This is a genomic window from Yimella sp. RIT 621 (assembly GCF_004146205.1).
In the GTDB taxonomy this organism is placed as follows: Bacteria; Actinomycetota; Actinomycetes; order Actinomycetales; family Dermatophilaceae; genus Yimella; species Yimella lutea.
In genome coordinates, this window is record NZ_SEIP01000013.1 from 1 (window position 1) to 57,351 (window position 57,351).

Sequence of the window (57,351 nt, forward strand, 5' to 3'; positions counted from 1 at the left end):
GGGAAGCCACCCAGCGCCTGCCAGGTCGCCGGACCGACGACACCATCGACGTACAAGTTCTTCTGCGTCTGGAAAACACGCACCGCACGCAGTGTGGCCGGACCGAAGTCACCGTCCACCACGATGTTCAACCGCTGCTGGACGACCTTCACCAACGCACCGGACGAGCCGTAACTCAGGCTCACGACACCGTCGGTCCGCGGCGGGGTGGTGGGCGTCCCCGGCGTAGGCGGTTGCGGGGTGGTCGGCGGAGCCGGCGGCTCCGCAGTGACGGAGGTGGGGAAGCCACCCAGTGCCTGCCAGGTGACCGGACCGACGACACCATCGACATACAGGTTCTTCTGCGTCTGGAAAGCACGCACCGCACGCAGTGTGGCCGGACCGAAGTCGCCGTCCACCACGATGTTCAACCGCTGCTGGACGACCTTCACCAACGCACCGGACGAGCCGTAGCGCAGGCTCACCACATTCGTCGGCGCCGTAGGAGCCGTCTTGACCGGCGTCGCGGCGATCGGCGTCGCGGCCGGTCGCGCTGCCTGAACCGGCGCAGCGGCTTGCGCCGGGGCTGTCATCGTGCCGACAGCCGTCGCGGGGACGGCGAGGGCCGTTCCACCGAGAACGAGGGACTTGCGGGCGGCAACCTTGCCCAGGAGACCCGGGCGCTGCTTCTGGTGCCGAGGCGTGGTGATCGTCATCGGGCCCTCTCGATACGTAGTCCGTCGTACGTGTCTTCGGTCAGCCGCTCGCTCCTGATCGGTCAGGGTGACGACGTCCCGGTAGACCGGGGACGGGCTGCCGGAAGGACTATGCCCGCTCTGGGAGTTCTGGGGTAGTCGTGAGTGATGTAAAGCGGCGTGTCAGTTCTTGCACATGGGATTCATGTGACGTATGTGGCAACAGCGACAACCCGGAAGACGGTGGTTGAACGTGCACATTTTCGCGCCATCATTGACATCTGGCGCCGCACGCATACCAGGGGCGCCGAACGGACGAATCGAACGACACGCCGAAACACGGGTTTCTTGTAATTATCTCGCATCTTGAGATATCGGACGTCACGGCGACGTCGACCGTCGACGAAGTAGCATGTGCGCAGCAATTTCCGCCGGCCCTGCGTGCGTCCCGATCACGGCCAACTCGGTTGTCGCACAGCCGACTTGGCCACCACGCCTGAGCGCACAAACGCGCCGATGTCGAACGACGTCCCGGCACACGATTCGGTTGGTCAAGCGTGCATCACGACTTCCCGACACAGCGCGAGGGCTGGCCTTCGTCGCCCGAAAACGCAGCTTGCCCCGCACCGATCAGGTGCGGGGCAAGCTGAGATGTCGAGCAGGGGCTGACGATCAGTAGCGACCGTAGTTCTTGTAGCCCCAGATCTTCTTGGTGACGATGGAGGTACCGGGCATACGCGCGGACACCTCGTAGCCGTTGCCGGCGTAGATCGACACGTGGTACGCCGGGAAACCGGAGAAGACTAGGTCGCCGGGCACCGGGCTGTAGACGCGGCGTGCGCCGGCCTGCTGGGCACTGGCGGTACGCGGAATGCTCTTGCCGGCCTTGCGATGGACGTACTGCGTGAAGCCGGAGCAGTCGAAGCCGTTCGGCGTGGTGCCGCCCCAGACGTAGGGAACACCGTGGTACTGCTGCGCGATGCGAACGATGGACGACCCGCTGGTGCTCGTGCGCGGTGCGCTACGCGAGACGTACCCGCCGCCGGGCACTCCACCGAGGGCGCGCCAGGTGGAGTCACCGACATAACCGTTGGCATAGATACCGGCTCGGCGCTGAACCGACTTGACCGCCCAGAGGGTCTGCGGACCGTACGAACGGTCCTTCGCGATGGCGTAGCCCTTGCGCTGCAGGCGGTACTGGAGCAGTTCGACCCAGTAGCCACGTGCGCCGTAGCTGACGTTGTAGGCACCGGCGGCCTTGATCGGAGCGGCCTTGGCCGACGATGCGACCGCGGCGGGAGCCGGAGCTGCGCTGGCGGACTCGGACAGAGCGACCGGAACCACGGTTACGGTGGCGGCTGCAACAGCCAGACCGCGGCGGCTCACGATGGAGGAGACGACGCTCTGCTCCTGCTTGAGATGGCGAGGCTTGTAGGAACCCATTGCGGGGAAGACCCTTCGGCACTTGACGACGTGTTGACAAAGCTGCGCGGTCGACCGGAAGTGGTCGGCCGCGGTACTGCTGAGCGCTTCTGCTTCCCCCAAGTCAGCGTGGCGCCCGCACTACTGTGCACCAAACTCGGTTCGGTTCCGAACCGGAGGCAAAATTTTCGTCAAGGCTGCACACAGGGCTCCGCAGGGGCCCTCGACGAGGAGTCGCTCAACGGCCAACCACCCGGCCGTGACCATTCCGTGATTATCCGCGCTATTGCAGGCATGTCGGGACTTCGGCTTAACCGCCCGACAGGGACCCTCCACACCCCTCTCGCGCGTCCACATCGTGGGATCTTTGTGTCCCAATATTCGAGATGGCACCCAGCCCGGTGGGCCGGTAGCGTGTCCCACATGCGCGATTCCGCTGCACAGGCGCCACCCATTTCACTTCAGTACCGTCGACCTCGGGCCGGCAGCGGCCTGTGAACCGCGACTCATCCGCGATGGACGTCGCCCCGGTCGATCCACGCGACGTCCTCCGTCTTGCCGTACCGGCTTTCCTCACGCTCATTGCCGAACCGTTGTTCCTACTCACCGACAGTGCGATCGTGGGTCACCTCGGCACCGTGCCGTTGGCTGCTCTCGGAGTTGCGTCCGCCGTCCTGCTCACTGCCGCCGGCGTATTCGTCTTCCTGGCCTACGCGACGACCTCGGTGGTGGCTCGTCGTATCGGTTCCGGGCGACGGACGGCAGCCCTCGAGGCCGGGGTGGACGGTATGTGGTTGGCGATTCTGCTCGGCGTCCCCACCGCTGCCGGGGTTGCGGTCTTCGCCGAGCCGTTGTGCCGGGTCATGGGAGCGGACGGCGCCGTCCTCGATCCGGCAGTCACCTACCTGCGGATCGCCGCACTCGGCATCCCGTCCCTGCTTGTCGTGTCGGCCGCCACCGGAGTCCTGCGGGGCTTCCAGGACACCCGCACTCCCCTGGTCATCGCCACCGCGGGCTTCACCGCCAACGCGATCCTCAACTATCTTCTGGTGTATCCGCTCGACCTCGGTATCGCCGGGTCGGCGATCGGCACGGTGATCGCGCAGAGCGGCGCCGCGGCGGCCTTCGCGTTCCTGGTGTTGCGCCGGGCAGGTGCGGCGGGTGCCCGTCTCGCCTTCCACCCCGGGGACGTCCTGGCGGCGGCCCGTGTCGGCGCCCCGCTGCTGGTCCGCACCATCGCCCTGCGTGCGGCGTTCCTGCTCACCACCTGGGTGGCAGCCGCCCTCGGAGTGATCCCGCTGGCTGCTCACCAGGTCGCGATGAACGTGTTCAGCCTCCTCGCCTTCGCCCTCGACGCCCTGGCCATCGCCGCGCAGGCACTCATCGGTACCGGCCTGGGCGCCGGGGACGCTCCCTACGCGCGGCGCGCCACGTCCTTGATGACCCGCTGGGGCTGGCTCGGCGGACTCGGGTTGGGCGTGATCACCGCCGCGTCCGCTTGGATCCTTCCCCCGCTGTTCACCTCCGACCCGCAAGTGCGCTCGACTCTCACGGTCGCGCTCCTGGTGCTGGCGGTCACGCAGCCGATCTCCGGAGCAGTGTTCGTGCTCGACGGCGTCCTGATGGGCGCCGGAGACAACAGGGCTCTCGCATGGCTGTCGATCGCCACCCTGGCCGCGTACGTGCCCGTGCTGCTGCTCGCGCGCGAGCTGGGCACTTCGAAGTCACCGCAGGTCGGCATCGCCCTGCTCTGGGGAGCGCTGGCCTGGTTCATGGCGGCGCGCTGGTTCGCGTTACGGCAACGCGCGCGTTCGGACGCGTGGCTGGTGGTCGGTGCGCGCTGAAACCGGGACAGAAAGGACTGCGACCCCGCTCGTGACGAGCGGGGCCGCAGCCGTGACTGCCGGGTCGAGCCTTACTTGGCGGCGACCACGTTCAGCTTGAGGGTGGCAGCGACCTCGGGGTGCAGGCGCACCTCGACCTCGTGCTCACCGAGCGAACGGATCGGCTGCTTGACCTGGATGGTGCGACGGTCGACGTTGCCAGCACCGGCGTCCTTGACCGCGTCGGCGATTTCGGCGGTGGTGACTGCACCGAACAGGCGGCCGGACTGACCGGAGCGTGCCTGCAGGTTGACCTTCGCGTTCTCCAGCGAGCCCTTGAGCGCCTTGGCGTCGTCGAGCGACTTCACAGCGCGGACCTCGCGGGCCTTGGTGATCGACTCGACCTGCTTCTGGCCGCCCTTGGTCCACGGGGTGGCCAGGCTGCGGGGAAGCAGGTAGTTGCGGGCGTAGCCGTCCTTGACGTCGACGACGTCACCGGCGGAACCGAGGCCGTGGACCTCGTGGGTCAGGATGATCTTCATGTCTGTGTCCTTTCCTACGCCGGGGCTCAGCGAGCCGACGACGAGTACGGCAACAGGGCCATCTCGCGCGCGTTCTTGACGGCGTTGGCGATCAGGCGCTGTTCCTGCACGGACACACCGGTCACGCGGCGGGCGCGGATCTTGCCGCGGTCGCTGATGAACTTGCGCAGCGTTGCGACGTCCTTGTAGTCGATCTTCTCGACCTTCGCCGCCTTCAGCGGGTTGGCCTTCTTCTTGGGCTTACGCACAACGGGCTTGGCCATCGTGGTGCTCTCCTTCTACTTCAGGGAGCCCGAGCGAACTCGGGATGGTGATGTTGATGAGTGGTGCGGGGTTCTCGCCCGCACCGGTTGAGTCAGGACTCGATCAGCGGTGGATCAGAATGGCGGTTCGTCGTAGCCGGGGCCGGCGTTCCATCCGCCGCCCTGCTGGCCACCACCGGAGTTGCCCCCGGAATTTCCCCCGGAGTTGCCCCCGCCGTAGTTGTTCGAACCACCGGTGGCCCACGGGTCCTCCTGCGGCGCACCGCCGCCGAAGTTGCCGCCCTGGCCGGAGCCGCCCTGCTGTCCGCCACCGAAGTTGCCGCCGCCACCGCGCTGGGTCTTGTTGACCTTTGCGGTTGCGTAGCGCAGCGAGGGGCCGACTTCGTCGACGTCCATCTCGACCACGGTGCGCTTCTCGCCTTCCTTGGTCTCGAACGAACGCGACCTCAGGCGACCCGACACGATCACGCGCGAGCCGCGGTTGAGCGACTCGGCGACGTTCTCGGCGGCGTCACGCCACACCGAGCAGCGCATGAACAGCGTTTCGCCGTCCTTCCACTCGTTGGTCTGACGGTCGAACTGCCGCGGCGTGGACGCCACGGTGAAGTTCGCGACAGCGGCTCCGGACGGCGTGAACCGCAGTTCCGGATCCTGAGTGAGGTTGCCGATGATGGTGATGACGGTGTCGCCGGCGGCCATGGTGTTGTCCTAACTCGTGACGAAGAGGAATCAGGCGTCGGCGCGCAGCAGCTTGGTGCGCAGGATGGACTCGTTGAGACCCAGCTGGCGGTCAAGCTCCTTGGCGGTTGCCGACTCCGCGGTCATGTTGACCACGGCGTAGATACCCTCGGACTTCTTCTTGATGTCGTAAGCCAGGCGACGGCGGCCCCACAGGTCGATGTTGTCGACGGTGCCACCATCCTTGGTCACGACTGCGAGCATCTTGTCCAGCGAGGGCTGGACCGTGCGCTCGTCAAGCTCGGGGTCGAGGATGATCATGAGTTCGTACTGACGCATGCGTAAACCCACCTCCTTCGGTCTTGAGCGGCCACGTCGATCTGACGTGACAGGAGGTTTACTGCGTGTCCTGCGTCCCGGTAGCGGCGCCGACGGCGTCGTCCACGGTGAGCAGAACGTCGGTCAGTCTAGAGGCGGTCGCTGACAATCAGCGAATCGCGGCCGTCGCCTGTGGAGAAGCCGGTCCCTTCGTCCGCGGCTGTGGACGACTGCCGTGTCGTCCATTCCTCGTGCCGCGCGGCACCGTCCGGGTCATGGAAGTCCTGAAGTTCCTCGGCCGTCTCCCAACTGATCCAGGTGATCGCGCCCCAGGCGATCAACCGGATGAGAGCGAACACCAGGTACAGGGCTGCCGGGACGCCCTTGTCGACGTCGGAACGTGAGGCGATGTAGAGCATCGTCAACACGAAGTACGCGACCTCGACCCCGGCCCACAGCAAGTGTTCACGCCAACGGACGGCGGTGAGCGCGAGCAAGGGAAGGATCCACAGCGCCTGCTGCACCGGGAAGGTCTTGCCGGTGGCCATCACGATGACCAGCATCGTGAGCGCAAGGGGAGGCAGTGGCGTCAGGTGCCTGGGACGACGCACCAGGTACACGCCCACCAGCAGCGCCAGCACCCAGCCGGCGACCGCCAGCCAGGTCGCGGTGGACGCAGCGACCGGAACCTTCAGCAGGGTCAGCACGAACCACGGTGAGCCGTAGCCGGGTGCTGCCGCGTTCCAGGTGCGGTACACGGTGAAGGGATCGCCTCCGGCGAGATGAGCGACCCCGAAACAGGCGACGACCACGGCCGTACCTGCGGCGAGCAGACGGGTCAGGTCGGCCGTGCGCCGGTCGCGCAGGGCGACCAGCACAATGGCCGCCACGATGATCAACGGATACGTGCGCGCCATGACCGCCGCCCCGAGCAGCACGCCGGCGGCCAGCGAATTGTCCCGGAGCCAGAGGACCAGGCCGATGGTCGCGAGCGCGACACCGAACGCGTCGAAGGAGACGAGCGAGGCGGTGATCAGCACCGGGCTGAGCGCCAGGTGAGCGGCGAGCCAGGGGGTGTCACGCAGGGCGCCGGCCAGCGCGATGACTGCGGCCGCCACCGACAACGCGATCACGACTGCCCCGAACGCGAAGTAGTACTGCTGGACCGCGAGCGTCGAGCCGTCCGGCGTGATCTGTCGGATCACCCAGTGCAGGACAGCGGTCAGCACCGGCTGGTTGTCCCCTGCCGACCCCTTGGCCCACGGCCCACCTTCGGTGGTGAGCCCGACGGCCAGGTCGGAGTAACAGGTCCGCCACAAGGAGTCGGGCGCTCCCCAACCGTTGCTGATGCAATACGTCTTGCTCAACGCGCCGAGCGCGACCATCACAGACGCGAGCGCACTGAGCACCGTCACCGAGTAGGAGATGCCCCGTCGACCGACTGCGGCGTAGCGCCCGACGGGTCCGCCGATCACCTGACTGCTCCAACCGGCGACCCCCTCCCCGCGACTGGGGACGGTGAGGCGCAGGTCGTCGTTCGCGGGCCCGGTCACGCTGCGCAGGATACGACGGTCACGACGGACGAAGCGATCAGGGAGCCGGGACCGATGCCGGTGCGGCCGCCGGGGCTGCCGGTGCGGTGGGTTGGGCGGCCGGTGCGGTCGGCTGCGGCACCGTCGTGGTCGCCGGTGGACGCGTAGTGCTGGTCGGGACCGACGGCTGCGTCGTGCTCGGCGGCGCGGACGTCGTCGTCGGTGCCGTGGTGGTGGACGTGCTGCTCGACGTCGTGGTCGAGGGCGGCGACGAACTCGGCGTCGAGGTCGGGCTCGAGGTCGGCGACGACGTGGTCGTCGTGGTCGTCGTGGTCGTCGCGGGCGGCGCCGGCCTCGATGACGTCGCCGTCGGACGGCGGGTCGTCGCGGGCGGCGGCACGTACTTGGTGGCAGGCTGCTTGCCCTTCACGTTGCCGGGCTCCGGCAGCTTGGCAACCGGTTGCCCCTTCAGTGCCGCGTTCATGTATTCGGCCCAGATCGTCGCGGGCACGGCACCGCCGTAGAACTCGGCTCCGGCGGCTTCTCGCAAGGAATCGGTACCGTCGCCGGCGTACATACCGACCGACGTGGTGAGCTGGTTCGGGGTGAAGCCGGAGTACCAGGCGGCCTTGAACTCGTCGGTCGTGCCGGTCTTACCTCCCGAGGGACGCGTGAATCCGGCACCCTGCAGCGACGGGTAACCGGTGCCTCCTGCCTCGTTGACACCGGCCATCGCGTTGACGACGTCAGCGGCGACGTCCTTGTCGATGGTCTGTTCGGTCTTCGGCTCGGCCGCGTAGGAGTAGTCACCGGTGACGCTGGCGACCTTGCTGATGAAGTACGGGGTCGCGCGCTTCCCCTCGCTGCTGATCGTGCTGTAGGCGCGAGCCATGTCGATGACGCGCGTCGAGGCGGTACCGAGGATGTTCGTGGTGTCGTCGGCCAGACCGGGGCTGGTCTGCGGAATGCCGGCCTTGATCGCCGCGGCACGGGTCTTGGCCGGACCCATCTCCATGTTGAGGCGAAGGAATGCCGTGTTGACCGACTTCTTCATCATGAACGACAGATCCACCGAACCGTAGGACACACCGAGGTTGTTCTGCAGCGGCTTGTCGAGACCGGGCAGCTTGACCGGGCTGTTGCCGTCGAAGCGGCTGTTCAGGCTGTAGCCGTTCTCCAATGCACCGACCAGGCCGAAGGCCTTGTAGCTCGATCCTCCCTGCGGAGCGGCTTGGGTCGCGGAGTTGTAGTTGTTCTTGCGGTAGTCCTTGCCGCCGTACATCGCGACCACGGAGCCGTCCGGCTTCTGCGAGACCAGTCCGGCACGCAGCGGGATCGACGAGACCGCGGGGACGTTGTCCTCGACGGCCCGGACGGCAGCGTCCTGCGCGTTCTTGTCGATCGTCGTCGTGATCCGCAGACCACCGCGGTCGATGTCCTCGTCGCTGAGCTTCAGCGTGCTCTTCAACTCGTTGCGCACCGAGGCGGTGATGTAGCCGGTCGGCCCGCTGCCGTACGTCGGCGCCTTGCGCGGCTGCACCGCCGGGAAGCGGATCTGGTCCTTGGCCTGCTGAGTCATCCAGCCCATGTCCACCATGCCGTTGAGGACGTAGTCCATGCGTCCACGGACGGCGGTCTTCGCGCGCTCGCCGTTGGCCGGGTCGTAGATGCCCGGGGCGTTGATCACCGAGGCGAGGAATGCACCTTCGGCCGGGGTCAGCTTGGAGACGTCCTTGTCGAAGTAGACCTTCGAGGCCGACTGGATGCCGTAGGAGTTACGCCCGAAGAAGATGTTGTTCAGGTAGTTCTTGAGGATCTCGTCCTTGGTGTACTTGCGGTCGATCTTGATCGAGATCATGACCTCTTTCAGCTTGCGGCTGACGGTCCTGTCCTGAGTCAGGAAGTAGTTCTTGACGTACTGCTGAGTGATCGTCGAACCACCCTGCTGCTGACCGCCGCGCAGGTTCGTCCAGAACGCACGCACGATGCCGGTCGCACTGACCCCGTTGTTGGTGTAGAACTTGCGGTCCTCGGCGGCCAGGAACGCCCGCTGGACGTGCAGCGGCACCTTGGCGAGTTCGACGTCCTCGCGGTTGACCGAGCTGAACCGGTCAAGCTCGGTCTTCCCGTCGTTGTAGTAGACGATCGAGACCTGCTTGGCGGCGTCGGCGTTCGGTTGAGGGATTTCGGTGCGCATGTAGACGAACACGAGGGCGGCGAAGCCGAGCAGGCCGAGAATGACGAAACCGAGCATCGTGCGCAGCGCAACCTTGAGCCACAGCGGCTGGTTCCTGCGTCCGGAGCGCCTTGCCTCGCCACGTCGACCGCCGACGGCACGGCGACTGCTGCGCTGTGCGGGGCGGGATTCTTGCGAGTCATCGGTGTCTGCCACCGAACGAGCGTAACGCCAGATTCGGACAACCCCGGTCCGTGCGTTATCAGGTGACTCGGTCGCGAGTGTTCGCGGGTGACCGTCGACACGCCGATGTATCGACTCGATACATCGGATGAGCTATCGTCGTGCAGACAAAGTAGTTCCATGTCAGCTCCCACGAACATTGCACGTGTTTGTTTCTCGAAAGGTGGTCCCATGTCTCGCCGTGGCGCCACCCTCGAGTTGGCTGTCCTCGGGCTGCTGCACGAACAGCCGATGCACGGGTACGAACTGCGAAAGCGCCTGGGCGGAATCCTCGGAGCGTTCCGGGTGGTGTCGTTCGGATCCCTGTATCCGTGCCTGAAGTCACTGGTGTCCCGCGGATGGATCACCGAGCACACCGATTCGGCGGCCTCCAAGCGTGCCCGGATCAGCTACGAACTCACCGCCGAGGGCAAGGAGCAGTTCCAGACACTCATGGAACAAGCCGGCCCGGCGACGTGGGAGGACTACAGTTTCGATGTCCACTTCGCCTTCTTCAGTCGAGCCGACCGCGAGGTGCGACTGCGCATCCTCGAGGGCCGGCGCACCCGGCTCGAGGAGCGACTCGACACCGCACGCGAGCAGGCCAGGATCCGGCGCGAACGCAGCGACCGCTACACCGCCGAGCTGCACCGACATGGTCTGGAGTCGACCGAGCGCGAGGTGCGCTGGCTGACCGAACTGATCGAAACCGAGCGCAATTCATCACCCGACCCCTCCGGGTCACCGCACAAGCCCTGACAACAAGGAGATTCACTCATGGGTTCCATTCGCGTCGCCATCGTCGGCGTCGGTAACTGCGCCAGCTCGTTGGTGCAGGGTGTCGAGTACTACAAGGACGCGGACGCCACCGCGACCGTCCCCGGTTTGATGCACGTGAAGTTCGGCGAATACCACGTCAACGACGTGGAGTTCGTCGCTGCGTTCGACGTCGACGACAAGAAGGTCGGCAAGGACCTCGCCGAGGCGATCAACTCCTCGGAGAACAACACGATCAAGATCTGTGACGTCCCGACCTCCGGCGTCGAGGTGCAGCGCGGCCACACCCTCGACGGCCTGGGCAAGTACTACCGCCTGACCATCGACGAGTCCGCCGCCAAGCCGGTCGACGTGGTCAAGGCGCTCAAGGACGCCGAGGTCGATGTCCTCGTGTCTTACCTGCCGGTGGGTTCGGAAGAGGCCGACAAGTTCTACGCCCAGTGCGCGATCGACGCCGGCGTCGCCTTCGTCAACGCGCTCCCGGTCTTCATCGCCTCCGATCCGGAGTGGGCGGCGAAGTTCGAGGCTGCAGGCGTGCCGATCATCGGCGACGACATCAAGAGCCAGGTCGGCGCGACCATCACCCACCGCGTGATGGCCAAGCTGTTCGAGGACCGCGGCGTCGCGCTCGACCGCACCTACCAACTCAATGTCGGCGGCAACATGGACTTCAAGAACATGCTCGAGCGCGAGCGCCTTGAGTCCAAGAAGGTCTCCAAGACCCAGGCCGTCACCTCCAACCTGCACGGGTCCCTCGCCGGCGTCGGTGCCGACGACCGCAACGTGCACATCGGTCCCTCGGACTACGTCGCCTGGCTGGACGACCGCAAGTGGGCGTACGTGCGCCTGGAGGGTCGCGCCTTCGGTGACGTGCCGCTGAACCTGGAGTACAAGCTCGAGGTCTGGGACTCCCCCAACTCGGCCGGCATCATCATCGACGCCATCCGTGCGGCGAAGATCGCCAAGGACCGCGGCATCGGCGGCGCTCTGTTGTCGGCGTCGTCGTACCTGATGAAGAGCCCGCCCGAGCAGCGCGAGGACACCGAGGGCCGCACCAAGCTCGAGGCATTCATCAAGGGCACAGAAGAACGCTGACGAAGGAAGCGTGCTTCGTGGGTGCCCGCAGGTTGAGTAAGCCCTGCGGCTGAGGGACGAAGCCGCAACGGGCGCATCGAAACCCGGGCACAGAAGAACGCTGACGAAGGAAGCGTGCTTCGTGGGTGCCCGCAGGTTGAGTAAGTCCTGCGGCTGAGGGACGAAGCCGCGACGGGCGCATCGAAACCCGGGCACAGAAGAACGGTAGTTCGACGTGTCGAAAGGCCCCGGTCGCTCACGCGACCGGGGCCTTTCTTCTTTCAGCCGGAACCGACTCGGGTGTGAGACCCGTCACCTCTTCCGTGGGTGCGCAACCCGGCGCTCCACAGGAGGGGGTAAGTCATGAGGAACATGAAGATCACCGGTTCTTTGGCGGTTGCGGGGGCGATCGCGATCGGTGGGATCGGGCTGGCGAACGCCGGAGGTGCTTCGGCACACAGCGCGTCGGACGTCATCCGTCAGGGGTGCGGTTCGGGCTATTCCGTCGTGAAGGACGGACACCGAGGCATCTACAAGAACGGCAAGAAGTGGGGGGACGTCTACCTCACCTACAACGCATCCAACGGGATGAACTGTGTCGTCACCCGCAAGGTGGCCTGGCACGGCACGTACACCCCGACGCTCGCGCGTCTCGACGTGGCGAACGACGGTCGCGGCTACGTGCAGGACTGGAAGAAGTACAAGTACTTCGCAGCCACGAAGGCGTACGGCAAGGGCAAGTGCGTCGCCTACTGGGGCGACGTCCGTCCGGGCTGGGACGCCAGGCCGCACGCGTCCGCCGGCCGCTGGACCTGGGGTAACTGCGGCTGACACCCAGCACATGAGGAAGGCCCCGGCGTGATGCCGGGGCCTTCTTCATGCGTGCTCACAACTGCAGTTCGGACGTCTTCTGCTGGGCGAACTTCTGGCTGACGAAGGCGTGGCTGGCCAGGATCTGCTCGGCTCCGAGTTCCTCGGCCCGCTCCATCACCGCGTGGACGCCGTCGGACAACAGGTCGAGTTGCTCGTTGAGAAGGTCCTGACCGGTGCGTCCGTCGCGCAGCGGGCTGGTGTCGGCCCGTGCGGGCGACAACGCGAGGTAGGCCCCGATCGCCTCGACCGCGAAGTCGTGCTGGATCTGCTCGACCTCGAAGCGCAGCTTGTCGCCGGCCGGGCCGCGCTCGTCGATGTAGGCGAGCGCCTCGAAACATTGCAGGTTGAGCGCCTTGGCGCGTTTGGCACTGTCGGACGGCAACCGCGGGTGCTGCGAGAGCACGGTGAGGTTCTGCGGCTGCGGCATCGGCTGGGCGCCCATGTGGGAGAACGCCTGCGGCACCGGCTGCGTGACCGGCCAGGCCAGCGGTGGGGGCCAGCTGTTGGCGACGGCCTTGCCCTTCGGCTTGGTGGATTTCGAGCCGTTCATCAGCGAGATCGCCGTCGCGACCACGAGCGGGATGAAGACCCACCCCGCCCCGAAGACACCGAAGGCGGCGGCCGTTGCCAGCACCCGCAGACCGTGGTTGCTGTGCTTCTTCAGGATGTTGCCGCCGGCGAACGCGAAGCAGGCCGCGAGTGTGATTCCTGCCGCCGGGTGCACCACCCAGCCCGCACCGAGGACGGTCAGCATCAGCATCAGTACGGCGAGGATGATCGCGCGCCGGTTGCCGTCGTGGCCCTTCTGCCAGACCACGCCCGCGTACATCGCGAGCAGCAGACCGGCGATCGGGTGGACGATCCACATGACAGCTCCCTTCGACGCGGGCTCACCTGTCGTTTCAGAGTACGTCGCGTGGACGGGGTTGGACAGGTGCCGACAACTACTGTCGGGTCAACGCCCGGACGGCCTGTCGGGTTTCCCCGAACCTCAGCAGGTCCTCGGTGAAGGCGTTGAGGTCCTTGGTAGTGCTGACGAGCGCCCCGGCAGCACCGAACCCCGACGGGTCGAAACTGTTCAGCGGGTAGGTCTGTTGCCGGCGAACGCGGTACCGACCAGGAACGGACCCTTCGTGCCGGCGGTCGTCGGGTAGCTGGTCTGATTCACCCCGGCCGGCTTGAACACACGGCGCTCGAGCAGTTGGGGGAGCTTCTGTGGCTCCGGCTGATCTGGCGACATTGACGTTTTCGGATCGGCCGCGCCGACGGACCCGGCGGCATAGGCTCACCACAGTCATCTGGTCACCTGTTTGGTCACATTCGGAACGAGGAACACCGTGCGCACCGACACCTTCCTGCTCGACACCGCCGACGAGACGCCGGTCTTCGTCCACTGCTGGTCGCCGGAGGGCACTCCGCGCGCCGCCGTCCAGCTCGCGCACGGGATGGCCGAGCACGGCGCCCGTTACGAGCGGTTCGCCCAGGCACTGACCGACGCCGGGTATGTGGTCTACGCCGGTGACCACCGCGGCCACGGCAAGACGGTCCGCGACCCGAACGACGTCGGTTACTTCAAGGACGAGGACGGTTTCGACGCCGTCGTCGACGACATGTCCGTGCTCACCCAGCGGATCAAGGCCGACCACCCGGGCCTGCCGGTGTTCCTGTTCGGCCACTCGATGGGATCGTTCCTCTCGCGGATGTACGTCACGAAGTACGGATCCGAACTCGCCGGCCTGGTGCTCTCGGGCACCGGTGGATCGGCCGGCCCGCTCGGCAAGGTGGGCCGCGGAATCGCCGGCGCACAGGCGAAGCTGAAGGGTCGCCGGCACCCGTCCGGCCTGATGAACAAACTCACCTTCGGCCAGTACAACGCCGCCTTCAAACCGGCACGCACCGACTTCGACTGGCTCTCGCGCGACGAGGCCGAGGTCGACAGGTACATCGCCGATCCCAAGTGCGGCGAGCTGTTCACGGTCGGGTTCTACGCCGACCTGCTGCACGGACTGGAGCGGGTCAACGACGACAAGGTCGTTTCGGCGACCCCGGACGATCTGCCGATTCTGCTGGTGTCCGGCAGCAACGATCCGGTCGGCGGCAAGGAGGCCAAGGGCGTGCGCGAGGTGGCGGCACAGTTGCGCAAGACGGGCGTCCGCGAGGTCACGACGACGATCTATCCCGAGGCTCGTCACGAACTGCTCAATGAGACCAACCGTGACGAGGTGACCGCCGACCTGCTCGCCTGGTTCGACGCACATCTTCCCCAGCAGGGGACCAGCGCATGATGGACGCGACCACGCTGCGCAGCAACACGGTGTCGGACGTCGTCCGCCGAAGTGCCGCGCGATTCGGCGACCGGGAGGCCGTGCGCTTCGGCGACCGCACTTGGAGCTACCGCGAGTTGGACGACGCGGTCACCCGGGTCGCGCACCACCTGGCCGGTCTTGGACTCGAACCGAAAGCGCGCATCGCAACCCTCGGCAAGAACTCCGACGCCTACCTGATCGCGTTCCTGGCCTGCGCACGCGCCGGGTTCATCCATGTGCCGCTCAACTACAACCTGCTCGGCCGCGAGCTCGACCACCTGATCAACAACAGCGCAAGCACGCTCGTCCTGGTCGATCCCGCGTTCGCCGCCCGCCTCGACGACATCGAGCACCCGCCGTCCGCCGTCATTGCGCTCCGCGACGCCGGCGACTCCATTCTCGCTGTGGCACAGGGTGATTCAACCCCCGATTTCGAGGAGCGCGGCCGGGACACCGACACCGTCCAGTTGCTCTACACCTCCGGCACGACATCGGCTCCGAAGGGCGCGATCATGTCGCACCGGGCGCTGGTCAGCGAGTACGTGTCGTGCATCCACGCGCTCGACCTGCATCCGGACGACAACCCGTTGCACGTGATGCCGCTGTACCACTCGGCGCAGATGCACGTGTTCGTGCTGCCGGGGCTGATGATCGGTCAGACGAACACGATCCTCGAAGTGCCCGAAGCAGCGGACGTCCTGAACCGGCTGGCGAACGACGGTCACCGTTCGTTCTTCGCAGCACCGACACTGTGGGTGGGCATGGCGAATCACCCTGATTTCGAACGACTTTCGTTCGGCGGGCTGACCAAGGCCTACTACGGGGCGTCGATCATGCCGGTGCCGGTGCTCAAGAAGTGGCAGGCGAAGGCGCCGACTGTCGGTTTCTACAACTGCTTCGGTCAGAGCGAGGTCGCACCACTGACGACGGTGCTGCGACCGGAGGAGCACGAGGCGCGTCCGGACAGCGCGGGCAAGCCGGTGCTGTTCGTCGAGGCACGGGTCGTCGACGCGTCCGGCGACGACGTCCCGACCGGCGAATCCGGTGAGATCGTCTACCGCTCACCGCAGTTGTGCGACGGCTACTGGAACAATTTCAAGGCCACCGAAGAAGCGTTCGCCGATGGCTGGTTCCACTCCGGCGACTTGGTGCGCCAGGACGAGGAAGGCTACATCTTCGTCGTCGACCGCATCAAGGACGTCATCAACACCGGTGGTGTGCTCGTCGCGTCCCGCGAGGTCGAGGACGCTCTTTACACCCACCCCGGCGTCGCCGAGGTCGCGGTCGTCGGGGTGCCCGACGAGAAGTGGGTGGAGAAGATCGTGGCGTTCGTCGTGCGCCGGCCCGAAGCGTCCGACCTGGACGTCGAGACGCTCACCGAGCACGCGCGCACGCAGGTGGCGTCCTTCAAGGTGCCCAAGCAGATCGAGTTCATCGACGATCTGCCGCGCAACGCGTCCGGCAAGATCCTCAAGCGCGAACTTCGCGGCTGACGAACGAGCCCGCCCCACCGCGACGGGGGTTCGCGGTGGGGCGGGGGCTTGCTTTGCGGTCAGGCCGCGGGCGGATCAGGCCTGACGAATCGCGGAAATTTCGAACTCCAAGGTGACCTTGTCGGAGACCAGGACGCCGCCGGTCTCGAGGGCTGCGTTCCAGGTCAGACCGTACTCCGCGCGGTTGACGACGGTCTTGCCCTCGAAGCCGACACGCTGGTTGCCGAACGGGTCGGTGGCCCCACCCTCGTACTCGAACTCGATGGTAATCGACTTGGTGAGGTCCTTGATGGTCAGGTCGCCGGTGACGACGAGGTCATCGCCCTTGGCCTGGACGTCGGTGCTCTTGAAGGTGATCGTCGGGTACTTCTCGACGTCGAAGAAGTCGGCGCTCTTCAGGTGCCCGTCACGGTCGGCGTTGCGGGTGTCGACCGATGCGGTGTCGATCGTGACGTCGATGGACGCATCCTGCAGGTTCTCACCGGTGACGGCCTTGCCGTCGACCTCGTTGAACGAGCCGCGGACCTTGGTGACCATCGCGTGGCGGACCACGAAGCCGATGCGGGTGTGCGACGGGTCGATAACGTAGGTGCCGTTCAGCGTGTCGATACCGGACATATGTAGTGCTCCTTGTTGAACGCGGTGCGGCCGAGCCGGCGCCGCAGCTGTTGTTGACGTGTCACCAACAATAGAGGTGTTATTCTTGACATGTCAACTACGCCGAGGGGAGCCCGGAAATGAGCGGGAACGAGACACCCGAGCCGCGTTGGCTCGACGACCGACAGCAGCAGGTCTGGCGCCAATGGCTGCTCGCACATCGCGAGTTGAACGCGCTGATCTCGCGGCAGTTGCAGGCCGACGGCGGACTCTCACTACCCGACTTCGAGGTGTTGGTCGCACTGAGCGAGGCACCTGACCGCCGGTTGCGCGCCACCGTGCTGGCCGACGGGATGTTCTGGGAGCGCAGCCGACTGTCGCATCAGGTCAAGCGGATGGAAGCACGTGGACTGGTCAGCCGTATCGACTGTGAGCAGGACCGCCGCGGTGCCTGGATCGGGATCACGGCCGAGGGTCAAGCCGCGCTCGACAAGGTCGCACCCGGCCACGTCGAGACGGTACGCCGTCACCTGTTCGATCGCCTGGATGAGGCATCGCTGGAGGCCCTGGGCCGCGCGACCAGCACGGTCCTGGACGGCATCGACGGGCCTGAGGTCACCTACCCGAACACGAAGGTTTCCTGATCCGAGAAGGTTTTCTCCTTCTCGGAACGGTGATCGAACCTTCTCAACGGTAGAGAACCTTCTGCGTCCGACCGACGACCGTCCCCCTGGTTTGACAGGATCGACTCATGCTCAAGGGCCACCTCTTCCTGCTGCACGCCGACCTGGCCGATGTCGCGTACGACGCGATCGTTCTTCCCACTGACTCCACCTTCTCGGTGCGTGAGGAATGGAAGAAGCTCGGCGTCGACACCAGCAAGCCCACACGCTTCGACGAACAGCACTTCGGCAGGACCGGTCGCACCTGGTGGGTCGACGTCACCGACGGCGGACGCTCGGACGCTGACGCGCTCGTCGAGCACCTCGCCGCTTGTCTGGACGATGTCGCCGCGACACTGAACACCCGCCTGGCGCGGGTCGCCGTCCCGGTGCTCGGTGTCGGCGGCGGCGGGCTCGACGACGAATCCGGCTCTGTCCAGGGCCGATTGCTCGACGTACTGGTGAAAGCGGCCGAGCATCACGTGCTCGACATACTGCTCACGACCATCGACGAGCGTCGATTCCAGGCACTTCAGGACGCCCGACTCGGGGATCCGACGCGATGGTTCCCGGGGTTCGCACAGTCCGGGCGTCCGGACGAGCCCACGCTCTCCCTGGCGCAGACCCTCGGCACCCGCGCCCGCAAGGGTGAACTGTCGCTCTTCCTCGGCGCAGGCGTGAGCGTCGGTGCCGGACTTCCGGATTGGCGAACCCTCGTTGCCCGGATCGTGGCAGCCGCGAAGTTGCCGGACACGATCACGCCCCAGTCGTTCGGCGAACTGTCGCTGCTGGATCAGGCCGAGTTGCTGCAGCGGCGCGACCCGAAGTTCGCCTCGGCGGTCGTCGATCAGGTCAAGACGGTCAAGCGTCCCGGGCTGTCGCATCTGCTGCTCGCCGCGCTACGGGTTCAGCAGTCGGCCACCACCAACTACGACGATCTCTACGAACGTGCGGTGAGTTCCGCCGACCACCGCATACGCCTGGCGGTGCTGCCGTACGAACGGCGCACCGACGGACGGCCCTGGCTGCTGAAGATGCACGGCGATGTGCAGCATCCGGACGACATCGTGCTCACCCGCTCACAGTTCGCGGCGTACGACGCACGGCATCGGCCGGCCGGCGCACTGTTCCAGTCGATGTTGTTGACCTCGCACCTACTGGTCATCGGAGCATCGCTGACCGACGACAACGTCCTGCGACTGGTGCACCAGGTGCGCGACTACCTGCGGCCGACAGCCGGCACCGCGAACTTCGGCACCGTACTGAGTCTTCATCCCGACCCGGCGCGGTCGGCGCTCTGGCAGGACGAACTCGACTGGATCAGCGTCGACCGGGAGGGTGACGACCCCGGGCGGGTGCTCGAGATCTTCCTGGACGCCGTCGCCATGCATGCCTGGTCGGCATCGACCAGCGTCCTGGACGAACGCTTCGACAATCAGTTGACCATCGACGAGCGCGACCTTGCGCAACGAGTGCGCGAGATTGCCAGCGAGGTCGAGAGACAGACCGGCCACGCCTGGCAGGGACTCAAAGGCGCCCTGCGACTCTGATCGCTCAGAGTGCGTCGATCGCTTCCCCGATCACGTCGAGGCCTTCGTCCAGTTCTTCGTCGCTGATGATCAACGGCGGGAGCAGGCGGATGACGTTGCCGAAAGTGCCGCAGGTCAACGTCAGCACGCCCTGCGAATTGGCTTGAGCAGCAACCTTCTTGGCTGCATCCGCATTCGGGGTGATGCCGTCGTCGGTGACGAACTCGATCGCGAGCATCGCTCCACGACCGCGCGCCTCACCGACGTACGGGGACGACTGCACGAAGCTTTCCAGCCGCGGCATCGCCACCGCTTCGATCTGTTTCGCACGACCGACCAGGTCATCGCTCTCGATGACCTCGATCGCCGCGAGCGCAGCAGCACAGGCCACCGGGTTGCCGGCGTACGTACCGCCGATGCCACCGACCGGCGCCGCGTTCATGATCTCGGCCCGCCCGGTGACCGCGGAGATCGGCATTCCACCACCGAGCGCCTTGGCGGTGGTGATGAGGTCGGGCTCGATGTCCTCGAACTCGGAAGCGAAAAGCGTTCCGGTACGGGCGAATCCGGTCTGAATCTCGTCGGCGATGAACACGATGCCGTGCTCACGCGCGAAGTCCTGCACACCCTTGAGGAAGCCGGGCTCGGGAGCGATGAAACCGCCCTCCCCCGCGATCGGCTCGGCCACGATGCAGGCGACGTTACCGGCACCGATCTGGGTCAGCACCATTTCCTTCAGCATCGCCAGCGCCTCGGACGCAGCGTTCTCGCGCCCGTTCGGCCAGCGGAAGCCGTACGCGGTCGGCGTCCGGTACACCTCGGTCGCGAACGGACCGAATCCCTGCTTGTAGGGCACGTTCTTCGCGGTCATCGACATCGTCATGTGCGTGCGCCCGTGGTACGCGTGATCGAGGACGACGACTGCCGGGCGACCGGTGTAGGCGCGGGCGATCTTCACGGCGTTCTCGATCGCCTCCGCACCACTGGTGAACAGCGCGCTGCGCTTGTCGAAGTCGCCCGGCGTCAACTCGTTCAGCTTCGCGCAGACGTCGACGAAGCCTTGGTACTCGGTCACCATGAAGCAGGTGTGGATCGCCGACTTCGCTTGTGCAGCAACGGCTTCAGCGACCTTCGGGTTCGCCGCACCGACACTGGTCACTGCGATACCGGACGCGAAGTCGATCAGCTTGTTGTCGTCGACGTCGACCAGCATCGAACCCTCGACATGGTCGATGAAGATCGGCGAGGTGACACCGAATCCGCTGGAGACGGCCTTCTCGCGAGCAGCGTGCAGTTCACGGGACTTCGGACCCGGGATCTGCGTGCGCAACTGACGGATCGACGCGACGGTCGCTGACTGTGACTCGGACATTGTGACGGCTCCCGAACGTGGTGACATTTCGAAGTCGAACTCTTGAGCCCGACCTGGCCAACGGTATGCCCTCGTCCGCGACTTGTCTCCCGGGACTGTCGGACCGTGCTCCTACAGTGGTGCCATGACCTCGACGACTCCCCCCGAACCGCTTCCGGTCGAGGTGAGTCGCCGCTTTCCACACAATTACGCGGTGCTCGACGTCGAGACCACCGGACTCGACCCGCGCCACCACCGCGTCCTGCAGGTCGCGGTCACCCAACTCGATGCATCCGGGTCGATCGAGCGACGCTGGAGCACGTTGGTCGATCCAGGCGTCGACCCGGGTCCCGTCGACCTCCACGGCATCACTTCCGAGCGCCTGGCCGGAGCGCCCACGTTCGCCCAGATCGCGCCGACCGTCGCCGACCTCGTCCGTGATCGTGTCGTCGTGGCGCACAACGCACGTTTCGACTGGGCCTTTCTCGCCGCCGAGGCCAAACGCGTCGGCTCGACGTTGCCCACTCGCGAGCGCCTGTGCACGATCGAGCTGACCCGCGCGCTGAAGACTCCTGCGGCCACGTTCTCCCTCGAATCCCTGTGCACTTACTGGGACGTCCCACAGGCCAGACCGCACGACGCCGAGGACGACGTCCGGGTGCTCGTCGAGGTGCTGCGCCACGCACTCACCGACGCCCACATCCAGCGCATCGCGCTTCCGATTCGTGATCCGTACGCCCGGATTCCGTTGCGTCGCAAGCTTCGTCGTCGTTACCGTCGTCTTCGGTGGAAGCTGCGCCGCCGCTGGAACAACATCCGCGCTCACGCACACGGTGTGCCGCATAACCCTCAGGCATAACTCCTCGGTGCCGGTAAAGCGCACCCCTGCTCATCGGTAAGGAAACGGTCAGCGCGAGGACGTCTCCGATCAAGGTTTCGTCTTGCCTTGGTCAAGCTTTGTCAAAGCCACTGTCCTACTAACGGACGCAGGGAGCACTCTCAGCGAACGGCGCGTCACCCCGCACGCCGTTCCCTTTCCCGCTCCGTAGGAGGAGTACATGAAGCGCACAGCGCTCGGCCTCGTGGCCCTCGGTTCCGTTGCCGCCCTCACGTTCGGCACACCTGCCGACGCGGCGCACGTCGCCGCCCCCAAGGCCGCTGCCCCCGCGGCCGCCATGTCGGTCACCCCGGCCACCTACGCCGGTCAGATGGCGGCGGCCGGCAAGGCCGCCGGCGACACCGCGAAGTCCCTCGGCCTCGGCGCCAAGGAGAAGCTGGTCGTCAAGTCGGTCATCACCGACCCGGACGGCTCCACGCACACCCGCTACGACCGCACCTACGCCGGGATGAAGGTCATCGGCGGCGACCTCATCGTCAAGCGTGACGCGGGCGGCAAGATCGTCGACACCATCTGGAACGTCGAGGCGAAGGTCTCGCTGCCGTCCGGTACCGCGAAGGTCACCGACGCCGGCGCCCGCCAGACAGCGGTCGGCCACAGCGCCAAGCGCACCAAGGACGGCGCGCCGAAGCAGGTCAAGGCGACGAAGTCCGAGCAGGCCGTCATCCTTCACGCCGACGGCACCGCGAGCCTCGTCCGCGCCGTCACCACCGAAGGCGTCGCGCACAACCAGACCCCGAGCCGCCAGGTCGTGATGGTCGACGCGTCGACCGGCGCCGTGATCTCCTCGAGCGAGAAGATCCACGCCGGCACCGGTCGCGGCGTGTTCGTCGGCAGCGTGAGCCTGTCGACCACGTACTCGGGTGGCGCCTACCAGTTGCGCAACTCGACCACCGGCAATTACACGACCGACATGAACAACGGCACCTCCGGCACCGGCACCCAGTTCACCGACTCCGACGATGCCTGGGGCACCGGTTCCACCAGCAGCCGTCAGTCGGCGGCCGTCGATGCACAGTTCGGCGCCGACACCACGTTCGCCTACTTCAAGAACGTGCTCGGCCGTAACGGCATCTGGAACAACGGTACCGGCGCTCGTAGCCGCGTCCATTACGGCAACAGCTACGTCAACGCCTTCTGGGACGGTACCCAGATGACCTACGGCGACGGCCGCAACAACGCTGCCCCGCTGACCGAACTCGATGTCGCCTCGCACGAGATGACCCACGGCGTCACCGAGAACACCGCGAACCTCGACTACGGCAACCCGGGCGCCGGCCGCTACGTGGAGTCGGGTGGCCTCAACGAGGCGACCTCGGACATCTTCGGCGTCGCCGTCGAGTTCCACGCGGCTCTCCCCGCCGACAATCCCGACTACTACATGGGTGAGCTGATCAACCTCAACGGCAACGGCACGCCGCTGCGTTACATGGACAAGCCGAGCAAGGACGGCGTCAGCCTGGACTGCTACTCCTCCAGCACGATCACCGTCGACCCGCACTACTCCTCCGGCCCGCTGAATCACTGGTTCTACATGGCTGCCGAAGGGTCGGGTTCGAAGACGATCAACGGGGTCTCCTACAACTCCCCGACTTGTGGTGGCGCACCGGCGGTCACGGGCGCAGGACGGACCAATATCGAGAAGGTCTGGTACCGCACCCTGTCCACCAAGCTCACCACGAGCTCGAACTACCGGGCAGCTCGTGAAGGTGCGATCAAGTCGGCGATCGAGCTGTACGGCTCGAGCAGCGCGGTCTGCACCGCGGTCGAGAAGGCGTTCAACGCGATCACCGTTCCCAAGGGCACGGCGGCCTGCTCCGGCACCACCGACCCCGGCCCGACCGACCCGACGCCGGCCGGCAGCGAGCGTGTCACCAACGGTGGCTTCGAATCCGGTAGCACCGGTTGGACCGGCACCAGCGGACCGATCACGAACAACACCGGCCGCACCGCGCACAGCGGCAGCTGGAAGATGTGGCTCGGCGGAAACGGTACGACCTCCTCGGAGTACGAGCAGCAGACGGTGACCATCCCGTCGACGTCCACCTCGGCCACCCTCACCTATTGGGTGTCCGTGGACTCGTCCGAGACCACCTCGTACACCGCGTACGACAAGGCATCGGTGACGGTGACCCCGTCCGGCGGCACGGCCCGCACGGTTGCTTCGTACTCGAACCTGACCAAGGGTGCGTGGAAGCAGGTCACGGTCGACCTGTCCGCCTACAAGGGCCAGTCGGTCACGTTGAAGTTCTCGGCCACCGAGGACTCCTCCGCCCAGACGAGCTTCGTCTTCGACGACGTCTCGATCAAGGCTTGATCGAACGCGTCTGCTGAACGTGAAGTGGCCGGGTCCGCGGGGGGACCCGGCCACTTCGCCATTCTCTTTGCCTGTCAGACCAATTCCCGATCCGGCACGTGCTGCAACCTGCTCGGCCACCGGATCTTCGCTCCGATGTCCAGGTTCAGCGCAGTGACCAGCACCCCCCGGACGATGACGGTCTTTCCCCTCGGTCTGCGTTGACGAACCTAACCCTCCTCCCCAGGGGTGGGCAGCACATTCCCGTCCACGGGCGGGTTCGAGGTCGGGCCAACCCGACACGGCGGACGGCCCGCCTCGTTAGGGTCGGGTCATGAGCCGGTCCTATTGCGCCCTGTACGTCGATGCCGGATACCTGTTGGCGGCCACCGCCACCTGCGTCTCGGGGAGTTCGTTGCGTGCCGGTGTGGTCGTGGACCATCAGCGTTTGATCGAGCAGCTCATCGCGCAGGCGGAACGGCTGAGCGGACTGCCGTTGCTGCGCGTCAACTGGTACGACTCCGGCGGTCAGCGTGGTGGCAACCCGGACGAACTGCAGGAACGCATCGGCATGCTGCCGCGCGTGAAACTGCGCTTGGGACGCCTGTCGTACGGCGGCGAGCAGAAGGGTGTCGACCTGCGCATCGGGCTCGACCTCGCCACCCACAGCCGCAACCGGATCGTCGACATCATCTATCTGCTCAGCGGCGACGACGATCTCACCGAAGCAGTGGAGGAAGCTCAGCACCTCGGCGCCCAGGTGATCGTGTTGGCCGTGCCGGACAAGGACGGGAACCCCAACGGTGTCTCCAAGCACCTGTGGCGCGAGGCCGACGACGTCCAGCTCGTCGATCCGTCGATCATCGACGACACCGTGTTCGTGCGCACCACGCCGGCTCCCGCCCCCGAGCAGCCTTCGGCCAGCGAAACCGCTGAACCGCAAGTAGATTCGGCGCCTACTCCCACGAGTATCGGCGCTCGCCCGAGCCCGAAACAGATGCCCGCCAGGCGGGTCGACCGACCGGCGCCCATCCCGGTACCGATTGACTTCGACCGGGTCGACCCGGCGATGTTGGTCACCGCCGACGAGGAGGCCGCGATCACCGCGGTCAGCAAGGCCGTCGTGTCGTCGTGGATGCGTTCGGCGTCGCCGAGCGCACGCGCTCACCTGCTGGAGCGCAAGCCGTCGATACCGCCGGAACTCGACCGGGCGCTGCTGGTCGACCTGTCCGGTCGCCTCGGTGTCTACGAGATCAGCGAGCCCACCCGTTTTCGGCTTCGTACCCGATTCTGGGACGTCGCCGAGGAATTCGCCGAGTAGCGGGAGCAAACGAAAAGTGGCCGCAGGAGCGGCCACTTTCGTTGATTACGGGTGTAGGTCACTCGGCGTCGTCGAAGTCCTTGGCGACGCGGCGGTGGGCTTCCCAAATCTCCTGCGGCAAACGCTCGAACGCCTTGAGGTGCTCCTCGCGGTAGCCCATCTCCTCGCGCCAGCGCGGCACGTCGATCGACAGGATCCTGTCGAGGTCGGCCTGCGGCATCTCCAGGCCTTCGAGGTTGAGTTCCTCCTGCTTGGGGATGATGCCGGCCGGCGTCTTGACGCCGTCGACCTCGCCGTTCTTCAGCGCCATCAGCCACAGCAGCGGACGCAGGTTCTCGCGGTAGCCGGGCCACAGGTAGTGACCGTCCTCCTGGCTGCGCTGGAACCAGTTCACGTGCGCGAAGATCGGCTTGTCCTTGACGGCGCCGATGATGTCGAGCCAGTGCTGGGCGTAATCGCCCTCGCCGTACGACATGAACGGGCGCATCGACATCGGGTCGTAACGCAGCACGCCCTCCTTGCCGTCGGCCGCAGCGGTCGCCTCGGCGCCGAGCGTCAGACCGTCGTACACACCTTCGGCGAGGTCGTCGATCGCGCGGATCAGCGGCTCACGGTCCCGGGTGCGGCCACCGAAGATGATGCCGTCGATCGGCACACCCTTGGGGTCCTCGAAGTCCTGCGCGACGTTCGGCACATTGGCCAGCGTCGTGGTGAAGCGGCTGTTCGGGTGCGCCCACGGGGCGCTCTTCTCATCGTCGCTGCGCTCGGAGATGAGGCGACCGCGCCAGTCACGCCAGCCCTCGACGTCCGAGGGGGTGTTCGGGGTCTTGCCCTCCCACCACACCTCGTGGGTCTTCTCGTTGTAGGCGACGTTGGTGAAGATCGTGCCGGTGCCGGGTGCCACGGACGCGAGCGCCGTCGGGTTGGTCTTCTCGTTGGTGTCCTTGGCGACACCGAACGCACCGAACTCGGGGTTCATGCCGTAGAGCTTGCCGTCGTCGCCGACCCACAGCCAGGCGATGTCGTCGCCGTAGAAGGAGACTTCGTACCGGTCGCCCAGGGCGTCCGGTGGGAGCATCATGGCCAGGTTGGTCTTGCCCGAGGCACTCGGGAAGCCACCACAGATGTGGTACTCCTTGCCGGTCTCCTTGTCCTTGATGCCGATCAGCATGAACTGCTCGGACAGGAACTCCTTGGAGGCCCATCCGTCGTACGCCGCCTGGCGCAGACCGTGGGCGATCTTGCCCAGCAAGGCGTTGCCGCCGTAGCTGGAACCGAAGTGCAGGATGGTGCGCTCGTCGGCGACGGTGACGAAGTAACGCTGGTCGTCGTCGGTGCCCTGGCCGAGGTTCTCCAGGTCGCCGGTGACGTGCACGGCGCGCACGAAGTGGTCGGGCTCGGCGAGCTTGTTGATGTAGTCGGCGCCGACGCGGGCCATGCGGATCATGTGCAGGACGACGGTGCGCGAGTCGGTGAGTTCGACGCCGGCGGCGTACTTCTCCAGCGGAGCGCCGGGGGGCGACATCAGGTAGGGGACGACGTACATCGTCTTGCCCTTCGAGGCGCCGGTCATGCGCTCGACCTGGACCTGCTTCATCTCCTGCGCCGGGCGCCAGTTGTTGTAGACACCCTTGTCGCTCTCACGGTTCGTAGCGACGATGGTGCGCTCCTCCGAGCGCGCGGTGTCCTTCTCGTAGCTGCGCGAGTAGTACAGGCCCTCCCCGGCCGGCTCGAGCTCGCCCGCGTCCAGGCATTCCTGGATCAGTCGCGCGTCATCCTCGGCGCCGACCACTTCGACGCGGTCCGCGCCGGTGATCTTCGCCCAGTGTTCGACGTACTCGCGAACATGTGGATTCGTCAGGCCACCGGCTTCGAGCGCCGCCGCCACATCAACCATCGGTTCACTTCCCTCTCAACGGGTGCGAGGCATGACGTCGCGTTCGGACGTCATTGTCCTAGCTACTACTCAGAATAGTACTTCTTCTGGGGTTGGCCGTGCTGGGGTCAAATCTGCCATGGCCGACAGCGGCGGTGTGACGCGGGTCCTATTTATTTACCCGTCGGTAACATCTTGGCTCGCGCAGGACAAAGCCCGATCTTTGTCAGCAGTTGCTGTCACTCAGGTGGTCGACCTGAGTTCGACCTCACCCAATACACCGTCGCTGCGCAGGTCACCCAGTCGATCGACCAACCGCTCGCGCAACGTCCACGGGTCGATGGTGTTGACGAACACCCCTGTGCCGCCTTCGAATCCGGCCGGGTTGTTGATCCGCCACTTGATGACCGCCCGCAGCGGCATGCGCACGTCCGGCACGGACGGCGGCTGGTGGTGCCACTCCTCGTTCGTGGGTACAAGCACGCCGGTCGCGGCATGACAGGCGTGGACCAGATCGGACCAGCCGCGCAGCACCTCGTCCCCCAACTCCCACGGCAGCCCGTCGGCCTTGGTGAACACGTCGATGCCCGGGTAGCGGTGCCCGACGCCGGCGAATGCGATCGCGTGCTCGTTCTCGGCGATGACCAGACCGTGCGTGCGCGCGAGGTCGGGCCCGAACCGGCGGTAGATCTCCGGGTCCTTGCGCCACTTGGCGATCTCGCCGCGCAGTCGACCACCGATGCGGTCGATCGCGACCAGTTGCTTGTGCAGATGCTCGAACGACGCCCCGGCGGGCGCGAGCCAGTTCTGGAAGATCGAGACGTACTGCGCGTGCGGGTTGCCCTCGTACAACCGCCGTGCACTGCTGACCGTCGCCCGGACGAAAGCCGTGTGCTCGTGCGGGCTGAGCGTGCCGGACGACGCGAGCTGGTCGGTGCGCGTCGCGCCGTCGACGTAGTGCCGGCGGGCGACGATCACGTCATGGCAGCCGGCGAAGAAGCCGCGTGACTCGTTCTGCAGCAGGTCGTCGTCCAGGTCGGCGGATTCCTCACCCTTGGCCTTCAACCGGGTGCGGACGAGGTCGCGAACGTGCCGGCGACCCAGTTCCGTCGACAGGTAGTGCTCCTCGCGTTCGAGTGCCGCCGGACCACCGTCGTACCCGTGGTTGAGGTGCCAGTAGTCGTAGGAGAGGATCTCGAAAAGGTTTGGTATCCGGCGGAACTCGGCCGGCGCCGCAATCACCTCGTCCGCCGTGAGGCCACTTGTCTCGACCCAGCCGGACTCGACCCGCGTCCAACGAGTGCGCTCCGGCGTCGTCTCCAGGTAGCGCCCTTCGCAGAACGCGCACCGGTTGCGGATCTCGTGTTCGGTGAGCGAGTGCACGTCGTCCAGCACCGACGGCAGCGGACGGTTGCCGCGGCCGGGCACCGTCCACACCTCCGTGCCGGAAAACGGGTTGATCTGCTTCACGGTGCCGTCGGGCAGTCGCAGCAACGGCTCCATGCACTCAACCCTAGGCCGCGGGGGATACTCGGGTCAGACCGCGCCACCGCCTTGACACCGCCTTGACACCGCCTTGCCACCGTCCCGCTAGGAGCACCCCATGGCCCTCACCCTCGGGTACAAAGCGTCAGCCGAGCAGTTCGGCCCGCGCGAACTCGTCGACCTCGGCGTCGCCGCCGAGCAACACGGAATGCAGTCGGCCTTTGTCAGCGACCATTTCCAGCCCTGGCGCCACGACGGTGGGCACGCACCGTTCGCGATCTCGTGGATGTCGGCCGTGGGCGCGCAGACCAGCGACATCACGCTCGGCACGTCCGTCATGACTCCGACCTTCCGTTACAACCCCGCGGTCGTCGCGCAGGCGTTCGCAACGATGGGCTGCCTGTTCCCGAGACGGGTCGTGCTCGGCGTCGGCACCGGCGAAGCCCTGAACGAGATCGCCACCGGGTTCGAGGGCGAGTGGCCGCCGTTCAAGGAGCGCTTCGCCCGTCTGCGTGAGGCCGTCCGACTGATGCGACAGCTGTGGAAGGGTGATGAGGTCACCTTCGAGGGCGACTACTACCGCACCGACTCGGCGTCGATCTACGACGTGCCCGACGGCGGGATCCCGGTGTACGTCGCGGCCGGCGGTCCGACCGTCGCCAAGTACGCCGGACGCATGGGCGACGGATTCATCTGCACCTCCGGCAAGGGCATGTCGCTCTACACCGACGAACTGCTGCCCGCGGTGAAGGAGGGCGCTGAGCTGGGCAAGGGTTCTTACGAGGCCCTCGACAAGATGATCGAGATCAAGTTGTCGTACGACACCGACCCGGCGAATGCCCTTGAGAACACTCGCTTCTGGGCTCCCCTGTCACTCACTCCCGAGCAGAAGCACTCGGTCGACTCACCGCGCGAGATGGAGCGCCTGGCCGACGAACTCCCGATTGAGCAGGTCGCCAAGCGGTGGATCGTCGCCTCGAACCCGGACGAGGTGCTCGAGCAGGTCAAGCCGTACGTCGACGCCGGATTCGACCACCTGGTCTTCCACGCGCCCGGCCACGACCAGCGCCGCTTCCTGGAGCAGTTCGAGCGCGACCTGGCCGACCCCCTGCGCTCCCTCGGCTGACAAGCAGAATCCGCGTGAGTTTGTGCCCGCCCTTCCCCGAGAAAGTGCGTCCGCTCGTGCCGTGCGGCCGCGCTGCGTTCGACGCGTTCTGCGGACTTTCGTGGGTGAGTGTGCGGGGTACTGTGGGGGTCGCGCGTTCACGCGCCCTGCTCCGCTGCCAGGCCGGTCGGAGCCGAACGACACAGCCGCCGATGCCAGGCCGATCGGCTGGAGAACTGTCATGCCTGTAGAGATCAGTCCTGAGCGGATCGCCGAACTCACCGAGATCGAGGCGGCCAAGCTCGACAAGAAGACCCAGAAGTCCAAGGAGATGTACGCCCGGGCGCAGAAGCACCTCGCCGGCGGCGTCGCGTCGTCCTACCAGCTGCGCGACCCGTGGCCGATCTACCTGGAGGGTGGTTCGGGCCCGCGCGTGTGGGACGTCGACGGCAACGAGATGTGGGACTTCCACAACGGCTTCGGCTCGATGGTGCAGGGTCACGCGAACCCGATCATCGGCAAGGCGATCGCCGACCGTTACCCCAAGGGCACGCACTTCGCGGCACCCACCGAGGACGCCATCGTCGTCGGTGACGAGCTCGCCCGCCGCTGGAACCTACCGAAGTGGCGTTTCACGAACTCCGGTTCGGAGTCGACGATGGACGCCATCCGCATCGCTCGTGCCTACGCCGGTCGCGACACCGTGATGAAGATCTTCGGTTCGTACCACGGCCACCACGACACCGTCATGGTCTCGATCGGCGTGCCCTACGGCGAGATCGGCGACAAGGACGACCTCAAATCGCTGCCCTACGGTGCGGGAATCCCGGACGCCACCGTCCAGATGACCGTCGCGGTGCCGTTCAACGACGCCGACGCGATGGAGCGGCGCATCGTTGCCCTCGACAAGGAGGGCCGCAAGCCGGCCTGCGTGATCATGGAAGCCGCGATGATGAACCTCGGCGTCGTGCTCCCCGAACCCGGTTACCTCGAGGCCGTCCGTGAGATCACCAAGAAGCACGGCATCGTGCTGATCTTCGACGAGGTCAAGACCGGCCTGCAGGTTGCTCCGGGTGGCGCCACCGAACTGTTCGGCGTGCTGCCCGACATGGTCACGCTCGCCAAGGGTCTCGGCGCGGGTCTGCCCACCGGTGCGATCGGTGGAACCGAAGAGGTCATGTCCGTCGTCGAGGACGGCTCGGTCTACCAGGTCGGCACCTACAACGGGAACCCGCTCGGCGTCGCCGCGATGCGCGCGAACCTGCTCGACGTCCTCACCCCGGACGCCTACAAGCACCTCGCGCACCTCAACGACCGCATCGTCGGTGGCTGCCAGGACGTCGTCGACAAGTACGACCTTCCCGGGTACGCCGTCGGCATCGGCTCGAAGGGTTGCGTGACGTTTGCGCCGGAGAAGGTCGTCGACTACGCCAGCTACAAAGAGCACCAGAACGGCCCGCTGGCCGACCTGGCGTGGCTCTACAACATGAACCGCGGCATCTTCATGACCCCCGGGCGTGAAGAGGAGTGGACGCTGTCGATCACCCACACCGACGAAGCCGTCGACGCATTCGTGGCGGTGTTCGACGAGATGGCTCGCGACCTCACCACCGACTGACGACCAATTCATCACCGCTGGTTGCACCGAAAATCGGTCACACCCAACGGAACTCACCGCTGGTTGAGCCGCGGGACTGGCGAAGGAAATCCCGCGCGCCGAAACCCGATGAGACACAACGAAACCCGGCCACACGTATCCATCGTGTGGCCGGGTTCTCCTTCGCGGCACCGTGGTCTCGGCGCACGCTGCTTGCTTCGTCAGCAGCCTGACTCGACCAGCGTTCGGGTTCAGCTACGCAACTGGAACGCGGCACCTTTCAGACCGACCGGGCGATGAACTTCTCGGACGTCGTCAGTCGGCGGCCGGCTTGGCCTGGCCGTAGACCAGCGGGATGTAGTCGGGGTGCTTGGCGATCCACCCCTTGACGTACGAGCACTGCGGCACGACCTCACGGGTGCCTTCGTCGCGCACCGCGTCGAGCGCGAACCGGACGAGTTGTCCGGCGACACCCTTCCCCTCGTACCCCGAATCGACGACCGTGTGGGTGAACACGACGACGTCCTCGGTCTTGTCGTACTCCGCGAACCCGATCACCTCACCGTCGTGGACGGCTTCGTAACGGCTGCGCTCGGGGTTGTCACGGACGTCGATGTCGAGCTTGTCGGTCATGTCGGGCAACACTTCCTCTGAGTCGGATCCTTGGTCACAACGCTAGGCGTGACTCACGGGTAGTTCAGGGTTTCACGCAGTCCGTTTGCCGCGACGGTTGCGCGGACGCAGCCGGACACCGGGCAGCTTCGGGGCCGCGATCCGCAGCGTCTCGCCCTCGTACCCCTCGACCTCGCCGAAACGCTCGGCCTGTGCCTGCCACTGCTCACGGAACTGCTCGATCTCGTCATGGGTGCGCCCGACGAAATTCCACCACATGATGATCTCCTCCTCGAACGGCTCACCGCCGAGCAGAATGATCCGCGCACCGTCCGGACCTGCCTGCAGCACAAGAGAATCCGGGCCCTCGTCCTGGCAGACCAGGTCACCGAACTCCAGCGGCTCGCCGTCCACGCTCACCGCGCCGGTGTCGAGCAGAACCCCGTGTTCGAACGTCGGGTCGAGCCGCAGCGTGACCTTCGCGTCGGGCGCGAGGTCGAGTTGTGCCCCGAGCAGCGGGGTATAGGTGTGCACCGGCGACTCAGCGACGTCGGCGAGGGCGCCGAGGAAGACGCGAGCGGTGCCGGCGTCGTCCGCGAGCGCCACCGGCTCGGCCGCGAAGTGCTCGAAATTCCGGACGGTGTGCCGGTCGGCGTCCGGCAGAACAACCCAGAGTTGGACGCCGTGCAGCACGTCCGTCGACTCGGTGGACACCTCGGAATGACAGATGCCGGCGCCCGAGGTCATCAGGTTGAGCTCACCCGGGCGCACCTGGCCGATCGCGCCGCCGGAGTCGCGGTGCTCGATCTCGCCCTCGAACAGCCACGAGACGGTCTGCAGTCCGGTGTGCGGGTGCGGCGGGACGTCCATGCCACCCTCGTTGTTCGCGCGAACTCGTTGCGGACCGTAGTGATCGACGAAGCACCATGCCCCGACGAACGAGCGATCCTTCGCCGGCAGTGTCCGCCGCACGGTGATCGCGCGCAGCCCGCCGAGCGGCACCTCCCGCGGCTTCATCAGTTGCGTGGCCATGACGTCATCCCATCACCGAGTGGCCGGGCTATGAACGAGTGGCCGGGGTATAGACCGGCCACCAGTTGACAGCCCGGCCACTCGGTGGAGGCTTTCTAGACGGTCGAGACGCCGAACGCCTCGGCCTGCTTCAGATAGGTCTCGGCCTCCTCGTACCGGGCCTGCCGGTACAGGGTGCGGCCCAGGACGACGAGCGCGTACGCGTCCGTCGGGTTGTCCTCGAGTGCCGCGCGGGCCGCGGCCTCGGCCTTGGTCAACTGCGCGGAGTGGAACAGCGCTCGCATGAGCAGCTCGCGGGCGTCGCCGGTGCCGAGGCCCTCACCGGACGCCAGCACTTCCTCGAGCTCACGCGCCGCCTGCGCATACTTGCGCTGCTCGAACAGCCGACGTCCGTATTCGTAACGGTCGAACTCCTGGATCATCGGTGCTCCTTCCGATTTCTGATGGAAGATCGACCCCGTCCTGGCGGGCCCGATCTTCCACTCGAACTAGTTTGCCGTGGTGAGCAGTTGCTCGAACGGCGTGACGTCGGCGAACTCGTCCACCTTCGGCTTGCGAATGCTGCTGCCGCCCAGGACGGTTCGCAGTTCGCCGGCAGCGCGCTCGATACGGCGCTCGAGCGCGGCAGCGCCTTCTCCGCCGAAGTCGGAGGTCGCGGCGTACACGCCGGTCGGCAGCACGAACGCACCCATGTACGCGAACAGTGGACGCAGCGCGTGGTCGATCGCGAGCGAGTGGCGCTCGGTGCCGCCGGTCGCGGCGACCAGCACCGGCGTCCCACGCAGCGTGTCGGGCTCGATGAGGTCGACGAAGGACTTGAACAGTCCGCTGTAAGACGCCTGGAAGGTCGGGGTCACGGCGATGATCGCGTCGGACGCGGTGACCTGCTCGAGCGCGTCCTTGAGCGCACCGGTCGGGAAACCGGTGAGCAGGGCGTCGGTGATCTCGTGGGCGAGATCGCGCACCTCGATGTCGTGGATGTCGACGGCGCCCAGTTGACGACGGACGGCGTCGGCCAACTGGTCGGCGAGCAACTTCGTCGACGACGGCGAGCGCAGGCCCGCACTGATGACGGTAACGGTGGTCACGTCAGGTCTCCTTGCTGGTGATCTACACCCGTAGTCCATGGAAACGGTCGCAACAGCAGCCGCATTCCACGACTACGGGTGGAAGAAAAATCAGAGTTGGTTGGCGTCCTCGGCGCGGGTGCCCGTCCACTGGTCGGTGGCGGGTGTGGCCGCATCCCCCGGGGCGGTGCCGTCGGCCTGAGCCGCGGCGAGCAGCGAGGCGTGCGTCGGCGCGTCCGGCACGTGCGCCGGCTTCATCGCCGCGAACTCCTTGCGCAGCACCGGCACGACCTCCTCGCCGAGCAGGTCGAGCTGCTCGAGCACGGTCTTGAGCGGCAGGCCGGCGTGGTCCATCAGGAACAGCTGGCGCTGGTAATCGCCGACGTACTCACGGAAACCGAGCGTCCGCTCGATGACCTCCTGCGGCGAGCCGACGGTCAGCGGCGTCTCGCGGGTGAACATCTCCATCGACGGACCACCGCCGTAAACCGGGGCGTTGTCGAAGTAGGGACGGAACTCCCGCTTGGCGTCCTGGCTGTTCTTGCGAATGAACGCCTGACCACCCAGGCCGACGATCGCCTGGTCGGCAGTGCCGTGGCCGTAGTGCTCGAAGCGGCGGCGGTACAGCTGCACCATCTGCTGCGTGTGCTCCTTCGGCCAGAAGATGTGGTTGGCGAAGAACCCGTCGCCGTAGTACGCGGCCTGCTCGGCGATCTCGGGGCTGCGGATCGAGCCGTGCCAGACGAACGGTGCGATGCCGTCCATCGGACGCGGGGTGGAGGTGAAGCCCTGCAGTGGCGTGCGGTGCTTGCCCTGCCAGGTGACCGACTCCTCGCGCCACAGCTTGTGCAGCAGGGCGTAGTTCTCCACCGCGAGCTCGAGTCCGTGGCGGATGTCCTTGCCGAACCACGGGTAGACCGGACCGGTGTTGCCGCGTCCGAGCATCAGGTCGATTCGTCCGTCGGCGAGGTGTTGGGCGTAGGCGTAGTCCTCCGCCAGTCGCACCGGGTCGTTCGTGGTGATGAGCGTGGTCGCGGTGGTGAGGATGATCCGCTCGGTCTGAGCGGCGAGGTGCGCCATCAGGATCGTCGGGTTGGCCGGCGCGATGAACGGCGGGTTGTGGTGCTCACCGGTGGCGAACACGTCCAGGCCGACTTGCTCGGCCTTCTTCGCGATCGCGACCGTGGCCTTGATCCGCTCATGCTCGGTGGGCGTGCGGCCCGTCACCTGGTCGGTGGTCACGTCACCCACGGTGAAGATTCCGAACTGCATGACTGACTCCTCTGATCGACCGATGACCACGTTAGTGGACATGTCAACTAACGTCCAATCGACTCTATTCCGGGCTCGTTTCAGCCGCGGCGGTACTGCCTCGGGAGCTCCTCCAACAGCCGCAGCCACAGTTCGCTCGCGGTCGGATAACTCGGCACCGCGTGCCGCAGGACGTGGACGGGCACCCGTCCCACGATCGCGATCGTCGCCGCGTGCAGGAGTTCGCCGGCACCCGGTCCGACGAAGGTCGCGGCCCGCACCACGCGATCCTTCCGATCGACCAACAACTGGGCCTGGCCCTGGACGTGGTCACGCAGCAGCGCGGCGCCGGCGGCAGAGTTGAACGGCACCCTGACGACCTCGACCTCGTCGAGGTCCTTGCGGAGCGGTCCGACCTGGGCGATCTGCGGCTCGGTGAAGACCACCTGCGGGACCGGGACATCCGCGGGCTCCGGTTCAGCGGCGCCGGCCAGCCGGGCGCCGATCCCGCGAGCTCGGTACTTGCCCCAGTGCGTCAACGGTGCCTCGCCGCTCGCGTCGCCGACGGCGATCAGCCAGTCCGGCCAAGCGTCCGGGTCGTCGGTCAGGTCGAGCGCGTCCAGTCCGATCTCGCCGAGGCGGGGACGGCGCCCGACAGCCAGCAGGATCTCGTCGAACTCGAGTTTCTGGTCATCGACCGTCACCGTGACAGCTCCGCCGTGGACCCGCCCGAGGCCCGTGTCGCTCGCGTCCGGGCGCTCACAGGAGGTCACGTTCGCTTCGAGCCGGACGTCGACACCGCTGTCCCGCAAGCTCTTAAGCACGGTCTCGGCGGCGAAGGGCTCCTGGTTGGTGAGCAGGCTGTCACCCCGCACCAGCATCGTGACCTCGCTGCCGAGCGCGCGCATCCAGGTGGCGGCTTCGCACGCCACGACACCACCGCCGACGATGGCCAGCCGTTCGGGCACGTCCACCACGCCGGTCGCGTCCCGCGAACCCCAGGCACACACGTCCGCGTACTCCGGCGGAATGACGGGCGTACTTCCGGTGGCAACCACCACGGCCTTGCGCGCGGCGATTGTTCGCCCGTCCACCTGCACCTTCCGCTCGCCGGACAGTCGCGCAGCACCGCGCACCACGGGGACGCCGATGCCGTCGGCCCACTCCACCTGGCTCGCGTCGTCGTAGTGCGAGACCCACTCGTCCCGACGTTTCAGCAGTTCCTCGACCTGCACCGAGGCGTCCGAAATGCCTTGCAGGTCAACCGAATCGTTCGCGATCTCGACCGGACGCAGCAGCGCCTTGCTCGGCATGCACGCGTAGTAGGAGCACTCACCGCCGGCGAGTTCTTTCTCGATCAGCACCGCGCTCAGGTCGGAAGCCTCGGTCACGTACTGCGCCACGTTCTCCCCGACGGGTCCGGCACCGATCACGATCACGTCGTATTCATCGCTCATACATCGACGCTACGGGTAGGCAGTCGCGGGAAGGACCGGCCGGTTCGTGTTGTTCTTGACTGCATGCGCGGTGAATACAAGGTTCCGGGCGGCAAACTCGTCGCCGTCGATCTCGAGGTTCGTGACGGACGCCTGGCCGAGGTCAGTGTCTCCGGCGACTTCTTCCTTGAACCCGAGGAGGCGCTGCTCGACATCAACGCGGCCCTCAACGGTGTCTCGACGGAGGCCGGTGTCGACCAGCTGAGTTCGGCGATCCAGGGTTCGGTCGACAGAGACGTCGCGTTCATCGGGTTCTCGCCGGAGGCCGTCGGCATCGCGGTGCGCCGGGCCCTCGGCAAGGCCACCGGTTGGCACGACCACACCTTCGACGTCATCCCCGCCAAGGTGATGGACCCCGCCATGCACGTCGCACTGGACGAGGTCATCGGACGTGAGGTGGCGCGCGGCGAACGTCCGCCCACGCTGCGCTTGTGGGACTGGGACTCCCCGCTGGTCGTCATCGGTTCGTTCCAGTCGGTGAAGAACGAGGTCGACCCGGACGGTGCGGCCAAGCACGGCATCGACGTCGTCCGACGCGTTTCCGGCGGCGGCGCGATGTTCATGGAGCCGGGCAACTGCATCACATACTCGCTCGTGGTGCCTGCGTCGCTGGTCGAGGGGTTGTCTTTCGAGCGGTCCTACTCCTTCCTGGACGACTGGGTGATCGAGGCCCTGCGCGAGGTCGGCGTCAACGCGCACTTCGTCCCGCTCAACGACATCGCGAGCGACCAGGGCAAGATCGGCGGCGCCGCGCAGAAGCGGTTCGCCGACGGAGCCGTGCTGCACCACGTGACGATGAGCTACGACATCGACGCCGACAAGATGGTCGAGGTGCTGCGCATCGGCCGCGAGAAGATGAGCGACAAGGGCCACCGTTCGGCGAACAAGCGCGTCGACCCGATGCGCTCGCAGACCGGCATGACCCGCGACGCGATCCTCGACTCGTTCCTGGCGACCTTCGAGAAGCGTTACGCCACGACGCGATCGGACTACACGCAGGCAGAGTTGGAGGCTGCCGAGCAGCTGATGGACGAGAAGTTCTCCACTCCCGAGTGGACCCACCGCGTCCCCTGACCCGAAAGTCCGCAGGACGCGCGGATTGACCGCTGTGCAGACGGAGCGCGAGGTTTGTGGACGCCGTTGTGGTTCGTCGCGATCGGTATCGGCTACCTGGTCATCCGTCGCCGTCCCCGCCATCAGGCACTGCGCGAGTCACACGCCGAGAAGGTCGCGCGGCGGGTCTGTCAGGGTTAGGTTCGGTTCATGCTCGAGGGAACCCGCGTGGTGTCGCTGGCGATCAATCTGCCCGGTCCGTTGGCCGCCGCACGGCTGGCCTCGATGGGTGCGGATGTAACGAAGGTGGAGCCCCCGTCCGGTGATCCCCTGGCCAGCATGGTGCCCGATTACTACGCCGAACTTGTTGCGGCACAACAGGTTCTGACGATCGACCTCAAGACGGACGACGGACGTGCGCAACTGGCCGAGTTGCTCACGGACGCTGATCTGCTGCTCACCGCGCAGCGTCCTTCCGCACTCGCCCGCCTCGGTCTGGACGACCTGGACCTGCCGCAGTTGTGCCAGGTGCGGATCGTCGGGCACTCCGACGACCCGGAGGTGGGTGGCCACGACCTGACCTACCAGGCGACGGCCGGCCTGCTGCGGCCGCCGGCGCTGCCGTCCGTGCTGGTGGCGGACGTCCTCGGCGCGGAACGCGCGGTGTCGACCGCGCTCGGTGCGCTGGTGCAGCGCTCGCTCACCGGACACGGCGGCACCCACATGGCCGGCCTGGACGAGGCCGGTGCGTTCGCGGCCGGACCCAACCGGCACGGCATGACCGACCCGGCAAGCCCGATCTCCGGCGGCTGGGCCCGGTACAACCTCTACCGCGCGAGCGACGACGGCTGGGTAGCACTCGCCGCACTGGAACAACACTTCTGGAAACGGTTCGCGGATGCTTTCGACTGCGCCGAGGAGTACGCCGACGTCGCGTCCGTCATGGCAACGAAAACCGTTGCCGGATGGGTCGATTGGGGCAACGAACACGACGTCCCCATCGCCGCGGTGAAGCGCTAGCTCAGGCTGCACGGAACCGAATCCCGCACCGGACCCGTCTGCTTCCCGGACCAGATGCGACGTCGCCCCGGCGACAGCAAACCAGGATGAAGACCATGAAGAAGCTCACCGCCGCTGCGTGCCTGATGGCTCTCCCGCTGCTCGCCGGGTGCAACACCGGGGACGTGCCCACGACGACAAGGAGTCCCGTTCGGTCTACGACTCCGACAAGATCAACTGACCGCTCACGCCGACGGCTCCACCCACCCGGGTGGAGCCGTTCGTTTCGGTCGAACTCATCGCCGCGCTCGCCCCGTTCGTCGCCGTTCATCGACAACGATTGAGGCGTGACCTTCGAACCCCGCATTGCCGTCCTTGCCCCCACTCCCCTCGCCGTCGTCGAGGCCACCGCTGCTCTCACCGACGTCAAGCGCAGCGAACACGTTGATGCCGAGGGCGGCGTCCACATCCACCCGGGTGGTCAGGGACTGTGGATGGCCCGGATGGCACGGTCGCTGGGTGCGAAGGTGACGGTCGTCGGCCCGTTCGGTGGGGAGCTGGGTCCATTGATCCAGACGATGTTGACCGATCTTGATCTCGAGGTGAAGCCGGTGCCCTACTCCGCGGGCAACGGTGGCTACATCTACGAACTGCGAAACGGCGAGCGGGAGGTGCTGACCCACATGCCACCGCCTGTGCTCACCCGTCACGAGTACGACGACCTCTACGGCATCGCCCTGGTCGAGGGCATGGACGCCGACCTCACGGTGATCACCGGGTGTGAGCCGGCCGACGTGCTGCCGGACGAGTTCTTCCACCGGCTCGTCTCCGACATCCGTTCCTCGGGCGGACGCGTTGTCGCCGACCTCTCGGGTGGACCGGCGCTGGCCGCGATCGACGCCGGGGTCGACGTGCTGAAGATCGCCCACGACGAACTTCTCGAAGCAAAGCTCGCCGACGGCGAGAGCGCCGAGAAGATCATCGCCGGGGCCAAAAAGGTCCTCGACAAGGGCGTCGGCGCGATCGTCGTCTCGCGCGCGGAGAAGCCGGCGTTCGCGATCGACAAGGATGGCGTCCGCGAGCTCATCACCCCGGCCGTCACCACGCACGAACACCGCGGCGCCGGTGACTCGATGACGGCCGGCATCGCCGTTGCGCTCGCCCGCGGCGAGAACCTCACCGAGGCAGCCCGATTGGGTGCAGCCGCCGGCGCTTTGAATGTCACTCGCGGCGGCCTGGGCACCGGCAACCGCGAGACCATCGAGCGCATCGCCGACCACGTCCAGATCAAGGAACGCTGACATGCACGTATTGGTCACCAATGACGACGGGATCGAGTCGGCAGGTCTGGCAGCACTCGTCAAGGCGGCTCTCGGACGCGGTTACACCGTCCAGGTGGCCGCACCGGCACACGAGTACTCGGGTGCTTCCGCGTCCCTGGCCGGTGAGGAGAAGGACGGGAAAATCGTTCTCGTCAAAGCGGATCCACCCGAAATGCCCGAAGGGGTCGACTGCATCGGCGTGAAGGCAGCGCCCGGTCTCATTGCCTTCCTCGCCTCGTACGGCGCCTTCGGTGACAAGCCCGACCTGATCATGTCCGGATGCAACCTCGGCGCCAACACCGGTCACGCGACGCTGCATTCCGGCACCGTCGGAGCGGCCCACACTGCGGTCACGCACGACATCCCCGGCCTGGCCGTGTCGGTGACCTCAGGCGAGCCGCAGAACTGGGACACCGTCCAGCGCATCACCGACATCGCGCTTGAGTGGCTGGAGAAGACCGAGTTCAACGGCCACGTGCTCAACATCAACGTCCCCGACGTGCCGTGGTCGAAGCTGCGCGGCCTGCGCGGTGCACATTTGGCACCGTTCGGCGCCGTGCAGGCGCGCATCGACGAGCGGTTCACCGAGGGCATCGACGTCACGTACATCGCGGAGGACGCCGACGACGAGCCCGGTTCGGATCATCACCTGCTCACCCAGGGCTGGGCCACGGCCACCTGGTTGCGTGCTCCGGTCGACAACCTGGATCTCGAGGTTCCGGAGTTCACGGGCGAGGGCACCGAGGACGACGTCGAGGAGTACCGCCCCGACTCCGCGCGGGTGATGACGACCCGCGAGAGCGACTGAGCCAGCACCGGCTGCAGTAACAACCGGAACCCTTGACTACAGGCGTAGTCAAGGGTTCCGGTTGTTACTGCGACCTGTTGCCGCTGCGGTTCAGAGGCGGACGATCATCTTGCCGGTGTTGGCCCCGGCGAGCAGGTCGATGAACGCCTGCGGGGCGTTCTCCAGTCCTTCGCGCACCGTCTCGTCCCACTGGATCGAACCGTCGGCCAGCCACGGACCGACCACCGACAGGAACTCGTCCCGCATGTCGGAGTACTTGCCCACGATGAATCCGCGCAGCGTCAGGCGCTTGCCGATCGCGAGCGCGAGATTCCTTGGTGCACAAGCGGGTTCGGTCGCGTTGTATTGCGAGATCGCACCACACATCGCCACGCGCCCGTCGACGTTGAGCGCGGAGATCGCGGCTTCGAGGTGGTCGCCACCGACGTTGTCGAAGTAGACGTCGATGCCGTCGGGCGCGGCCTTCTTCAACGAGTCGCGCACCGATCCGTCGTGGTAGTCGAAGGCGGCGTCGAACCCGAGGTCGATGAGTCGCTCCACCTTGGCTGCGGAACCGGCCGATCCGACTACGCGCGAGGCCCCGGACAGTCGGGCGATCTGCCCGACCAGTGAACCCACGGCGCCGGCGGCACCCGAGACGAATACCGCGTCCCCGGGCTGGAACTCGGCCGCCGCCATGAGTCCCGCATACGCGGTCAGGCCAGGCATGCCGAGTACCCCGAGATAGCTGCTGTCACGCAGGTCGGAGGTGTCGACGGCCGTCGCGCGCCCTGCCGGGAGGATGGCGTGCTCGCGCCAGCCGAGTCCGTGCAGCACGCTCTGCCCTTCGGCGAATTCGTCCGAACGAGAAGCGATCACGGTGCCGACCGCACCGCCGTCGAGGGGCTGGTCGATCTGGAACGGCGGCACGTAAGACTTCACGTCGTTCATCCGCCCACGCATGTACGGGTCGACCGACATGACGGTGTTGCGGACGAGGATCTCGCCGTCCTTCAGTTCGGGCAGATCCACCTCCATCAGCCGAAAATTGTCGGGCGTCGGCGCGCCGCTCGGGCGGGACGCCAGTTGGATCTCACGGGTTCTGGTCGGAAGGCTCATACCCCCACCGTACGTGCCGATCAACCCAGCAGGATACCTGCGATCGCCGCGCTCATCAGGTTCGCCAAAGTGGCCGCGAGGATGGCACGCAGACCGAGTTCGGCGATCTCACCGCGGCGCTTGGGAGCCATCCCACCGAGGCCGCCGAGCAGGATGCCGAGCGAGCCCAGGTTGGCGAAGCCGGTGAGCGCGAAGGTGACGATCGCCTGGGTGCGCTGGGAGAAGTCGGCGATGTTGGGAGCGAAGTTGGAGAACGCCACGAACTCGTTGACCACGACCTTCTGACCGACGTACGAACCCGCGTCCGTCGCCTCCGACCACGGCACACCGATGAGCGTCATGATCGGCGCCATCACATAGCCGAGGATCGTCTCGAACTTCAGGTCGTCAGCACCGAACCACCCACCGACCACGCCGAGCAGCAGGTTGATCAGCGCGATCAGCGAGATGAAGGCCAGCAGCATCGCGCCGATGTTCAATGCGAGCTTCATGCCGTCGGACGCACCCGCGGCGGCGGCGTCGATCACGTTGCGGTGCTTGACCTCGTCCTCATCGTCGTCGTCATCGACAGCGACCGCGCGCGGTTCACCCCTGTCGAGGTCGACCGTGCCGACCCCATCGCCGGCTTTCGCGGTGGCCGGCACGGTGGCTGGCTCGGCACCCTCCGGAAGGATGATCTTCGCCATCAGCAGCGCGCCCGGAGCAGCCATGAAGCTGGCAGCGATCAGGTAGTCGAGTTTGGCGCCGAGCAGCGCGTAACCGACCAGCACCGAACCTGCGACGGTCGACAACCCGCCGACCATCACCGCGAACAGCCCGGAGCGGGAGATCCTCGAAAGGTACGGCTTGATCACCAACGGCGCCTCGGTCTGGCCCAGGAAGATGTTTGCGGCGGCGTTGACCGACTCCTCGTGACGGGTGCCGAGCACCTTGGCGAGCGCCCCACCGAGCCAGGTGACCACCTTCTGCAGGATGCCCAGGTGGAACAGGATCGCCGTCAGCGAGGCGAAGAAGACGATCACCGGTAGCACCTGCAACGCGAAGACCATCCCCTCCTTCGGGATCAACGGCCCGAACAGGAAGCTGATGCCTTCCTTCGAGGAGTCGATGACGGCCTGGACGCCCTCGGACGCCTTCGCCAGCGCGTCGCGTCCCCACGGCACGAACAGCACCAGCACGCCGAAGCCCACCTGCAGCGCAAGCGCGGCAGCGACCGTCCGCGCCTTGATCGCCTTGCGGTCCATCGAGAGCAGATACGCGATGGCCAGCAGGCCGACCATGCCCCCGATCCCCCAGAGAACGTTGACCACGTGCGACTCCTCTCGGCAGGTTTGGGCACGAGCCTTTCATCCGAATCGAGAAAGTTGGTGAGTCCGCACCGACCAGCCCCGAACGCCGAGTGGCCGGGCTGTGAGCCAGCGGCCGGGCTATAACGCGTCCACCAGTTCATAGCCCGGCCACTCGGCGGATCAGGTGGCGTCGGAGACCGCCTGCTGCGTCGAGACCCACCACTCGTAGTGGTCCAACACGTCGTGACAGATCTGCTCGAACGAGTAGGCGATCACGTCGTAGGCACCCCCGCTGGGGAGCACGACCTCCAGCAGCGTGGTCTGGTCGTCGGCCTCGATCATCCGCGAGCCGTAGCTCGGGGCCTTCATCCGACGCACCTGCACGGTGTAGGCGAACTGCTCCTCACCGTCCCGGACGGTCAGCACCGCCGTCCGCGGCGCCTGCGTGGTCGAGCCTGCGACGTCCTCGACGGACGCGTCCACACCGCGCTCGACCAACTCGCCCGCGACCTCGCGCAGGGCAGGGACGACGGTCGAGTCGAGTCGTTGGGTCGCCTGCTTCAGCGAGACGGTGCCGAGCGAACGTGCGAGGCGACGCTTCCACGAACCCGGGCTCGCCGCTGCCTCCCGCCCGACGACGGACGCGGTCACCGAGGTGCGTAGTGCGTCCGCGTGCAGACGTTCGCCTTCGAGCGCGCGGTGCAGACCGATCATCACCAGCACCATGACGATCGCGAACGGCAGACCCATGATGATCGTGGCGCTCTGCAGCGCACCGATGCCGCCGACCAGCAACACGGCCACCGTGAGCAGACCGGTCGCGGCGGCCCACAGGACCCGCAGCCACGGCTTGGCGTCGACGTCGGAGTCGGGTAGGTCGGACGAGAGGTTCGCCATCACCAGAGCGCCCGAGTCCGCGCTGGTCACGTAGAAGAGCAGACCCACGAACGTGGCCAGTGCGACGAGGACCATCGCGCCCGGGTACTGCTGCAGCATGTCGTAGAACCCGGTCTCCGGAGTGTTGACCGCGGTCTCACCGAAAGCCTTGTCCCCGTCCATGATTCGCTTCACGGCGCTGTTTCCGAAGATGGTCACCCACATCACGATGTAGATGAACGGGATGGTCAGCGTGCCGACCACGAACTGGCCGATCGTGCGGCCCTTGGAGATGCGGGCGAGGAACATGCCCACGAAGGACGCCCAGGCAATCCACCAGGCCCAGAAGAACAGCGTCCAGCCGTTCATCCATTCCACGTCGTAGTCGAAGGCCATGGTGTCCATCGTCATGCCCGGGAAGAGGTTGACGAAGTCGCCGACGTTCATCATCGCGGCCCGCAGCAGGAACGCGGTCTGCCCGGTGACCAGCACCCACAGGGCGAGGACGATCGCGAGGACGACGTTGAGCTGGGACAGGATGCGAATGCCCTTGTCGACGCCGGACGTCGCGGAAATGGTCGCGACGACGACCGCGAGGATCGCCAGTCCCACCTGTGCCGGCGTCCCCTGGTCGATGCCGAACATCACGTCGAGGCCGACATTGAGCATCACCACGCCGATGCCCAGCGAGGTGGCGACACCGAAGATCGTGCCGAGCACGGTCGCGATGTCGACGGCGTCCCCGATGCGTCCGTTGATGCGTTTGCCGAACAGCGGATGCAGCGCCGAACGAACGGCGAGCGGCAGACCCTTGCGGTGAGCGAAGTAGCCGAGCGCGATGCCCATGAGGGCGTACATTCCCCACCCGGTGATGCCGTAGTGGAACAGCGTCCAGACGGTGGATTCCCTTGCCGCGTCGAGGGTTTCACCCTTGCCCTGCGGCGGGTGGAGGTACTGCGTTGCCGGTTCGGCGACGGCGAAGAACATCACGTCCGTGCCGATGCCGGCCGCGAACAACATGCACGCCCAGGAGAATGTGGAGAACTCCGGACGATCGGAGTCCGCACCCAGTCGCACCTTCGAGTACCGCAGTCCGAGGTAGACGACGAAGACGAGGATCGCGGTCGCCAGCAGAATGTAGAACCAGCCGAACCAGTTCGAGATCCAGCTGACCGTGTCACCCAGGACCCGTCCGGCGTGGTCGGGAGCAAAAAGCGCCCAGGCAGCGACCGCGAGCGTGAAGACGCCCGAGACGATCAGCACCGGCCATTTGGTGCGCGGCTGCGTGATCTCTTGCGTATCAACAGAACTCACTGGATCTCACCCATGGCCTCGGCGGCACTCGGCACCTTGTCCGCAGCGTTCCACGAGTGGTTGCGTGGGTCACCCTCCGGGAAGATCGGCATACCCGACTTCGCCCGGTAGACCGGCGGGTGCTCCGGCGCGAGCGGGGTGTTGCCGGCGATCAGGTCGGCCGCCTTCTCCGCGACCATCATCACCGGTGCGTAGATGTTGCCGTTCGTGATTGTCGGGAAGACCGACGCGTCCACAACCCGCAGACCCTCGGTGCCGTGCACCTTCATCGACGACGGGTCGACGACCGCCATGTCGTCGACACCCATCTTGGCCGAGCAGGACGGGTGCAGCGCGGTCTCGGCGTCCTTGGCCACCCAGTCGATGATCTCCTGGTCGGTCTCGACCGACGGTCCGGGCGAGATCTCGCCGCCGTTGAACGGCGCGAACGCGGGCTGCTTCAGGATGTGCCGGGCGGCCCGGATGACCTCGACCCACTCGCGCCGGTCGTTCTCGGTGGACAGGTAGTTGAACAGGATGCCGGGCTTGGCCAGCGGGTCGTCGTTCTTGATGCGGACGTGGCCGCGCACATCGGAGTTCATCGGGCCGACGTGCACCTGGTAGCCGTGCGTGCCCTCCGGCGCGGTGCCGTCGTAGCGGACCGCGATCGGCAGGAAGTGGAACATCAGGTTCGGGTAGGCGACCTCATCGTTGGTGCGGATGAATCCGCCGCCCTCGAAGTGGTTGGACGCACCGACGCCGCGGTTGAGGAACAGCCACTCGGCACCGATGTACGGGGCCTTCCACTTCTTCAGCCAGGGCGCGATCGACACCGGCTGCAAGCTGGAGTGCTGCAGGTAGACCTCGAGGTGGTCCTGCAGGTTCTCGCCGACGCCGGGCAGGTCGATGCGCGGCGTGACGCCGGCTGCACGAAGGGTCTCCGGGTTACCGACTCCGCTGAGCTGCAACAGTTGTGGAGAGTTGAACGCGCCACCGCACAGGATGACCTCGCCCGCCTCGACGGAGTGCTTGAACTTGCCGCCGCGCGCAAAGTCGACGCCGGTCACCCGGTTGCCCGACCACTGCAGGCCGGTCACGGTGGCGAGCGTGGCGATGTCGAGGTTCTTGCGGTTGCGGATCGGACGCAGGTAGGCGCGGGACGCGCTCATCCGGCTGCCCTTGAAGACGTTGCGATCGAAGGGCGCGAAACCCTCCTGGCGATAACCGTTGACGTCGTCCGTGCGCGGGTAACCGGCCTGCTGGGTCGCCTCGAAGAATGCTTGGAACAGCGGGCTGCTGGCCGGCCCACGCTCGAGCTTCAGCGGACCGGAGCCACCGCGCCAGTCGTCCGCGCCGGCGATGCAGGTCTCCATGCGCTTGAAGTAGGGCAGGCAGTGGGCGTAGTCCCAGTGCTCCATGCCCTCGAACGTGGCCCACTTGTCGTAGTCACCGGCGTTGCCGCGCTGGAAGATCATGCCGTTGATCGAGCTCGACCCGCCGAGCACCTTGCCGCGGGCATGCGGGACGCGTCGTCCACCCATGTGCGGCTCGGGCTCGGTCTCGTAGGCCCAGTCGTAGAGCGGGTTGCCCGAGGGGAACATCAACGCCGCTGGCATGTGGATCAACGGGTCGAACAGGAAGTCGGCACGACCTGCTTCCAGCACCAGGACGCTGGTGTTCTTGTCGCTCGACAGCCGGTTGGCAAGAGCCGAGCCGGCGGACCCGCCGCCGACGATCACGTAGTCGTACTTCTTCATCGTTTCGTATCTCCTTGAATCACAGTCGAAGTGCAGTCGCGGCGACCCGCTGGTCGAGCCGCACGTCTCCGCTGGTCGAGCCACACCCTTTTCCGCTGGTTGAGCCGCGGGACTGAGGAACGAAGTCCCGCGCGCCGAAACCTCTCGCATTCACGAAGCGCCTCGGATGAAGTACTCCGTCCACGCACGAGGTTTCGGCACCTTCGGATTCGCAAGCTCATCCGTAGGGCTCAACCAGCGAAAAGGCGAGAGTCAGTTGCCGAACCATCCCGCCGGGGCGGGCCGAGTGTTGTGCCAGATGTGCTTGGTCTCCTGGTACTCGTGCAACCCGGCGTGACCCAGTTCGCGGCCGATACCGGACTGTTTCATCCCGCCCCATTCGGCCTGCGGCACGTACGGGTGGTAGTCGTTGATCCAGATGGTGCCGTGGCGCAGCCGCTTGGCGACGCGCTCGGCGCGGCCTGCGTTCTGGCTCCACACTGCTCCGGCGAGTCCGTAGATGGTGTCGTTGGCGAGCTTCACCGCAGCATCCTCGGCAGCGTCCGCGTCCGCGCCGGAAAAGGTCTCTACGGTCAGCACCGGCCCGAACGACTCCTCCTGCACGCACTTCATCGAGGTGTCGCAACCGTCGAGGATCGTCGGCGGATAGTACGAACCCTTCGCGAGTTCGCCTTCGTCGCAACGCTTTCCGCCGGTCCGCAGCACGGCACCCTCGGCGACGGCATCATCCACGTACGTGGCGACCTTCGCCAAGTGGTCCTCGCTGATCAGCGGTCCTGCCTCGGCCCTGTCGTCGAACGGACCACCGAGGCGGATCTTCTCGGCACGACGGACGAGTTCATCGACGACCTCGTCATGGATCGACTCCTCGACGATGAGCCGTGCACCGGCAGAACAGACCTGGCCGGAGTCGAGGAAGATCGCGGTGAGCGCGTTGTCGATCGCGGCCGGCAGGTCGGCGTCCGCGAAGATCACGTTGGGGTTCTTGCCGCCCAGCTCGAGCGCGACGCGCTTCACGGTCGGTGCGGCGGACGCCATGATCGAGCGGCCGGTCACGACACCACCGGTGAAGGAGACCAGGTCGACCTCGGGCGCCTCGGTCAGCGTCGGACCCACGTCCTTTCCGGCACCGAGGATCAAATTGGCAACGCCCTTGGGCAGGCCGAGTTCGTCGAGGGTGCGCACCAGCCACATGGCGGTCTGCGGGGTGAGTTCGGCGGGCTTGAGCACGAAGGTGTTTCCGGCTGCGAGCGCCGGGGCGACCTTCCACGCGGTCTGCAGCAGCGGGTAGTTCCACGGGGTGATCAGCACGCAGACGCCGACGGGTTCGGTGACGACCCGGCTGGAGACGTCCGGCATGCCGGTATCGACGATGCGTCCGGCTTCACCCTGAGCGAGCGAGGCGAAGTGCCGGAAGACGTTGACGATGTCGTCGACGTCGATCTGCGACTCGACGAACCGCTTACCCGTGTCGAGGGATTCGAGGCGGGCGACCTCGTCTTTCTCCGCCGCCAGCCGGTCGGCCAAGCGGTGCAGCAGAGCAGCCCGCTCGGGCGAGGGAGTGTCACGCCAGGGACCCTCGTCGAACGCCCGCCGAGCCGCTTCGACGGCGCGGCGGGCGTCGTCCTGGCCGGCCTCGGCGACGGTGATCACCGCGGATCCGTCTGCAGGACAGGTGATCTCACGGGTTGCGCCAGATGCGGCGTCGACCCACTCACCATCGATGAACAAGCTGGGCACAGTTCTCCTCCAAGACGATCGCTTCACAGTCCGCGTGAGCACGTCCGGCGTCTCTGGGATGCCAGGCAGCTCGATAACGCTCGTTACAACATAACGCACGTTATAGTAAGAATGTGAAATCGGAACGACCCGTGCGCGAACGGCTGCTGGACGCCGCCGATGCCGTGCTGTTCGAGAACGGCTCGGTCTCGACGCCGGTGGACGTGATCCTCAAGCACGCGGGAGCGTCCCCGCCGAGCCTGTACTCGCACTTCGGCAACAAGGAGGGCTTGATCGCCTCCGCCCTGCGTCGTCGCCTGACGATCTGGACGCAAGTCTGGGACGAAGCGATCGCGTCCGCCGAGTCCGACGTCGACCGACTGCTCGCACTCTGGCCGGCGCTGCGCACCTATCAGGCCCACCACCTGGCCGAGCGCTGGTGCGCCTTCAGCGGCACCGCGGCCGCACATCCCTCGCCGAGCGAGCAACTCGCCGCAGTGCTGGCCGACGAGACTCACCTGCTGCGTATGCGACTGCACGATTACTCCGTGCCGGTCGCCGGTAAGAACGCGGATTCCCTTGCCTCGCAACTGTTCATCGCCTACACCGGAACGATGGCCACCATGCTGCGCGAGCCATACGAGCAGGCCATCGACGAAGGTGAAGCGACAGCGCGAGCCCTCGTCGCCAGGTACGCCGCCTGACGCAGGAATCACGCTGGTCGGTCAGGTGCGGAGCGTCAGCGGAGTACCGCGACGAGACCAGTCGGATGTCTTCGAATAGGTGATTCGAGCGTCTGCCCGTAGGGTGGAGTCAGCGGTCCGCACAGTCTTGCCTCGGGCCGCAGGTGTTCGAGAAGCGCTAGATGCCTTCACTTATGCCGCTACCGCAGCCGAAACCGAGCGCGGGGCGAGCCCGGCGAGACACCGCCTTTCTTACGGAGTTTCTTTGTCCGACAATACTTTTGCGCCTTTTGGTGTGCCCGCTTCCTTGGTCCGCGTCCTCGCGGAGCAGGGAATCACCACCCCGACCCCGATCCAGGCGGCGACCCTGCCGGATTCGCTCGCGGGTCGTGACGTCCTTGGCCGTGGCCGCACCGGCTCCGGCAAGACGTACGCGTTCCTGCTGCCGCTGGTCGCCCGACTGCAGGCGTCCAGCAGCCGCCGTCAGCCCAAGCGTCCGCGTGCGCTGATCCTGGCGCCGACGCGTGAACTGGTGAACCAGATCAACGCTTCGTTGAAGCCGCTCGCCGACATGGTCGGGCTACGCAGCCAGACCGTCTTCGGTGGCGTGGGTCAGAACCCGCAGGCAGCTGCGCTCGCGAAGGGCGTCGACATCGTCGTCGCCTGCCCGGGCCGCCTGGAAGACCTTGTCTCCCAGGGACTTTGCGACCTGAGTGCGGTCGAGATCACCATCCTCGACGAGGCCGACCACATGGCCGACCTGGGCTTCCTGCCCGGCGTGAAGCGCATCCTGAACAAGACCCCGCGCGACGGACAGCGCCTGCTGTTCTCCGCGACCCTCGACCGCGGTGTCGACGTGCTCGTCAAGAGCTACCTCACCAACCCGGTCACCCACCACGCCGACAGCGCACAGTCGCCGGTCAGCGCGATGGACCACCACGTCCTGCACCTGCACAAGGACCATCGCCTGCCGGTGCTCGTCGACCTCGCTGCCGCCCCCGGCCGCACCGTCGTCTTCACCCGCACCAAGCACGGAGCCAAGAAGTTGGCCAAGCAGCTTGCGGCACAAGGAGTTCCGGCAGTCGACCTGCACGGCAACCTCAGCCAGAACGCCCGCGTCCGCAACATGGACGCGTTCCACAGCGGCACCGTCCGGACGCTGGTCGCCACCGACATCGCCGCGCGTGGCATTCACGTCGACGATGTCTCCTTGGTGATCCACGCCGACCCGCCGGCCGAGCACAAGGCGTACCTGCACCGTTCGGGACGCACCGCTCGTGCGGGCGCCGCCGGCACCGTTGTGACGCTGATGCTCGACGAGCAGCAGAAGGACGTCCGCGATCTGACCCGCGCGGCCGGCATCAAGCCGACGACAACCAAGGTCGACCCGGCCCACCCGCTGCTGACCGAACTGGCTCCGGGCGAGCGCTCGTTCGTCGCTCCGTCCGAGCAGGTTCAGGTCGCACCGGCCCCGCAGAAGCAGGGTTCGCGCGGCGGACGCGGCCAGGGTTCCGGACGCGGTCAGGGCTCCGGCTCGGGACGCGGCCAGGGTGCGGGTCGTTCGGGCCAGGGTCGTGGCACCTCGCAGGGTTCGTCTGCTGGTTCGTCGCACGGTTCGTCTCAGCGTTCGCCGAAGCCCACCGGCGAGCGGGCAGGTGCGGCGCCGCGACGTAACCGCGGACCGCGTCGGGCAAGCAGCCCGGCCACCTCACGCTGACACCGTAAGCGGTCGTCATAGCGGCCGGTTTCCTTGACTACGGGAGTAGTGAAGGAAACCGGCCGTTATTGCAACCCGTTGTCGTGAGGCTCAGAAGTCGTAGTCCACGACGACCGGTGCGTGATCGCTGATCCGCACGTCGCGGGAGGGCTCGCGATCCACCCACGCAGCGGACGCCGTCCGCGCCAGTTTCGGTGTGGCCAGGTGGTAGTCGATGCGCCAGCCGACGTTCTTGTCGAAGGCCTGCCCCATCCACGACCACCAGGAGTACGGACCGTCGGTCTCTGGGTGGAGTGTGCGGACGACGTCCACGAGGGTGCGCGGCGACATCTGCGACCCGATCCACTCGCGCTCCTCGGGCAGGAAGCCCTCGGAGTTCTTGCTGGTGCGCCAGTTGGTCAGGTCGTACCGGGTGTGCCCGATATTGAAGTCACCCATGAGCAGGAACTCGCGTCCGTTCGCCGATGCCGCTCTGCGGGAACGGGACAGCTGCCGGGCGAAGGAGTCGAGGAAGCGCATCTTGCGTTCGTACTTCACGCCGCCGTCCGGTGCTTCGCGCATCCGGCCGGGTTTCTGCAGGTGGACGGGCAGTCCGCCCTTGGGCAGGTACAGCGAGGCGACGGTCAGCGGTGCGTCCGCAAGGTCGACTTCGACGTAGCGCCCCTCGTGCGCGAACTCGCGCATGCCACGGGCCAGCGTCATCGGCTCGGTCGGCACGAGTTCGCCGTTCAGTCGGACGTCGCCGCTCCAGGTGCGGACGGCGGACGGCGCGTGCCGGGTGAGGACGGCGACGCCATTGCGTCCCTTGATCCCACCCTCTTCGTACGCGACGTGATAGTCGGCGTAGACACCGTCCGGGATGTCCGCATGCTGGGCCCGAACCTCTTGCAGCGCAACGACATCCGGGTTTCTCGTGGCGAGCCATTGCTCGAAGCCGCGGCGTTGGGCAGCTCGGATTCCGTTGACGTTGTAACTGGCGATACGCACGGTCGATCAGCCTACGAGTCCGTTCGGAGACGCAAGAACCCGACCGGATGCCCGCTGTTTGAGCCCGGACGCAGCGACGAAGGAGCAGCGGCCCGTGCCGAAACCAAGGCGCGGAAACACGAGAACCCAGCCGCGTCGGGCTGGGTTCTCGTTGTCCGCCATCTTGGCTTCGACGCGCACGGAATCGTTCCTCATCCGTGCGGCTCAACCAGCGGTGACGGCGTGAGGGGTTCGATCAGTCGTCGGAGACGGTGACCTCGACGGGAATGTTGCCGCGGGTCGCGTTGGAGTACGGGCACATCTGGTGCGCCTTGTCGGCGAGCGCCTGGGCGGCGTCCTTCTCCATATTCGGGATGACGACCTCGAGCACGACGGCGAGCCCGAAGCCGCCGTCCACCTTGCCGATGCTGACCTTCGCGCCGACGGTCGAGCCGGTGAGGTCGGGCTTGTCGTCGCTGAGCGTCGCGGCCTTCTTCAGGGCGCCATGGAAGCACGCGGCGTAGCCGGCGGCGAAGAGGTCCTCGGGGTTGGCGCCGCCACCGGGGCCGCCCATGCCCTCGGGCACCTTGAGGTCGAGGTCGACGTACCCGTCGACGGTCTTGGTGTGGCCGTTGCGGCCGTCACCGGTTGCGAGTGCCTCGGCGGTGTAGAGCGTTTCCATGATGAACGTCCTCTCAGCTGCTGTACAGGTCATCACCGACGCTAGCCGCCGACGCGCGCGGGCGGCGAGTCAGCCCGGGGAATTCTACCCATGGCCCCGGCGCAACCGCTGCTACAAAGTTGCAGTCAGAGGGCAGGTTCACTCACCGAGGAACCTCAGAAACTGTTGCTGCACAAGCATTCTCAAAGGGGGCCCAGTGGCACGGGCGGGAACGAGAACAACTCGACCACCGGTTCGAGCGATGCCGGTGCCAAGTGGAACGCCCGACCAGGCCCGGAGCCCGTGATCCAGGCGAACCCACTACGTCTCGCCCAGCCCACTGGTGTGCTCAGTAGGTTCGGCGCTGATCAACAGGTACGCGAGCGCCCGTACGATCCGCCGGTCCTCGCGCAGCCCAGGGGCGTCTGCTGGGACGCCGCGGCACGGTTGCCGGCGACTTGGCACACTTGTACGCATGAGCGCCGGACTTCACCCGAACATGCAGGAGCACTTCGACGCCGTCGTCGCCCGCAATCCCGGCGAGACGGAGTTCCATCAGGCGGTGTACGAGGTGATGCACAGCCTCGGCCCGATCGCCGGCAAGCGGCCGGAGTACGCGCAGTGGTCGATCCTCAAGCGCGTCTGCGAACCGGAACGACAGATCATCTTCCGCGTCCCGTGGGTCACCGACTCCGGTGAAGTGGAGATCAACCGCGGCTTCCGCGTCGAGTTCAACTCCGCGCTCGGCCCGTACAAGGGCGGCCTGCGTTTCCACCCGAGCGTGAACCTGTCGATCATCAAGTTCCTGGGGTTCGAGCAGATCTTCAAGAACTCCCTGACCGGCATGCCGATCGGCGGCGGCAAGGGCGGCTCCGACTTCGACCCCAAGGGTCGTTCGGACGGCGAGATCATGCGCTTCTGTCAGTCATTCATGACCGAGCTCTACCGGCACATCGGCGAATACACCGACGTCCCGGCCGGTGACATCGGCGTCGGCGGACGCGAGCTCGGCTATTTGTTCGGGCAGTACAAGCGGATCACCAACCGGTACGAATCCGGCGTCCTCACCGGCAAGGGCCTGTCGTGGGGCGGGTCGCGGGTGCGTACCGAGGCGACCGGTTACGGCACGGTCTTCTTCACCCAGGAAATGCTGGGGACGCGTGGCGAGAGCTTCGACGGCAAGCGCGTCGTGGTCTCCGGCTCGGGCAATGTGGCGCTGTACGCGATCGAGAAGGTGCAGCAGCTGGGCGGCACGGTCATCGCCTGCTCCGACTCCAACGGCTACCTGGTCGACGAGAACGGTCTCGACCTGGGCCAGCTGAAGGACCTCAAGGAGGTGCGCCGTGAGCGCCTGTCGGCGTACTCGTCCGACTCGACCGCGCACTCGACCGAGGGCTCGATCTGGGACGTGAAGTGTGACGTCGCGCTCCCCTGCGCCACCCAGAACGAGCTGAACGAAGACCACGCGAAGTCGTTGGTACGCAACGGGGTTCAAGCAGTAGCCGAAGGCGCGAACATGCCCTGCACCCCGGGCGCGGTCAAGGTTTTCCAGCAGTCGTCCGTGCTGTTCGGCCCGGGCAAGGCGTCCAACGCCGGCGGTGTCGCGACCAGCGCGTTGGAGATGCAGCAGAACGCGAGCCGTGACTCGTGGAGCTTCGAGGACACCGAGGCGCGCCTGGAGCAGATCATGCGCGACATCCACACCCGCTGCGTCACGACCGCGGACGAGTTCGGGCTCGAGGGCAACTACGTCGCCGGTGCGAACCTGGCCGGTTACATGAAGGTCGCCGACGCGATGGTGGCGCTCGGCGTCATCTGAACCGCCAAAAAGTTGGCGGAGAGCGGTCGTCATAGCGGCCGGTTTCCTTGACTACGGGCGTAGAGGGGCGGGTACGACTTAGGTAGGGGTTCGGTCGGCCGATGACTGCACGAACTGTCTCGGCGAAGCTGGCACCATGGAACTCGGACTGCTCGCCCCACTGGTGGTGCTCGCGCTGATCGACAGCACCAGCTTCGGCACACTCGCGATCCCGGTGTGGCTGATGACCCACCCTTCGAAGCCGCGACTGGGCCGAATCCTGTTGTATCTGAGCACCATTGCGGTGTTCTACTTCGTACTTGGTCTCGGCCTGTACTTCGGGGCACAGTCATTACGCGACGCGTTCGCCTCGCTGTCGATATCCGAACCCGCTCGCTGGGTCGCTCTCGTGGCGGGCGCGGTGTTGCTACTGCTCGGACTCACCATCGAGCCGTGGACCGAGGCAGGCAAGAAGCGCAAGCGGGCCGGGGAAGCTGCCCGTCAGCAGGCCCGTGGACCCGGACGCATCGAACAGTGGAGGACGTCGACCGCGGACGGTTCGGCGTCCCCCGCGTCCGTCATGGCCTTCGCGACCGTGGCCGCGCTGATCGAGGCCGCAAGCATGCTGCCCTATCTGGCCGCGATCGGACTGATGGTCGCCGCCGATCTGCCGACGCTCGGCGCGGTGGGGGTACTGGCGTCCTACTGCGTGGTGATGGTCGCGCCGGCGTTGTTGCTGCTCGCGCTCCGACTCTCGATGCACGAGCGCATCCAACCGACGTTGGAGCGCGTGGATCGCTGGCTGCGCAAGAACTCCAAAGAAACGTTGGCGTGGGTGTTCGCGCTGCTCGGACTCTGGCTGATCAGCAACAACTGGCGGTTCGCACGGGATCTGATCGGCTGAGGACTACTCGACGACGCGGGTGGGTTCTTCGTCGATCGGCAGGCCGGCCTCGACGTAGCCACGGAAGCCGCCGACCAGGTCTGCAGCCCAACGGAATCCGAGTCGTTTCAGGTCGCTGGCGGCAAGCGAGGACGAATAGCCCTCATTGCACACCACGACCACGACATCATCCCTGGTCGGTCCGTCCGACATCGAGTAACCGCTGGTCGGGTCGAGGCGCCACTCCAACACCGACCGGTCGATGACGACCGCTCCCGGGATGTAGCCGTTGGCTCGACGGCTCGCCTCGGGACGAATGTCGATCACGAACGCCCCGTCGTCCTGCCACTCGGTCAGGTCCTGCGGCTCGACCCGGGTCAGCGACTCGCGAGCGGTCGCGAGGCACCTGTCGATGCTTTCAGCATCGCCAGTGAGGTCGTAGAAGCTGGGGCACATTCCGCAAATTCTGCCAGCATGAGACGGGCTCTGGGGCGATCAGAAGAGCCGACCAAAGGCGAACGGACGGTAGCAAACACCCGGCGGAACGTACGAAACGGGAAAGATTCAGCGTTCGCGGACGATCGTGGTCACGACCCGCGTCACGGCAGGGAGTTGGGGCGTGGAGCTGAAACCGAAGGCCGGGTTGGGCGTGACCCGAGTGAGCGCTCCGAGCGCCTCTTCGTGCCAGGTGCCCGTGAGGCGAATCACTGCGTGCTGGTCGAGCGCCCCGTAATACTCCCGGCGTCCGTTGCCGGCGGTACCCACGGTGCGCACGCCGGGGTGGACGATGCGGGCGACCGGGTCGGCGAGAACAGCTAGCGGCCTGCTGCTGGCAATCCGTTGCGGCACGGCGTGCAGAAGCCAGCCTGTCGGGGTGCGCTTTCCCAGGCCGAAGGACGCCCGGAGCGGGCCGGCGTCGACCGTCCAGCCCTGCGTCAAGTGGACATCACACAGCACGGTCTCGTCGAAGTTGTAGGTCTGCGAAACATACTGAGCGACGGCTTCATTCGGTGCGAGCAGGAAGCGGCGACCGGACGCGTCCGCCACCATGACATCGGTGAACGCACCGAGCGGCGAGTGCGACCAATCGCCGACCACCACCCGGACGCCGCTGGTCGATCCGGCGCCGAGGATGCGCCCCTCGAAGCGGTCGACGATCTTCGTGGAACGGGGCATGCCGACATCTTCCTCCTCGCAGGTCGCCACCGGGCGGGCGGTGGCGCGTAGCGTCGAAGCATGAGCGAACAGAACGGGAAGCCGGAAGAGCACAAGGCCGAGGTCGACCAGCAGGACGGTGGGCCGGGAGCGCAGCAGGACGACGGCGGCGACACCAATGACGTCGCGAGCGGTGGGGTCTCGAAGGAGAAGAAGTCCGACGACTGATCCACGCCCGAATCCGCGTGAGGTGTGGTCGTCTTCGAGGGTTGAAGACGACCACACGTCACGCGAGTTTCAAGGCTTGGGTCACCGGGCGCGCAGCTTCTCCAGCAACGGCTTCGCGACCTGCTCGAAGAGGCATCCTGGAGTCGCCGCCGGCCTGCACCAAGGCGTGATACCGGACTGTCGGGCAGGTCACTTGAAGTACGCCGACGTGTCGATCGTGACCGGAGTCTTGCCGGACGCGAACACGGTGATCGTCCCCCCGGTACCGACCTTCACGATCGCCGAGTTCGAGATCGACCCACCCGGGGTGTAGTTCAGGTTCGACACCGTCGGACGAGCAACCCCGGTCGGCCACGCCGTCAAATACCCCGACTGCGACGGGTTCACCGACGTCACCGTCACCTGAACCGCCTTCGCGTTCGACGGGACACCGGCAACGCCGGCGACCTTCACCTGGAACGCGGTGCCGGCGGCGGTGGCCCGGGAACCGAGCAACCTCGTCGGCGTGAACGCAACCGTGCCCGCACCCGCCGGCACCCAACCGTTCAGATCGACCACCAGATCGGTACTCGCGGTCGATCGCAGCGTCACCTTTCCACCCGTCCCCAGCTTCATGATGCCCAGGCCGGCGATGGTCTGCCCCTTGCGGAAACTGATCGACGTCGCCGCCGGGGTCGCCACACCCGCCGGGAACGCAG

General features: G+C 66.4%; 53 protein-coding genes (1 of these 53 only partly in view). 23 read left to right on the forward strand and 30 right to left on the reverse strand.

Annotated elements, in window-relative coordinates; genetic code table 11:
* Nucleotides 1-695 (reverse strand): peptidoglycan-binding protein (locus EU513_RS16175; RefSeq protein WP_129626469.1); only part of this gene is annotated, 695 nt, incomplete at its 3' end.
* 651 nt (nt 696-1,346) lie between these two features.
* Entirely contained in the window at nt 1,347-2,117 is a 771-nt protein-coding gene (locus tag EU513_RS16440) for a C40 family peptidase (protein ID WP_239702815.1), read from the reverse strand.
* 473 nt (nt 2,118-2,590) lie between these two features.
* On the opposite strand from EU513_RS16440, the gene EU513_RS12570 reads away from it, so the two are divergent.
* Nucleotides 2,591-3,940: an MATE family efflux transporter gene (locus EU513_RS12570; protein ID WP_240796046.1), complete on the forward strand. Its 1,350-nt coding sequence runs from the start codon at nt 2,591-2,593 to the stop codon at nt 3,938-3,940.
* Nucleotides 3,941-4,011: 71 nt separating this feature from the next.
* On the opposite strand, the gene rplI is transcribed toward EU513_RS12570, so the two are convergent.
* The 6 genes from rplI to EU513_RS12600 all read right to left on the reverse strand — a co-directional run bounded on the left by rplI (nt 4,012) and on the right by EU513_RS12600 (nt 9,644).
* Nucleotides 4,012-4,461 (reverse strand): 50S ribosomal protein L9, encoded by a 450-nt coding sequence (gene rplI, locus EU513_RS12575; protein ID WP_129626473.1) that lies wholly within the window; start codon nt 4,459-4,461, stop codon nt 4,012-4,014.
* Nucleotides 4,462-4,487: 26 nt separating this feature from the next.
* Nucleotides 4,488-4,724 (reverse strand): 30S ribosomal protein S18, encoded by a 237-nt coding sequence (gene rpsR / locus EU513_RS12580; protein WP_115921520.1) that lies wholly within the window; start codon nt 4,722-4,724, stop codon nt 4,488-4,490.
* A gap of 114 nt (nt 4,725-4,838) precedes the next feature.
* Nucleotides 4,839-5,423, reverse strand: coding sequence for a single-stranded DNA-binding protein (locus EU513_RS12585; RefSeq protein ID WP_129626475.1), 585 nt, complete (start codon nt 5,421-5,423; stop codon nt 4,839-4,841).
* 30 nt (nt 5,424-5,453) lie between these two features.
* Nucleotides 5,454-5,741: a 30S ribosomal protein S6 gene (rpsF, locus tag EU513_RS12590; protein ID WP_129626477.1), complete on the reverse strand. Its 288-nt coding sequence runs from the start codon at nt 5,739-5,741 to the stop codon at nt 5,454-5,456.
* A gap of 128 nt (nt 5,742-5,869) precedes the next feature.
* Nucleotides 5,870-7,273: a glycosyltransferase family 87 protein gene (locus EU513_RS12595; RefSeq protein WP_129626479.1), complete on the reverse strand. Its 1,404-nt coding sequence runs from the start codon at nt 7,271-7,273 to the stop codon at nt 5,870-5,872.
* Nucleotides 7,274-7,310: 37 nt separating this feature from the next.
* Complete coding sequence (locus tag EU513_RS12600; protein ID WP_129626481.1) at nt 7,311-9,644, reverse strand: transglycosylase domain-containing protein; 2,334 nt, start codon at nt 9,642-9,644, stop codon at nt 7,311-7,313.
* Nucleotides 9,645-9,842: 198 nt separating this feature from the next.
* Here EU513_RS12600 and EU513_RS12605 point away from each other — a divergent pair, with 198 nt between their 5' ends.
* The 3 genes from EU513_RS12605 to EU513_RS12615 all read left to right on the forward strand — a co-directional run bounded on the left by EU513_RS12605 (nt 9,843) and on the right by EU513_RS12615 (nt 12,332).
* Nucleotides 9,843-10,409 carry a PadR family transcriptional regulator gene (locus EU513_RS12605; protein WP_129626483.1) on the forward strand — a complete coding sequence of 189 codons (567 nt, stop codon included), beginning with the start codon at nt 9,843-9,845 and terminating at the stop codon, nt 10,407-10,409.
* Nucleotides 10,410-10,427: 18 nt separating this feature from the next.
* The gene (locus EU513_RS12610) at nt 10,428-11,522 is read left to right on the forward strand and encodes an inositol-3-phosphate synthase (RefSeq protein ID WP_129626485.1); all 1,095 of its coding nucleotides are present in this window, start codon (nt 10,428-10,430) and stop codon (nt 11,520-11,522) included.
* A gap of 342 nt (nt 11,523-11,864) precedes the next feature.
* A complete protein-coding gene (locus EU513_RS12615; RefSeq protein ID WP_129626487.1) occupies nt 11,865-12,332 on the forward strand; it encodes a hypothetical protein in 468 nt (155 codons plus the stop codon).
* 55 nt (nt 12,333-12,387) lie between these two features.
* Here the strand turns inward: EU513_RS12615 and EU513_RS12620 are convergent, their stop codons facing one another.
* Both EU513_RS12620 and EU513_RS15975 read right to left on the reverse strand, forming a co-directional pair.
* Complete coding sequence (locus EU513_RS12620) at nt 12,388-13,242, reverse strand: hypothetical protein (protein ID WP_129626489.1); 855 nt, start codon at nt 13,240-13,242, stop codon at nt 12,388-12,390.
* Between the two features lie 210 nt (nt 13,243-13,452).
* The gene (locus tag EU513_RS15975) at nt 13,453-13,614 is read right to left on the reverse strand and encodes a hypothetical protein (protein ID WP_168990273.1); all 162 of its coding nucleotides are present in this window, start codon (nt 13,612-13,614) and stop codon (nt 13,453-13,455) included.
* Nucleotides 13,615-13,711: 97 nt separating this feature from the next.
* Between EU513_RS15975 and EU513_RS12625 the strand changes: the two genes are divergently transcribed.
* Together EU513_RS12625 and EU513_RS12630 are read left to right on the forward strand one after the other, a co-directional pair.
* Nucleotides 13,712-14,659: an alpha/beta hydrolase gene (locus EU513_RS12625; protein ID WP_129626491.1), complete on the forward strand. Its 948-nt coding sequence runs from the start codon at nt 13,712-13,714 to the stop codon at nt 14,657-14,659.
* Nucleotides 14,656-16,173 carry a fatty acyl-CoA synthetase gene (locus tag EU513_RS12630; protein ID WP_370447360.1) on the forward strand — a complete coding sequence of 506 codons (1,518 nt, stop codon included), beginning with the start codon at nt 14,656-14,658 and terminating at the stop codon, nt 16,171-16,173. The genes EU513_RS12625 and EU513_RS12630 overlap by 4 nt, the downstream gene beginning before the upstream one ends.
* Before the next feature lie 75 nt (nt 16,174-16,248).
* Here EU513_RS12630 and EU513_RS12635 read toward each other — a convergent pair whose 3' ends face one another.
* Nucleotides 16,249-16,791, reverse strand: a complete 543-nt coding sequence (locus tag EU513_RS12635; protein WP_129626493.1) for a YceI family protein — start codon at nt 16,789-16,791, stop codon at nt 16,249-16,251.
* A 119-nt stretch (nt 16,792-16,910) separates the two neighbouring features.
* Between EU513_RS12635 and EU513_RS12640 the strand changes: the two genes are divergently transcribed.
* Complete coding sequence (locus tag EU513_RS12640) at nt 16,911-17,414, forward strand: MarR family winged helix-turn-helix transcriptional regulator (protein ID WP_129626495.1); 504 nt, start codon at nt 16,911-16,913, stop codon at nt 17,412-17,414.
* Nucleotides 17,415-17,521: 107 nt separating this feature from the next.
* On the forward strand, nt 17,522-18,982 hold the full coding sequence (locus EU513_RS12645; protein ID WP_129626497.1) for an SIR2 family protein: 1,461 nt from the start codon (nt 17,522-17,524) through the stop codon (nt 18,980-18,982).
* A gap of 4 nt (nt 18,983-18,986) precedes the next feature.
* On the opposite strand, the gene gabT is transcribed toward EU513_RS12645, so the two are convergent.
* Nucleotides 18,987-20,333 (reverse strand): 4-aminobutyrate--2-oxoglutarate transaminase, encoded by a 1,347-nt coding sequence (gene gabT / locus EU513_RS12650; RefSeq protein WP_129626499.1) that lies wholly within the window; start codon nt 20,331-20,333, stop codon nt 18,987-18,989.
* Nucleotides 20,334-20,457: 124 nt separating this feature from the next.
* Here gabT and EU513_RS12655 point away from each other — a divergent pair, with 124 nt between their 5' ends.
* The 3 genes from EU513_RS12655 (at nt 20,458) to EU513_RS12665 (ending at nt 24,827) form a co-directional block, all read left to right on the forward strand.
* Nucleotides 20,458-21,171: an exonuclease domain-containing protein gene (locus EU513_RS12655; RefSeq protein ID WP_129626501.1), complete on the forward strand. Its 714-nt coding sequence runs from the start codon at nt 20,458-20,460 to the stop codon at nt 21,169-21,171.
* Between the two features lie 199 nt (nt 21,172-21,370).
* Complete coding sequence (locus EU513_RS12660) at nt 21,371-23,527, forward strand: M4 family metallopeptidase (RefSeq protein WP_129626503.1); 2,157 nt, start codon at nt 21,371-21,373, stop codon at nt 23,525-23,527.
* A gap of 313 nt (nt 23,528-23,840) precedes the next feature.
* On the forward strand, nt 23,841-24,827 hold the full coding sequence (locus EU513_RS12665) for an NYN domain-containing protein (RefSeq protein ID WP_129626505.1): 987 nt from the start codon (nt 23,841-23,843) through the stop codon (nt 24,825-24,827).
* A gap of 58 nt (nt 24,828-24,885) precedes the next feature.
* Here the strand turns inward: EU513_RS12665 and EU513_RS12670 are convergent, their stop codons facing one another.
* Nucleotides 24,886-26,724 (reverse strand): phosphoenolpyruvate carboxykinase (GTP), encoded by a 1,839-nt coding sequence (locus EU513_RS12670; protein WP_129626507.1) that lies wholly within the window; start codon nt 26,722-26,724, stop codon nt 24,886-24,888.
* A 222-nt stretch (nt 26,725-26,946) separates the two neighbouring features.
* The gene (locus EU513_RS12675; RefSeq protein ID WP_129626509.1) at nt 26,947-28,206 is read right to left on the reverse strand and encodes a DUF4921 family protein; all 1,260 of its coding nucleotides are present in this window, start codon (nt 28,204-28,206) and stop codon (nt 26,947-26,949) included.
* A gap of 100 nt (nt 28,207-28,306) precedes the next feature.
* Between EU513_RS12675 and fgd the strand changes: the two genes are divergently transcribed.
* Together fgd and EU513_RS12685 are read left to right on the forward strand one after the other, a co-directional pair.
* Nucleotides 28,307-29,314 carry a glucose-6-phosphate dehydrogenase (coenzyme-F420) gene (gene fgd / locus EU513_RS12680; RefSeq protein WP_129626511.1) on the forward strand — a complete coding sequence of 336 codons (1,008 nt, stop codon included), beginning with the start codon at nt 28,307-28,309 and terminating at the stop codon, nt 29,312-29,314.
* A gap of 220 nt (nt 29,315-29,534) precedes the next feature.
* A complete protein-coding gene (locus tag EU513_RS12685; RefSeq protein WP_129626513.1) occupies nt 29,535-30,911 on the forward strand; it encodes an aspartate aminotransferase family protein in 1,377 nt (458 codons plus the stop codon).
* Nucleotides 30,912-31,205: 294 nt separating this feature from the next.
* Here the strand turns inward: EU513_RS12685 and EU513_RS12690 are convergent, their stop codons facing one another.
* The 6 genes from EU513_RS12690 to EU513_RS12715 form a co-directional block, all read right to left on the reverse strand.
* Nucleotides 31,206-31,523, reverse strand: coding sequence for a GNAT family N-acetyltransferase (locus EU513_RS12690; RefSeq protein ID WP_129626515.1), 318 nt, complete (start codon nt 31,521-31,523; stop codon nt 31,206-31,208).
* 72 nt (nt 31,524-31,595) lie between these two features.
* The gene (locus EU513_RS12695; RefSeq protein WP_129626517.1) at nt 31,596-32,534 is read right to left on the reverse strand and encodes a pirin family protein; all 939 of its coding nucleotides are present in this window, start codon (nt 32,532-32,534) and stop codon (nt 31,596-31,598) included.
* A 95-nt stretch (nt 32,535-32,629) separates the two neighbouring features.
* Nucleotides 32,630-32,956, reverse strand: coding sequence for a tetratricopeptide repeat protein (locus tag EU513_RS12700; protein WP_129626519.1), 327 nt, complete (start codon nt 32,954-32,956; stop codon nt 32,630-32,632).
* Nucleotides 32,957-33,022: 66 nt separating this feature from the next.
* Nucleotides 33,023-33,622, reverse strand: coding sequence for an FMN reductase (locus EU513_RS12705; protein ID WP_240796047.1), 600 nt, complete (start codon nt 33,620-33,622; stop codon nt 33,023-33,025).
* A 90-nt stretch (nt 33,623-33,712) separates the two neighbouring features.
* Nucleotides 33,713-34,873 carry an LLM class flavin-dependent oxidoreductase gene (locus EU513_RS12710; RefSeq protein ID WP_129626523.1) on the reverse strand — a complete coding sequence of 387 codons (1,161 nt, stop codon included), beginning with the start codon at nt 34,871-34,873 and terminating at the stop codon, nt 33,713-33,715.
* Nucleotides 34,874-34,953: 80 nt separating this feature from the next.
* Nucleotides 34,954-36,309, reverse strand: a complete 1,356-nt coding sequence (locus EU513_RS12715; RefSeq protein ID WP_129626525.1) for an NAD(P)/FAD-dependent oxidoreductase — start codon at nt 36,307-36,309, stop codon at nt 34,954-34,956.
* Between the two features lie 63 nt (nt 36,310-36,372).
* Between EU513_RS12715 and EU513_RS12720 the strand changes: the two genes are divergently transcribed.
* The 5 genes from EU513_RS12720 (at nt 36,373) to surE (ending at nt 40,530) form a co-directional block, all read left to right on the forward strand.
* On the forward strand, nt 36,373-37,422 hold the full coding sequence (locus EU513_RS12720; protein WP_129626527.1) for a biotin/lipoate A/B protein ligase family protein: 1,050 nt from the start codon (nt 36,373-36,375) through the stop codon (nt 37,420-37,422).
* A gap of 54 nt (nt 37,423-37,476) precedes the next feature.
* Nucleotides 37,477-37,602, forward strand: a complete 126-nt coding sequence (locus EU513_RS16555) for a hypothetical protein (protein WP_255407466.1) — start codon at nt 37,477-37,479, stop codon at nt 37,600-37,602.
* 9 nt (nt 37,603-37,611) lie between these two features.
* Complete coding sequence (locus tag EU513_RS12725) at nt 37,612-38,421, forward strand: CoA transferase (RefSeq protein WP_129626529.1); 810 nt, start codon at nt 37,612-37,614, stop codon at nt 38,419-38,421.
* 326 nt (nt 38,422-38,747) lie between these two features.
* The gene (locus EU513_RS12730; RefSeq protein WP_129626531.1) at nt 38,748-39,701 is read left to right on the forward strand and encodes a PfkB family carbohydrate kinase; all 954 of its coding nucleotides are present in this window, start codon (nt 38,748-38,750) and stop codon (nt 39,699-39,701) included.
* 1 nt (nt 39,702) lies between these two features.
* On the forward strand, nt 39,703-40,530 hold the full coding sequence (surE, locus tag EU513_RS12735; protein WP_129626533.1) for a 5'/3'-nucleotidase SurE: 828 nt from the start codon (nt 39,703-39,705) through the stop codon (nt 40,528-40,530).
* A 90-nt stretch (nt 40,531-40,620) separates the two neighbouring features.
* Here surE and EU513_RS12740 read toward each other — a convergent pair whose 3' ends face one another.
* The 5 genes from EU513_RS12740 to EU513_RS12760 form a co-directional block, all read right to left on the reverse strand.
* Nucleotides 40,621-41,628 carry an NADP-dependent oxidoreductase gene (locus EU513_RS12740; protein WP_129626535.1) on the reverse strand — a complete coding sequence of 336 codons (1,008 nt, stop codon included), beginning with the start codon at nt 41,626-41,628 and terminating at the stop codon, nt 40,621-40,623.
* 20 nt (nt 41,629-41,648) lie between these two features.
* Entirely contained in the window at nt 41,649-42,938 is a 1,290-nt protein-coding gene (locus tag EU513_RS12745) for a NupC/NupG family nucleoside CNT transporter (RefSeq protein WP_240796048.1), read from the reverse strand.
* 159 nt (nt 42,939-43,097) lie between these two features.
* Nucleotides 43,098-45,107, reverse strand: a complete 2,010-nt coding sequence (betT, locus tag EU513_RS12750; RefSeq protein ID WP_129626537.1) for a choline BCCT transporter BetT — start codon at nt 45,105-45,107, stop codon at nt 43,098-43,100.
* Nucleotides 45,104-46,843: a choline dehydrogenase gene (gene betA / locus EU513_RS12755; protein ID WP_129626539.1), complete on the reverse strand. Its 1,740-nt coding sequence runs from the start codon at nt 46,841-46,843 to the stop codon at nt 45,104-45,106. Before betA ends, betT begins: the two co-directional genes overlap by 4 nt.
* Before the next feature lie 252 nt (nt 46,844-47,095).
* Nucleotides 47,096-48,583, reverse strand: a complete 1,488-nt coding sequence (locus tag EU513_RS12760; RefSeq protein WP_129626541.1) for an aldehyde dehydrogenase family protein — start codon at nt 48,581-48,583, stop codon at nt 47,096-47,098.
* 113 nt (nt 48,584-48,696) lie between these two features.
* Here EU513_RS12760 and EU513_RS12765 point away from each other — a divergent pair, with 113 nt between their 5' ends.
* Together EU513_RS12765 and EU513_RS12770 are read left to right on the forward strand one after the other, a co-directional pair.
* Nucleotides 48,697-49,266 carry a TetR/AcrR family transcriptional regulator gene (locus EU513_RS12765; protein ID WP_129626543.1) on the forward strand — a complete coding sequence of 190 codons (570 nt, stop codon included), beginning with the start codon at nt 48,697-48,699 and terminating at the stop codon, nt 49,264-49,266.
* A 274-nt stretch (nt 49,267-49,540) separates the two neighbouring features.
* Entirely contained in the window at nt 49,541-50,962 is a 1,422-nt protein-coding gene (locus EU513_RS12770) for a DEAD/DEAH box helicase (RefSeq protein ID WP_240796049.1), read from the forward strand.
* Nucleotides 50,963-51,052: 90 nt separating this feature from the next.
* Here EU513_RS12770 and EU513_RS12775 read toward each other — a convergent pair whose 3' ends face one another.
* Complete coding sequence (locus tag EU513_RS12775) at nt 51,053-51,949, reverse strand: exodeoxyribonuclease III (protein WP_129626547.1); 897 nt, start codon at nt 51,947-51,949, stop codon at nt 51,053-51,055.
* Between the two features lie 235 nt (nt 51,950-52,184).
* Complete coding sequence (locus EU513_RS12780; RefSeq protein ID WP_129626549.1) at nt 52,185-52,610, reverse strand: organic hydroperoxide resistance protein; 426 nt, start codon at nt 52,608-52,610, stop codon at nt 52,185-52,187.
* Between the two features lie 454 nt (nt 52,611-53,064).
* On the opposite strand from EU513_RS12780, the gene gdhA reads away from it, so the two are divergent.
* Nucleotides 53,065-54,408: an NADP-specific glutamate dehydrogenase gene (gene gdhA, locus EU513_RS12785; RefSeq protein WP_129626551.1), complete on the forward strand. Its 1,344-nt coding sequence runs from the start codon at nt 53,065-53,067 to the stop codon at nt 54,406-54,408.
* 136 nt (nt 54,409-54,544) lie between these two features.
* On the forward strand, nt 54,545-55,291 hold the full coding sequence (locus EU513_RS12790; protein WP_129626553.1) for a GAP family protein: 747 nt from the start codon (nt 54,545-54,547) through the stop codon (nt 55,289-55,291).
* Nucleotides 55,292-55,294: 3 nt separating this feature from the next.
* Here EU513_RS12790 and EU513_RS12795 read toward each other — a convergent pair whose 3' ends face one another.
* A complete protein-coding gene (locus tag EU513_RS12795) occupies nt 55,295-55,726 on the reverse strand; it encodes a rhodanese-like domain-containing protein (protein WP_129626555.1) in 432 nt (143 codons plus the stop codon).
* A 108-nt stretch (nt 55,727-55,834) separates the two neighbouring features.
* Complete coding sequence (locus EU513_RS12800) at nt 55,835-56,446, reverse strand: hypothetical protein (RefSeq protein WP_129626557.1); 612 nt, start codon at nt 56,444-56,446, stop codon at nt 55,835-55,837.
* 60 nt (nt 56,447-56,506) lie between these two features.
* Here EU513_RS12800 and EU513_RS15980 point away from each other — a divergent pair, with 60 nt between their 5' ends.
* Entirely contained in the window at nt 56,507-56,653 is a 147-nt protein-coding gene (locus tag EU513_RS15980) for a hypothetical protein (RefSeq protein ID WP_168990275.1), read from the forward strand.
* Between the two features lie 189 nt (nt 56,654-56,842).
* Here EU513_RS15980 and EU513_RS12805 read toward each other — a convergent pair whose 3' ends face one another.
* On the reverse strand, nt 56,843-57,351 hold the 3' portion of the coding sequence (locus EU513_RS12805) for a M6 family metalloprotease domain-containing protein (protein ID WP_168990276.1). The gene runs 2,584 nt beyond the window's last position; the window shows 509 of its 3,093 coding nt (coding positions 2,585-3,093); its start codon lies off the right edge, out of view; it ends in the stop codon at nt 56,843-56,845.

Bases quoted from the DNA above. Each gene is read 5' to 3' on its own strand.
- surE (WP_129626533.1), top strand. From the start codon at position 39,703: ATGCACGTATTGGTCACCAATGACGACGGGATCGAGTCGGCAGGTCTG.
- rpsR (WP_115921520.1), bottom strand. From the start codon at position 4,724: ATGGCCAAGCCCGTTGTGCGTAAGCCCAAGAAGAAGGCCAACCCGCTG.
- EU513_RS12700 (WP_129626519.1), bottom strand. From the start codon at position 32,956: ATGATCCAGGAGTTCGACCGTTACGAATACGGACGTCGGCTGTTCGAG.
- EU513_RS12695 (WP_129626517.1), bottom strand. From the start codon at position 32,534: ATGGCCACGCAACTGATGAAGCCGCGGGAGGTGCCGCTCGGCGGGCTG.
- gdhA (WP_129626551.1), top strand. From the start codon at position 53,065: ATGAGCGCCGGACTTCACCCGAACATGCAGGAGCACTTCGACGCCGTC.
- EU513_RS12620 (WP_129626489.1), bottom strand. From the start codon at position 13,242: ATGTGGATCGTCCACCCGATCGCCGGTCTGCTGCTCGCGATGTACGCG.
- EU513_RS12665 (WP_129626505.1), top strand. From the start codon at position 23,841: ATGAGCCGGTCCTATTGCGCCCTGTACGTCGATGCCGGATACCTGTTG.
- EU513_RS12710 (WP_129626523.1), bottom strand. From the start codon at position 34,873: ATGCAGTTCGGAATCTTCACCGTGGGTGACGTGACCACCGACCAGGTG.
- EU513_RS12630 (WP_370447360.1), top strand. From the start codon at position 14,656: ATGATGGACGCGACCACGCTGCGCAGCAACACGGTGTCGGACGTCGTC.
- EU513_RS12605 (WP_129626483.1), top strand. From the start codon at position 9,843: ATGTCTCGCCGTGGCGCCACCCTCGAGTTGGCTGTCCTCGGGCTGCTG.
- EU513_RS12685 (WP_129626513.1), top strand. From the start codon at position 29,535: ATGCCTGTAGAGATCAGTCCTGAGCGGATCGCCGAACTCACCGAGATC.
- EU513_RS12585 (WP_129626475.1), bottom strand. From the start codon at position 5,423: ATGGCCGCCGGCGACACCGTCATCACCATCATCGGCAACCTCACTCAG.
- betA (WP_129626539.1), bottom strand. From the start codon at position 46,843: ATGAAGAAGTACGACTACGTGATCGTCGGCGGCGGGTCCGCCGGCTCG.
- EU513_RS12725 (WP_129626529.1), top strand. From the start codon at position 37,612: ATGCTCGAGGGAACCCGCGTGGTGTCGCTGGCGATCAATCTGCCCGGT.
- EU513_RS12690 (WP_129626515.1), bottom strand. From the start codon at position 31,523: ATGACCGACAAGCTCGACATCGACGTCCGTGACAACCCCGAGCGCAGC.
- EU513_RS12790 (WP_129626553.1), top strand. From the start codon at position 54,545: ATGGAACTCGGACTGCTCGCCCCACTGGTGGTGCTCGCGCTGATCGAC.
- EU513_RS12715 (WP_129626525.1), bottom strand. From the start codon at position 36,309: ATGAGCGATGAATACGACGTGATCGTGATCGGTGCCGGACCCGTCGGG.
- EU513_RS12670 (WP_129626507.1), bottom strand. From the start codon at position 26,724: ATGGTTGATGTGGCGGCGGCGCTCGAAGCCGGTGGCCTGACGAATCCA.
- EU513_RS16440 (WP_239702815.1), bottom strand. From the start codon at position 2,117: ATGGGTTCCTACAAGCCTCGCCATCTCAAGCAGGAGCAGAGCGTCGTC.
- gabT (WP_129626499.1), bottom strand. From the start codon at position 20,333: ATGTCCGAGTCACAGTCAGCGACCGTCGCGTCGATCCGTCAGTTGCGC.
- EU513_RS15975 (WP_168990273.1), bottom strand. From the start codon at position 13,614: ATGTCGCCAGATCAGCCGGAGCCACAGAAGCTCCCCCAACTGCTCGAG.
- EU513_RS12780 (WP_129626549.1), bottom strand. From the start codon at position 52,610: ATGGAAACGCTCTACACCGCCGAGGCACTCGCAACCGGTGACGGCCGC.
- EU513_RS12740 (WP_129626535.1), bottom strand. From the start codon at position 41,628: ATGAGCCTTCCGACCAGAACCCGTGAGATCCAACTGGCGTCCCGCCCG.
- EU513_RS12645 (WP_129626497.1), top strand. From the start codon at position 17,522: ATGCTCAAGGGCCACCTCTTCCTGCTGCACGCCGACCTGGCCGATGTC.
- EU513_RS12675 (WP_129626509.1), bottom strand. From the start codon at position 28,206: ATGGAGCCGTTGCTGCGACTGCCCGACGGCACCGTGAAGCAGATCAAC.
- EU513_RS12720 (WP_129626527.1), top strand. From the start codon at position 36,373: ATGCGCGGTGAATACAAGGTTCCGGGCGGCAAACTCGTCGCCGTCGAT.
- fgd (WP_129626511.1), top strand. From the start codon at position 28,307: ATGGCCCTCACCCTCGGGTACAAAGCGTCAGCCGAGCAGTTCGGCCCG.
- EU513_RS12655 (WP_129626501.1), top strand. From the start codon at position 20,458: ATGACCTCGACGACTCCCCCCGAACCGCTTCCGGTCGAGGTGAGTCGC.
- rpsF (WP_129626477.1), bottom strand. From the start codon at position 5,741: ATGCGTCAGTACGAACTCATGATCATCCTCGACCCCGAGCTTGACGAG.
- EU513_RS15980 (WP_168990275.1), top strand. From the start codon at position 56,507: ATGAGCGAACAGAACGGGAAGCCGGAAGAGCACAAGGCCGAGGTCGAC.
- EU513_RS12640 (WP_129626495.1), top strand. From the start codon at position 16,911: ATGAGCGGGAACGAGACACCCGAGCCGCGTTGGCTCGACGACCGACAG.
- EU513_RS12635 (WP_129626493.1), bottom strand. From the start codon at position 16,791: ATGTCCGGTATCGACACGCTGAACGGCACCTACGTTATCGACCCGTCG.
- EU513_RS12615 (WP_129626487.1), top strand. From the start codon at position 11,865: ATGAGGAACATGAAGATCACCGGTTCTTTGGCGGTTGCGGGGGCGATC.
- EU513_RS12610 (WP_129626485.1), top strand. From the start codon at position 10,428: ATGGGTTCCATTCGCGTCGCCATCGTCGGCGTCGGTAACTGCGCCAGC.
- EU513_RS12660 (WP_129626503.1), top strand. From the start codon at position 21,371: ATGAAGCGCACAGCGCTCGGCCTCGTGGCCCTCGGTTCCGTTGCCGCC.
- rplI (WP_129626473.1), bottom strand. From the start codon at position 4,461: ATGAAGATCATCCTGACCCACGAGGTCCACGGCCTCGGTTCCGCCGGT.
- EU513_RS12800 (WP_129626557.1), bottom strand. From the start codon at position 56,446: ATGCCCCGTTCCACGAAGATCGTCGACCGCTTCGAGGGGCGCATCCTC.
- EU513_RS12795 (WP_129626555.1), bottom strand. From the start codon at position 55,726: ATGTGCCCCAGCTTCTACGACCTCACTGGCGATGCTGAAAGCATCGAC.